The organism is Pseudomonas sp. NMS19W, assembly GCF_051554255.1.
In the GTDB taxonomy this organism is placed as follows: Bacteria; Pseudomonadota; Gammaproteobacteria; order Pseudomonadales; family Pseudomonadaceae; genus Aquipseudomonas; species Aquipseudomonas kribbensis.
The window spans coordinates 1782582-1838730 of sequence record NZ_CP136718.1 but is presented as its reverse complement, the minus strand read 5'-3'; the positions used below and the strand labels follow the sequence as shown (position 1 = coordinate 1838730).

At 60.0% G+C, this 56149-nt stretch carries 55 protein-coding genes, 1 tRNA gene and 3 pseudogenes (2 of these 59 only partly in view); 25 read left to right on the top strand and 34 right to left on the bottom strand.

All coding sequences use genetic code 11. The annotated features are described in order from the left end of the window. The 3 genes in view from prpC to R1A29_RS08450 are tightly spaced (at most 43 nt apart) and all read right to left on the bottom strand, a layout consistent with a single transcriptional unit that may run on beyond the window. Window positions 1-160: the start of a bifunctional 2-methylcitrate synthase/citrate synthase gene (prpC, locus tag R1A29_RS08460; protein ID WP_438301145.1), read on the bottom strand. The gene continues 968 nt to the left of window position 1, outside the view; the window shows 160 of its 1128 coding nt (coding positions 1-160); its start codon is at window positions 158-160; its stop codon lies off the left edge, out of view. Between the two features lie 43 nt (window positions 161-203). Then, window positions 204-1094: a methylisocitrate lyase gene (gene prpB, locus R1A29_RS08455; RefSeq protein WP_085711892.1), complete on the bottom strand. Its 891-nt coding sequence runs from the start codon at window positions 1092-1094 to the stop codon at window positions 204-206. After that, window positions 1091-1813, bottom strand: a complete 723-nt coding sequence (locus R1A29_RS08450; RefSeq protein ID WP_169432611.1) for a GntR family transcriptional regulator — start codon at window positions 1811-1813, stop codon at window positions 1091-1093. Before R1A29_RS08450 ends, prpB begins: the two co-directional genes overlap by 4 nt. A gap of 298 nt (window positions 1814-2111) precedes the next feature. Here R1A29_RS08450 and R1A29_RS08445 point away from each other — a divergent pair, with 298 nt between their 5' ends. The 4 genes from R1A29_RS08445 (at window position 2112) to pabB (ending at window position 6627) form a co-directional block, all read left to right on the top strand. Continuing rightward, on the top strand, window positions 2112-2648 hold the full coding sequence (locus R1A29_RS08445; protein ID WP_065258027.1) for a retropepsin-like aspartic peptidase RloA: 537 nt from the start codon (window positions 2112-2114) through the stop codon (window positions 2646-2648). Between the two features lie 5 nt (window positions 2649-2653). After that, window positions 2654-4189 (top strand): osmotic stress tolerance membrane protein RloB, encoded by a 1536-nt coding sequence (locus R1A29_RS08440; RefSeq protein WP_085711890.1) that lies wholly within the window; start codon window positions 2654-2656, stop codon window positions 4187-4189. Further along, entirely contained in the window at window positions 4189-5175 is a 987-nt protein-coding gene (locus R1A29_RS08435) for an alpha-L-glutamate ligase-like protein (protein WP_085711889.1), read from the top strand. Before R1A29_RS08440 ends, R1A29_RS08435 begins: the two co-directional genes overlap by 1 nt. A 108-nt stretch (window positions 5176-5283) precedes the next feature. Next, window positions 5284-6627 carry an aminodeoxychorismate synthase component I gene (gene pabB, locus R1A29_RS08430; RefSeq protein WP_438301144.1) on the top strand — a complete coding sequence of 448 codons (1344 nt, stop codon included), beginning with the start codon at window positions 5284-5286 and terminating at the stop codon, window positions 6625-6627. A 41-nt stretch (window positions 6628-6668) separates the two neighbouring features. Here the strand turns inward: pabB and thrH are convergent, their stop codons facing one another. Then, window positions 6669-7286, bottom strand: a complete 618-nt coding sequence (gene thrH / locus R1A29_RS08425) for a bifunctional phosphoserine phosphatase/homoserine phosphotransferase ThrH (RefSeq protein WP_438301143.1) — start codon at window positions 7284-7286, stop codon at window positions 6669-6671. 162 nt (window positions 7287-7448) lie between these two features. Between thrH and R1A29_RS08420 the strand changes: the two genes are divergently transcribed. The 3 genes from R1A29_RS08420 (at window position 7449) to R1A29_RS08410 (ending at window position 11091) form a co-directional block, all read left to right on the top strand. Beyond that, window positions 7449-8183 carry a phosphoadenylyl-sulfate reductase gene (locus R1A29_RS08420; protein ID WP_085711886.1) on the top strand — a complete coding sequence of 245 codons (735 nt, stop codon included), beginning with the start codon at window positions 7449-7451 and terminating at the stop codon, window positions 8181-8183. Between the two features lie 580 nt (window positions 8184-8763). Continuing rightward, a complete protein-coding gene (locus tag R1A29_RS08415; protein ID WP_438301141.1) occupies window positions 8764-10308 on the top strand; it encodes an NCS1 family nucleobase:cation symporter-1 in 1545 nt (514 codons plus the stop codon). Window positions 10309-10362: 54 nt separating this feature from the next. Then, the gene (locus R1A29_RS08410; RefSeq protein ID WP_438301140.1) at window positions 10363-11091 is read left to right on the top strand and encodes an aspartate/glutamate racemase family protein; all 729 of its coding nucleotides are present in this window, start codon (window positions 10363-10365) and stop codon (window positions 11089-11091) included. Here R1A29_RS08410 and R1A29_RS08405 read toward each other — a convergent pair. Next, a complete protein-coding gene (locus R1A29_RS08405; RefSeq protein WP_438301139.1) occupies window positions 11060-12001 on the bottom strand; it encodes a LysR family transcriptional regulator in 942 nt (313 codons plus the stop codon). The two genes, R1A29_RS08410 and R1A29_RS08405, sit on opposite strands and share 32 nt — an antisense overlap. A gap of 125 nt (window positions 12002-12126) precedes the next feature. Here R1A29_RS08405 and R1A29_RS08400 point away from each other — a divergent pair, with 125 nt between their 5' ends. After that, window positions 12127-12873, top strand: a complete 747-nt coding sequence (locus R1A29_RS08400) for a 3-oxoacyl-ACP reductase family protein (protein ID WP_119428421.1) — start codon at window positions 12127-12129, stop codon at window positions 12871-12873. 69 nt (window positions 12874-12942) lie between these two features. On the opposite strand, the gene R1A29_RS08395 is transcribed toward R1A29_RS08400, so the two are convergent. After that, window positions 12943-13638, bottom strand: coding sequence for an HAD-IA family hydrolase (locus R1A29_RS08395; protein WP_007960113.1), 696 nt, complete (start codon window positions 13636-13638; stop codon window positions 12943-12945). A gap of 238 nt (window positions 13639-13876) precedes the next feature. Between R1A29_RS08395 and R1A29_RS08390 the strand changes: the two genes are divergently transcribed. Both R1A29_RS08390 and R1A29_RS08385 read left to right on the top strand, forming a co-directional pair. Next, window positions 13877-18721, top strand: a complete 4845-nt coding sequence (locus R1A29_RS08390) for an RHS repeat-associated core domain-containing protein (RefSeq protein WP_438301138.1) — start codon at window positions 13877-13879, stop codon at window positions 18719-18721. 2 nt (window positions 18722-18723) lie between these two features. Next, window positions 18724-19116, top strand: a complete 393-nt coding sequence (locus tag R1A29_RS08385) for a hypothetical protein (RefSeq protein WP_438301137.1) — start codon at window positions 18724-18726, stop codon at window positions 19114-19116. 82 nt (window positions 19117-19198) lie between these two features. Here R1A29_RS08385 and R1A29_RS08380 read toward each other — a convergent pair whose 3' ends face one another. The 4 genes from R1A29_RS08380 to R1A29_RS08365 form a co-directional block, all read right to left on the bottom strand. Then, window positions 19199-19366, bottom strand: a complete 168-nt coding sequence (locus R1A29_RS08380; RefSeq protein WP_167443766.1) for a hypothetical protein — start codon at window positions 19364-19366, stop codon at window positions 19199-19201. 120 nt (window positions 19367-19486) lie between these two features. Continuing rightward, the gene (locus tag R1A29_RS08375; protein WP_085710667.1) at window positions 19487-19903 is read right to left on the bottom strand and encodes a hypothetical protein; all 417 of its coding nucleotides are present in this window, start codon (window positions 19901-19903) and stop codon (window positions 19487-19489) included. 135 nt (window positions 19904-20038) lie between these two features. Continuing rightward, window positions 20039-20407: a bacteriocin gene (locus R1A29_RS08370; RefSeq protein ID WP_085710666.1), complete on the bottom strand. Its 369-nt coding sequence runs from the start codon at window positions 20405-20407 to the stop codon at window positions 20039-20041. A gap of 310 nt (window positions 20408-20717) precedes the next feature. Then, window positions 20718-20906 (bottom strand): hypothetical protein, encoded by a 189-nt coding sequence (locus R1A29_RS08365; RefSeq protein WP_085701198.1) that lies wholly within the window; start codon window positions 20904-20906, stop codon window positions 20718-20720. A 243-nt stretch (window positions 20907-21149) separates the two neighbouring features. On the opposite strand from R1A29_RS08365, the gene R1A29_RS08360 reads away from it, so the two are divergent. Continuing rightward, window positions 21150-21380 carry a hypothetical protein gene (locus R1A29_RS08360; RefSeq protein ID WP_438301136.1) on the top strand — a complete coding sequence of 77 codons (231 nt, stop codon included), beginning with the start codon at window positions 21150-21152 and terminating at the stop codon, window positions 21378-21380. Window positions 21381-21478: 98 nt separating this feature from the next. Here the strand turns inward: R1A29_RS08360 and R1A29_RS08355 are convergent, their stop codons facing one another. The 4 genes from R1A29_RS08355 to R1A29_RS08340 form a co-directional block, all read right to left on the bottom strand. Continuing rightward, window positions 21479-21799: a YbjQ family protein gene (locus R1A29_RS08355; RefSeq protein WP_438301135.1), complete on the bottom strand. Its 321-nt coding sequence runs from the start codon at window positions 21797-21799 to the stop codon at window positions 21479-21481. 132 nt (window positions 21800-21931) lie between these two features. Continuing rightward, window positions 21932-22564: an adenylyl-sulfate kinase gene (cysC, locus tag R1A29_RS08350; RefSeq protein WP_438301134.1), complete on the bottom strand. Its 633-nt coding sequence runs from the start codon at window positions 22562-22564 to the stop codon at window positions 21932-21934. 49 nt (window positions 22565-22613) lie between these two features. Further along, window positions 22614-24077, bottom strand: a complete 1464-nt coding sequence (locus tag R1A29_RS08345) for a hypothetical protein (protein ID WP_438301133.1) — start codon at window positions 24075-24077, stop codon at window positions 22614-22616. Between the two features lie 233 nt (window positions 24078-24310). After that, window positions 24311-24400 (bottom strand) — tRNA-Ser (locus tag R1A29_RS08340). 307 nt (window positions 24401-24707) lie between these two features. Between R1A29_RS08340 and R1A29_RS08335 the strand changes: the two genes are divergently transcribed. From R1A29_RS08335 to R1A29_RS08325, 3 genes are all read left to right on the top strand, one after another. After that, complete coding sequence (locus R1A29_RS08335) at window positions 24708-25397, top strand: crotonase/enoyl-CoA hydratase family protein (RefSeq protein ID WP_438301132.1); 690 nt, start codon at window positions 24708-24710, stop codon at window positions 25395-25397. A gap of 213 nt (window positions 25398-25610) precedes the next feature. Continuing rightward, window positions 25611-26333, top strand: a complete 723-nt coding sequence (locus R1A29_RS08330) for a 1-acylglycerol-3-phosphate O-acyltransferase (protein WP_085710663.1) — start codon at window positions 25611-25613, stop codon at window positions 26331-26333. Window positions 26334-26468: 135 nt separating this feature from the next. Further along, complete coding sequence (locus tag R1A29_RS08325) at window positions 26469-27440, top strand: magnesium and cobalt transport protein CorA (RefSeq protein ID WP_119428428.1); 972 nt, start codon at window positions 26469-26471, stop codon at window positions 27438-27440. Window positions 27441-27479: 39 nt separating this feature from the next. Here R1A29_RS08325 and R1A29_RS08320 read toward each other — a convergent pair whose 3' ends face one another. The 3 genes and pseudogenes from R1A29_RS08320 to R1A29_RS08310 all read right to left on the bottom strand — a co-directional run bounded on the left by R1A29_RS08320 (window position 27480) and on the right by R1A29_RS08310 (window position 31664). Then, window positions 27480-28202, bottom strand: coding sequence for an amidotransferase (locus R1A29_RS08320; RefSeq protein WP_423205202.1), 723 nt, complete (start codon window positions 28200-28202; stop codon window positions 27480-27482). A gap of 95 nt (window positions 28203-28297) precedes the next feature. Continuing rightward, complete coding sequence (locus R1A29_RS08315; RefSeq protein ID WP_438301131.1) at window positions 28298-30442, bottom strand: 3-hydroxyacyl-CoA dehydrogenase NAD-binding domain-containing protein; 2145 nt, start codon at window positions 30440-30442, stop codon at window positions 28298-28300. A 17-nt stretch (window positions 30443-30459) separates the two neighbouring features. After that, a pseudogene (locus R1A29_RS08310) lies at window positions 30460-31664 on the bottom strand (acetyl-CoA C-acetyltransferase). 583 nt (window positions 31665-32247) lie between these two features. Between R1A29_RS08310 and R1A29_RS08305 the strand changes: the two are divergent. Beyond that, a complete protein-coding gene (locus R1A29_RS08305; protein WP_438302020.1) occupies window positions 32248-33075 on the top strand; it encodes a c-type cytochrome in 828 nt (275 codons plus the stop codon). A 14-nt stretch (window positions 33076-33089) separates the two neighbouring features. Here R1A29_RS08305 and R1A29_RS08300 read toward each other — a convergent pair whose 3' ends face one another. The 10 genes from R1A29_RS08300 to R1A29_RS08255 form a co-directional block, all read right to left on the bottom strand. Further along, window positions 33090-33899 (bottom strand): transglutaminase family protein, encoded by an 810-nt coding sequence (locus R1A29_RS08300; protein ID WP_085705298.1) that lies wholly within the window; start codon window positions 33897-33899, stop codon window positions 33090-33092. After that, on the bottom strand, window positions 33896-34846 hold the full coding sequence (locus R1A29_RS08295) for an alpha-E domain-containing protein (protein ID WP_085710656.1): 951 nt from the start codon (window positions 34844-34846) through the stop codon (window positions 33896-33898). Before R1A29_RS08295 ends, R1A29_RS08300 begins: the two co-directional genes overlap by 4 nt. A 12-nt stretch (window positions 34847-34858) precedes the next feature. Further along, window positions 34859-36268, bottom strand: a complete 1410-nt coding sequence (locus R1A29_RS08290) for a circularly permuted type 2 ATP-grasp protein (protein ID WP_085690507.1) — start codon at window positions 36266-36268, stop codon at window positions 34859-34861. A gap of 475 nt (window positions 36269-36743) precedes the next feature. Continuing rightward, a complete protein-coding gene (locus tag R1A29_RS08285; RefSeq protein WP_438301130.1) occupies window positions 36744-37091 on the bottom strand; it encodes a ribonuclease E inhibitor RraB in 348 nt (115 codons plus the stop codon). A gap of 210 nt (window positions 37092-37301) precedes the next feature. After that, the gene (locus R1A29_RS08280) at window positions 37302-37535 is read right to left on the bottom strand and encodes a hypothetical protein (protein ID WP_085710655.1); all 234 of its coding nucleotides are present in this window, start codon (window positions 37533-37535) and stop codon (window positions 37302-37304) included. A 154-nt stretch (window positions 37536-37689) separates the two neighbouring features. After that, window positions 37690-38565, bottom strand: coding sequence for a polyamine aminopropyltransferase (gene speE / locus R1A29_RS08275; RefSeq protein WP_438301129.1), 876 nt, complete (start codon window positions 38563-38565; stop codon window positions 37690-37692). Window positions 38566-38700: 135 nt separating this feature from the next. Next, entirely contained in the window at window positions 38701-38892 is a 192-nt protein-coding gene (locus R1A29_RS08270; RefSeq protein WP_003223221.1) for a PLDc N-terminal domain-containing protein, read from the bottom strand. A 71-nt stretch (window positions 38893-38963) separates the two neighbouring features. Further along, the gene (locus R1A29_RS08265) at window positions 38964-39494 is read right to left on the bottom strand and encodes a hypothetical protein (RefSeq protein WP_085732360.1); all 531 of its coding nucleotides are present in this window, start codon (window positions 39492-39494) and stop codon (window positions 38964-38966) included. A gap of 91 nt (window positions 39495-39585) precedes the next feature. Beyond that, on the bottom strand, window positions 39586-40104 hold the full coding sequence (locus R1A29_RS08260) for an ankyrin repeat domain-containing protein (RefSeq protein WP_085710653.1): 519 nt from the start codon (window positions 40102-40104) through the stop codon (window positions 39586-39588). A 96-nt stretch (window positions 40105-40200) separates the two neighbouring features. Continuing rightward, window positions 40201-42039: a long-chain-acyl-CoA synthetase gene (locus tag R1A29_RS08255; RefSeq protein ID WP_438301128.1), complete on the bottom strand. Its 1839-nt coding sequence runs from the start codon at window positions 42037-42039 to the stop codon at window positions 40201-40203. 388 nt (window positions 42040-42427) lie between these two features. On the opposite strand from R1A29_RS08255, the gene R1A29_RS08250 reads away from it, so the two are divergent. Continuing rightward, window positions 42428-42706 (top strand): DUF3509 domain-containing protein, encoded by a 279-nt coding sequence (locus R1A29_RS08250; protein WP_085710651.1) that lies wholly within the window; start codon window positions 42428-42430, stop codon window positions 42704-42706. A 76-nt stretch (window positions 42707-42782) separates the two neighbouring features. On the opposite strand, the gene mtnC is transcribed toward R1A29_RS08250, so the two are convergent. The 5 genes and pseudogenes from mtnC to aroC all read right to left on the bottom strand — a co-directional run bounded on the left by mtnC (window position 42783) and on the right by aroC (window position 46999). Next, window positions 42783-43466 (bottom strand): acireductone synthase, encoded by a 684-nt coding sequence (gene mtnC / locus R1A29_RS08245; RefSeq protein ID WP_438301127.1) that lies wholly within the window; start codon window positions 43464-43466, stop codon window positions 42783-42785. 4 nt (window positions 43467-43470) lie between these two features. Continuing rightward, window positions 43471-44016 (bottom strand): 1,2-dihydroxy-3-keto-5-methylthiopentene dioxygenase, encoded by a 546-nt coding sequence (locus tag R1A29_RS08240; protein WP_085710649.1) that lies wholly within the window; start codon window positions 44014-44016, stop codon window positions 43471-43473. Between the two features lie 92 nt (window positions 44017-44108). After that, on the bottom strand, window positions 44109-44735 hold the full coding sequence (locus R1A29_RS08235) for a methylthioribulose 1-phosphate dehydratase (RefSeq protein ID WP_438301126.1): 627 nt from the start codon (window positions 44733-44735) through the stop codon (window positions 44109-44111). Beyond that, window positions 44732-45877 carry an MFS transporter gene (locus R1A29_RS08230; protein ID WP_438301125.1) on the bottom strand — a complete coding sequence of 382 codons (1146 nt, stop codon included), beginning with the start codon at window positions 45875-45877 and terminating at the stop codon, window positions 44732-44734. Before R1A29_RS08230 ends, R1A29_RS08235 begins: the two co-directional genes overlap by 4 nt. Window positions 45878-45908: 31 nt before the next feature. Then, a pseudogene (gene aroC / locus R1A29_RS08225) lies at window positions 45909-46999 on the bottom strand (chorismate synthase). A gap of 130 nt (window positions 47000-47129) precedes the next feature. Here aroC and R1A29_RS08220 point away from each other — a divergent pair. Beyond that, window positions 47130-48083, top strand: a complete 954-nt coding sequence (locus R1A29_RS08220; protein WP_438301124.1) for an alpha/beta hydrolase — start codon at window positions 47130-47132, stop codon at window positions 48081-48083. 98 nt (window positions 48084-48181) lie between these two features. After that, window positions 48182-48973 (top strand): hypothetical protein, encoded by a 792-nt coding sequence (locus R1A29_RS08215; RefSeq protein ID WP_085710644.1) that lies wholly within the window; start codon window positions 48182-48184, stop codon window positions 48971-48973. A gap of 42 nt (window positions 48974-49015) precedes the next feature. Here R1A29_RS08215 and prmB read toward each other — a convergent pair whose 3' ends face one another. Beyond that, a complete protein-coding gene (prmB, locus tag R1A29_RS08210; protein ID WP_085710643.1) occupies window positions 49016-49924 on the bottom strand; it encodes a 50S ribosomal protein L3 N(5)-glutamine methyltransferase in 909 nt (302 codons plus the stop codon). Window positions 49925-50163: 239 nt separating this feature from the next. Here prmB and R1A29_RS08205 point away from each other — a divergent pair, with 239 nt between their 5' ends. The 5 genes and pseudogenes from R1A29_RS08205 (at window position 50164) to R1A29_RS08185 (ending at window position 52934) form a co-directional block, all read left to right on the top strand. Continuing rightward, a complete protein-coding gene (locus R1A29_RS08205; RefSeq protein ID WP_085732351.1) occupies window positions 50164-50754 on the top strand; it encodes a cysteine hydrolase family protein in 591 nt (196 codons plus the stop codon). A gap of 131 nt (window positions 50755-50885) precedes the next feature. Next, window positions 50886-51206, top strand: coding sequence for a hypothetical protein (locus R1A29_RS08200; RefSeq protein ID WP_085732350.1), 321 nt, complete (start codon window positions 50886-50888; stop codon window positions 51204-51206). Window positions 51207-51280: 74 nt separating this feature from the next. Continuing rightward, the gene (locus tag R1A29_RS08195) at window positions 51281-51838 is read left to right on the top strand and encodes a Smr/MutS family protein (protein ID WP_085710640.1); all 558 of its coding nucleotides are present in this window, start codon (window positions 51281-51283) and stop codon (window positions 51836-51838) included. Between the two features lie 77 nt (window positions 51839-51915). Continuing rightward, window positions 51916-52462 (top strand): annotated as a pseudogene (folE, locus tag R1A29_RS08190) (GTP cyclohydrolase I FolE). Between the two features lie 100 nt (window positions 52463-52562). Next, window positions 52563-52934: a glutathione S-transferase N-terminal domain-containing protein gene (locus tag R1A29_RS08185; protein WP_007960011.1), complete on the top strand. Its 372-nt coding sequence runs from the start codon at window positions 52563-52565 to the stop codon at window positions 52932-52934. 31 nt (window positions 52935-52965) lie between these two features. Here the strand turns inward: R1A29_RS08185 and R1A29_RS08180 are convergent, their stop codons facing one another. Next, window positions 52966-54132, bottom strand: coding sequence for a PLP-dependent aminotransferase family protein (locus R1A29_RS08180; protein ID WP_438301123.1), 1167 nt, complete (start codon window positions 54130-54132; stop codon window positions 52966-52968). An 82-nt stretch (window positions 54133-54214) separates the two neighbouring features. Between R1A29_RS08180 and R1A29_RS08175 the strand changes: the two genes are divergently transcribed. Then, a complete protein-coding gene (locus R1A29_RS08175) occupies window positions 54215-54658 on the top strand; it encodes a MarR family winged helix-turn-helix transcriptional regulator (RefSeq protein WP_438301122.1) in 444 nt (147 codons plus the stop codon). A 197-nt stretch (window positions 54659-54855) separates the two neighbouring features. Next, window positions 54856-56149 carry the 5' portion of an NCS2 family permease gene (locus R1A29_RS08170; RefSeq protein WP_114881997.1) on the top strand. Its footprint extends 56 nt past the window's final position, so 1294 of the gene's 1350 nt are visible here — the first part of the coding sequence; it begins with the start codon at window positions 54856-54858; its stop codon lies off the right edge, out of view.

Sequence of the window (56149 nt, the reverse complement as noted above, 5' to 3'; positions counted from 1 at the left end):
GGTACGCGACTTCTTCAAATTGTGCGTCTGCCGCCAGTTCGCGCACGTCGTAGCCGCGATAGGTCAGCCCGGCACCGGCCTGGCCCACGGTGGACAGTGCGGTTTGCCCGGCAACCTGGCCCCGGAGCCCGGCGCCACTGAGTACTTTTGCTTCGGCCATTGTTGTCTCCAATCTTGAATTTGTTAGGGAGTACGGTTGCGGCTTACTTCTTCGCCGCAAACAACGCGTCGAGCTTCTGCTCGAAGGTGTGGTAATCGATGCGATCGTAGAGCTCCATGCGAGTCTGCATGGTGTCGATGACATTCTGCTGGGTGCCGTCGCGGCGGATCGCGGTGTAGACGTTTTCCGCCGCCTTGTTCATCGCACGGAACGCCGACAGCGGGTACAGCACCAGCGACACATCCGCTCCGGCAAGCTGCTCGGTGGTGTACAGCGGCGTCGAACCGAACTCGGTGATGTTGGCCAGGATCGGCGCTTTCACGCGGTTGGCGAACAGCTTGTACATCTCCAATTCAGTGATGGCTTCCGGGAAGATCATGTCGGCGCCGGCCTCGATGCACGCGGCGGCGCGATCCAGTGCCGACTCCAGACCTTCAACGGCCAGTGCGTCGGTGCGGGCCATGATCACGAAGCTGTCGTCGGTACGGGCATCGACGGCGGCCTTGATGCGGTCGACCATTTCCTGCTGGGTGACGATCTCTTTGTTCGGACGGTGACCACAGCGCTTGGCGCCGACCTGGTCTTCGATGTGGATCGCCGCGGCGCCGAACTTGATCATCGACTTCACGGTACGGGCCACGTTGAACGCCGAGGCGCCGAAACCGGTGTCCACGTCCACCAGCAGCGGCAGGTCGCAGACGTCGGTAATGCGGCGCACATCGGTCAGCACGTCATCCAGACCGGTGATGCCCAGATCCGGCACGCCGAGGGAGCCGGCAGCCACCCCGCCACCGGAAAGGTAAATCGCCTTGAAACCGGCGCGCTTGGCCAGCAGCGCGTGATTGGCGTTGATCGCGCCGACCACTTGCAACGGATGTTCGCTGGCGACCGCATCGCGGAAACGCTGGCCTGGAGTGCTCTTGTTGGAACTCATGACTCACCTCGTTCAGTGGCTGTCTTATTGTCGGCGCCGTCCTGGTAATGACGGGCGATGTTGCGTTTCGAGGCGCCGATGTGGCGGCGCATCAACAATTCCGCGAGCTCGCCGTCACGGTCGGCGATGGCATCGAGAATCCGGTGGTGTTCGGCAAAGGCCTGGCGCGGGCGGTTGGGCGTGGTGGAAAACTGGATGCGGTACATGCGCACCAGTTGATAGAGCTCGCCGCAGAGCATTTGCGTGAGGGTGCGGTTGCCGCTGCCCTGGATGATCCGGTAGTGAAAGTCGAAATCGCCTTCCTGCTGGTAGTAGCCGACGCCGGCCTGGAACGCCGCATCGCGCTCGTGGGTCTCCAGCACCCGGCGCAGTTCGTCGATTTCTTCGACGCTCATGCGTTCGGCCGCCAGACGGCAGGCCATGCCTTCAAGGGATTCGCGGATTTCGTAGAGTTCGAGCAGTTCGGCGTGGCTCAACGAGACAACCCGTGCGCCGACATGCGGCACGCGCACCAGCAGGCGCTGGCCTTCCAGACGATGGATCGCCTCGCGCAGCGGCCCGCGACTGATGCCGTAGGTGCGCGCCAGTTCCGGCTCGGAGATCTTGCTGCCCGGGGCGATTTCGCCTTTGACGATGGCGGCCTGGATACGCCGGAAGACGTTTTCGGACAGGGTTTCCGAATCGTCCCCGCTGATGACCGGGGGATCGAGTTGATCCAACATATTGTCGACACCTTTAAATCCAATGCGGCAAAAACTAGCGAATCAGCCGGCACCAGTCAAAGGATAAATGGATATTGTCGACAATCGTCTAATAACGCCCGATATCAGCCCCAAGGGTTATAGACCCGCTCGGGCGCTGGCGCCATAAAACCACCGTGCTAGAATGCCGCCCGCATTTGCGAGTCATTTGCACGGCTTGTCATAAAAAGCTGATAGGCACACGAAGGCGCGCGCAGACAGGATCTCCTGATGCCGTGGCCCTGAACCGAGAACGGAACGCTGCTCGCCAGGATTTATGAGACTCAAGCCCTTCCCCACCTTTTTCTATCTGTTTTGCCTGCCCGGCCTGGCTGTGGCGGGGGAAAAGACTGTGTACGGCCTCAACGAGTACGCCGCCCTCGACGGGATCAACCTGGAAGTGGCGGCGAAACTCGACACCGGGGCGAAAACCGCCTCCCTGAGCGCCCGCGACATCAAACGCTTCAAGCGCAACGGTGAATCCTGGGTGCGTTTCTACCTGGCCATCGACGCTGCGCATTCGCACCCGATCGAACGGCCGCTGGCCCGGGTCAGCAAGATCAAGCGCCGCGCCGGCGACTACGACCCGGAAGAAGGCAAGAAGTACACCGCGCGCCCGGTGATCGAGCTGGATATCTGCATGGGTTCGGCGATGCGCAGCATCGAAGTGAACCTGACCGACCGCAGTGCGTTCCAATACCCGCTTTTGATCGGCTCCGAGGCGCTGAAACGCTTCGATGCGCTGGTCGATCCCAGTCTTAAATACGCTGCCGGCAAACCCGCCTGCGCCATCGCCGCTCATACCGCCGAGTAATTTCCATGCGTTCTCTAACCTTCCACCTGAAAATCCTGATCACCATCCTGGTGCTCCTGGGCGTTTCGGTTACGGCCTATCAGATTTTCGTGCTCGGCATCCCGGTGACCGAAGACGCCACCGACGACTTGTGGAACATCGACGCCAAGGTCGAGTTCGTCGCCAGCACCAAGGATCCGGTGAAGATCCAGATGTTCGTGCCGCCCCTGAGCCGCGATTACGTCAGCCTCAATGAAAGCTTCATCTCCAATAACTACGGTGTGGCGGTCAACCGTGTCGACGGCAACCGCAAAGTCACCTGGTCGGCACGCCGGGCCAAGGGCAACCAGACCCTTTATTACCGTCTGGTGCTGACCAAGCGTTACACCGCCGAGAAAACCAAGGTCAAAGGCCCGACCTTCCGTGACAGCATGGCCATCGAAGGCCCGGAAAAAATCGCCGCCGAAGCCCTGCTCGCGCCGATCCGCCAGCACTCGGCCGACGTCGAAACCTTCATCGGCGAAGCCATCAAACGTGTCAACAATACCAACGACGACAACGTGAAACTGCTGCTGGCGGGCGATCCGTCGACGGCCCACAAGGCAAAAATCGTTGAACTGCTGTTGTCCATCGCCCACGTTCCTGTCGAGAAAGTCCACACCATCCGCCTCGTCGCCGATCAGCCGCAAACCCCTGAACTGTGGCTGCGCAGCTTCAACGGCAACGACTGGCTGTACTTCAACCCGGAAACCGGCGAACAAGGCCTGCCGACCGACCGCCTGCTGTGGTGGACCGGCGATGAAAACCTGATCACCGTCGACGGCGCGAAGAAAGCCAACGTGACCTTCAGCCTGAACAACAGCGAGATGAACGCGATTCGTCTGGCCAAACTGACCGACGAAAACACCGACGCCAACTTCCTGGAATACTCGCTGTACGGCCTGCCGTTGCAGACCCAGCAGACGTTCATGATCATGGTGATGATCCCGATCGGCGTGCTGGTGATCCTGATCCTGCGCAACCTGGTCGGCCTGCAGACCCTCGGCACATTCACTCCGGTGCTGATCGCCCTGGCCTTCCGCGAGACGCAGCTGGGCTTCGGCATCCTGCTGTTTACCGTGATCACGGCGCTGGGGCTGTCACTGCGCTCGTATCTGGAACACCTGAAGCTGCAAATGCTGCCGCGACTGTCGGTGGTGTTGACGTTCGTGGTGGTGCTGATCGCGGCGATCAGCCTGTTCAGTCATAAGCTCGGTCTGGAACGCGGCTTGTCGGTGGCGCTGTTCCCGATGGTGATTCTGACCATGACCATCGAACGCCTGTCGATCACCTGGGAAGAGCGCGGCGCCAGCCATGCGCTGAAAGTGGCGATCGGCACGCTGTTCGCGGCCTCCCTGGCGCACCTGATCATGACCGTTCCGGAGCTGGTGTACTTCGTGTTCACCTTCCCGGCGATCCTGCTGATCCTGGTGGGCTTCATGCTGGCCATGGGTCGCTATCGCGGTTATCGCCTGACCGAACTGGTGCGCTTCAAGGCCTTCCTGAAGAAGGCTGACGCCTGATGTTCGGTTTCTGGAAGACCTGGAAGGCCCTGGAAGCCCGGGGCATCATGGGCATCAATCGGCGTAACGCGGACTACGTGCTCAAGTACAACAAGCGCAGTCTGTACCCGATTGTCGATGACAAGATCATCACCAAGGAGCGCGCGATCAAGGCCGGCATTCATGTGCCGGAACTGTATGGCGTGATTTCCACGGAGAAGGAAATCGACAAGCTCGACGAGATCATCGGCGGGCGCAACGACTTCGTGATCAAACCGGCCCAGGGCGCCGGCGGTGACGGCATCATCGTTATCGCCGACCGTTTCGAAGGTCGCTATCGCACGGTGTCGGGCAAGATCCTCACCCACGAAGAGCTGGAGCACCATATCTCCAGCATTCTCACCGGCCTGTATTCGCTCGGCGGCCACCGCGACCGGGCGCTGATCGAATACCGGGTGACCCCGGATCAGATCTTCAAGAGCATCAGCTACGAAGGCGTGCCGGACATCCGCATCATCGTGCTGATGGGCTACCCGGTGATGGCCATGCTGCGCCTGCCGACCCGGCAATCCGGCGGCAAGGCCAACCTGCACCAGGGCGCCATCGGAGTTGGTGTCGATCTGGCCACCGGCCTGACCCTGCGCGGCACCTGGCTGAACAACATCATCGCCAAACACCCGGACACCACCAACGCGGTGGACGGCGTGCAACTGCCCTACTGGGACGGTTTCATGAGGCTCGCTGCCGGTTGCTACGAGCTGTGCGGCCTGGGTTACATCGGCGTGGACATGGTGCTGGACCAGGAGAAAGGCCCGCTGATTCTGGAACTGAATGCACGGCCGGGGCTGAATATCCAGATTGCCAATGACTGCGGGCTGACGGCACGGACCCATGCGGTGGAAGCGCATCTGGAAGATCTCAAGACCCGCGGTGTGACTGAAACGGTTGAAGAGCGGGTGGCGTTTGCTCAGGAACTGTTCGGGCATATTCCGGTGGTCGAAGGCTGAGTCGCGTTACCGGCCTCCGATCTGCCAATCCCCGACATCCCCTCTAGGAGCAATTCCCCGAGGGGACTACAATCCCTACCCCGCCTCGATGGCCGATCTGCCCCGCCCATGTTGACCTGTTCCGTACACCCGTTGCCCTACCGCGCCAACCCCGCCGACTATTTCGCGGCAATCCGCCATGCGCCCGGCGCCGTGCTGCTCGACAGCGGCCGGCCCAGTGCCGATCGTGGCCGTTATGACTTGCTCAGCGCCTGGCCGCTGGAGCAACTGGCGGTTTTGCCGGACGAGCGTGGCGACGATTTCCTGCAACGCCTGCGGGACAATCTGGCGCGCCTCGGCGAGGCACAGTTGCCTTCGGAATACGAACTGCCGTTCGCCGGTGGCCTGATCGGTTATCTGAGTTACGACTTCGGCCGACATCTGGAAAATCTGCCAAGTCAGGCGCTGGATGATCTGCAACTGCCGGATGCGCGTTTTGGCCTGTATGACTGGGCGTTGATCAGCGATCACCAGAAAGCCACCAGCCAACTGGTGTTTCACCCGTCGGTAAGCGACAGCGAGAAACAACGGTTGATCGATCTGTTCAGCCAACCAGTGATCGTTGAGCTGACGCCCTTCAAGCTGAACACGCCGATGACCGCCGACCTGTCGGCCGACGACTATCGCCAGGCGCTCGAACGCATTCATCAATACATCCAGGCCGGCGACTGCTATCAGGTGAACTTCGCCCAGCGTTTCCGCGCGCCGTGCGCAGGCGACCCATGGCTGGCTTACTGTGCGTTGCGCGAGGCCTGCCCGACGCCGTTTTCCGGGTTCCAGAGCCTGCCCGACGGCAACGCGGTGCTGAGTCTCTCGCCCGAGCGATTTGTCAAAGTCAGCCAGCGCCAGGTGGAAACCCGCCCGATCAAAGGCACCCGCCCCCGTGGCGCGAACCCGGCCGAAGACGCCGCCAACGCCGCCGAACTGCTGGCCAGCCCCAAGGATCGTGCGGAAAACCTGATGATCGTCGATCTGCTGCGCAACGATCTGGGCCGCACCTGCCGAATCGGCTCGGTGCGGGTGCCGGAGCTGTTCAGCCTGGAAAGTTATCCGAACGTGCATCACCTGGTCAGCAGCGTGACCGGTGAGCTGGCGGATGATCGCGATGCCCTGGACCTGATCGCCGGCAGCTTCCCCGGCGGCTCAATCACCGGTGCGCCGAAGATTCGCGCGATGCAGATCATCGACGAACTGGAACCGACCCGACGCGGTTTGTATTGCGGCTCGTTGCTGTACCTGGACGTGCGTGGCGAGATGGACAGCTCCATCGCGATTCGCAGTCTGCTGGTGAAGGATGGACAGGTGTGCTGCTGGGGTGGCGGCGGGATCGTCGCCGATTCGGATTGGGAGGCGGAGTATCAGGAGTCGATTACCAAAGTCAAAGTTCTGCTCGAAACCCTGCAGAACCTCTGACGAGTGTGGCGAGGGCGGTTGTGCCCTCGCCGCAGCATGACTTACAGGCTCAGATCGCGGTTCGAAGCCTTGAGAAATTCCTGCTTCAACTCGCCAAAGCTGTGCACCGCCGGAAACTGCGGGAACTCCCGGATCACGTTATCCGGCGCATGGAACAGAATCCCCGCATCCGCCTCGCCCAGCATGCTGGTGTCGTTGTAGGAATCCCCCGCCGCAATCACCCGGTAATACAGGCTCTTGAACGCCAGGACCGACTGACGCTTCGGATCTTTCTGACGCAACTGATAGCCCGTGACCCGCCCGCTTTCGTCGGTGATCAGACGGTGGCAGAGCAAGGTCGGGAAACCCAGCTGACGCATCAGCGGCTGGGAAAACTCATAAAACGTATCCGACAGAATCACCACCTGAAACCGCTCGCGCAGCCAGTTGACGAACTCCACCGCGCCGTCCAGCGGCTTGAGGGTGGCGATCACTTCCTGAATGTCCGAAAGCTTCAGGCCATGCTCGTCGAGAATGCGCAGGCGCTGTTTCATCAGCACGTCGTAGTCGGGAATGTCCCGGGTGGTGGCCTTGAGCGATTCGATTCCGGTTTTTTCGGCGAAGGCGATCCAGATTTCCGGTACCAGCACCCCTTCAAGATCAAGACAGGCAATTTCCACAGGACACTCCGTTTGTAATGTTTATTGAGTCGAGCGAGCCCGAACTCTAGCGGCTCGACCTGGACCGTGCAACGCAGAGGCTGCCCCGGCGGGCGTTGCTTTTTGTTAACATCGCCGCCATATAGAGCGCCCAGCGCCACCGACCTGTAGGAAGCCGCCCTGATGAGCCCAACGTTCGACGTCGTGGAACTCGCCACGACCTATGCCAACAAATCCGCCCAGGACATCCTCAAACTCGCATTCGCCGAGTTCGGCGATGACCTGTGGATATCTTTCAGCGGCGCCGAGGATGTGGTGCTGGTGGACATGGCCTGGAAGCTGAACAAGAACGTCAAGGTGTTCAGTCTCGACACCGGTCGTCTGCACCCGGAAACCTACCGCTTCATCGATCAGGTGCGCGAGCACTACAAGATCGACATCGAGCTGGTCTCGCCGGACTACACGAAACTCGAACCGTTCGTGAAGGAAAAAGGCCTGTTCAGTTTCTACAAGGACGGCCATGGCGAATGCTGCGGCATCCGCAAGATCGAGCCGCTGCGCCGCAAACTGTCCGGCGTCAAAGCCTGGGCCACCGGCCAGCGCCGCGACCAGAGCCCGGGCACCCGCAGCGCAGTTGCGGTGATGGAAATCGACAGCGCGTTCTCCACCCCGGAGCGCACGCTGTACAAGTTCAACCCGCTGGCGCAGATGACCAGCGAGGAAATCTGGGGCTACATCCGCATGCTGGAGCTGCCGTACAACAGCCTGCATGAGCGCGGATTCATCAGCATCGGCTGCGAACCGTGCACCCGCCCTGTCCTGCCGAACCAGCACGAGCGCGAAGGCCGCTGGTGGTGGGAAGAAGCGACCCAGAAAGAATGCGGGTTGCATGCCGGGAATATCATCAGCAAGGCCTAAGTCTCTGCCCCAATGATGTCCCCCTGTGGGAGCGGGCTTGCTCGCGAAAGCGGTCTGTCAGTCACTGGATCTGTTGACTGGAAGGACGCCTTCGCGAGCAAGCCCGCTCCCACATCTGCTTTGTGGCGCCATGAGAAAAACATGTACACACGAATGTCACCATCGGTGCCATTTATGTGTGCACTTTTCATTTCCGCGCCCTGAAAAGTTACATCCCGCTGCCAAAGCGATCCCTTCCGGCGTCCGCCAAAATCCCTTCCGAAAAATAAATAGCTGTTCGAACGGTCAATTTATATCGCCCGTATTTCAGCGACTTAGCGCCATTCAATAACTTTTCGAAATCAGTGGTGGTTTTCATAGATCGCTGACTGGCACAGATCTGGCTTAAGTGCATACATGTTTTGTATACAAAACCGCAAAACATGAACCCACACTTTCGATCCGCAAGCCTGAAGCGCCCTATCCCGTACAGGCTGCAGATGCCCCGTAACCAGTGATGTTTCAGCGTCGCGACGAAGATCTGCCGAGCCTGAGCGCTCATGCACAGTCATCGCGGCCCGAACATCAGGAGCCTGCCGGAATGCGTACGAGTCTTTCGAACAACAACATCGCGCTGAATCTGCCCTCCTCCTCAACCCTCGACCACACCACGCCCAGTGACGGCATCGCCGAACCGCTGCAACTGAGCCCACGTTTGCACAACAGGGACCTCGCACCGACCAAGGTCGAAGGACGGCGCTGGGGCAAATACAGCATCTTCGCCCTGTGGACCAACGATGTGCACAACATCGCCAACTATTCGTTTGCCATCGGCCTGTACGCCCTGGGCCTGGGCGGCTGGCAGATTCTACTGTCGCTGGGGATCGGCGCGGCGCTGGTGTACTTCTTCATGAACCTGTCCGGCTACATGGGGCAGAAAACCGGGGTGCCGTTTCCGGTGATCAGCCGCATCAGTTTCGGCATTCACGGGGCGCAGATTCCTGCGTTGATCCGGGCGGTGATCGCCATCGCCTGGTTCGGAATTCAGACATACCTGGCGTCGGTGGTATTCCGCGTACTGCTCACGGCGATCCATCCCGGGTTCGCCGACTACGACCACAACTCGATCCTCGGCCTGTCGAGCCTGGGCTGGGTGTGTTTCGTGGCGATCTGGTTCGTGCAACTGGGGATTCTGGCCTACGGCATGGAAATGGTCCGCCGCTACGAAGCCTTCGCCGGTCCGGTGATTCTTCTGACCGTCGCCTGCCTCGCCGCGTGGATGTACACCCAGGCCAACGCGACCATTGCCTGGTCGATCCGCGAACCGCTGACCGGCGGCGAGATGTGGCGCAACATCTTTGCCGGCGGCGCCTTGTGGCTGGCGATCTACGGCACGCTGATCCTCAACTTCTGCGACTTCGCCCGCTCTTCGCCGTGCCGCAAAACCATCAAGATCGGAAATTTCTGGGGTCTGCCGGTGAATATTCTGGTGTTCGCCGGGATCACCGTCCTGCTGTGCGGTGCGCAATTTCAGATCAACGGCCGGATCATCGAAAGCCCGACCGAAATCATCGCGTCGATCCCCAACACGTTCTTTCTGGTGCTCGGCTGCCTGGCGTTCCTGATCGTCACCGTGGCGGTGAACATCATGGCCAACTTCGTCGCCCCGGCCTTCGTGCTCAGCAACCTGGCGCCGAAGTACCTGACGTTCCGCCGTGCCGGGCTGATCAGCGCAACGATTGCGGTGCTGATCCTGCCGTGGAATCTCTACAACAGCCCGCTGGTGATCGTGTATTTCCTGTCCGGCCTCGGCGCCCTGCTCGGCCCGTTGTACGGCGTGATCATGGTCGACTACTGGCTGATCCGCAAAGGCCGGATCCATGTACCGCAGCTATATAGCGAAGACCCGAACGGTGCGTATTTCTACAGCCGTGGGGTCAATCTGCGGGCGGTGGCGGCGTTCATTCCGGCGGCGCTGATCGCCATCGTCCTGGCACTGGTGCCGGGCTTCCACAGCGTTTCGCCCTTCTCCTGGCTGATCGGTGCCGGCATTGCCGGAATGCTTTACCTGATCGTCGCCAAACGCCAACCGCACTACGCCGACGTGGACGGTGAAGCCATCGCCGTCGACAACGTCAGCCACTGAATCTTTTGGCGGCCCTTCGCCGGGCCGCAGAACCAACCGTAATAAGGACTTCCCATGCGAATTCTCGTGGTCAACGTCAACACCACCGAATCCATCACCCAGGCCATCGCCCGTTCAGCGCAAGCTGTGGCCTCCCCCGGCACCGAGATCGTCGGCCTGACGCCGTACTTCGGCGCTGATTCGGTGGAAGGCAATTTCGAAAGTTACCTGGCCGCCATCGCCGTGATGGACCGGGTGATGTCCTACGACCAGCCGTTCGACGCGGTGATTCAGGCCGGCTACGGCGAACATGGTCGTGAAGGCTTGCAGGAGTTGCTCAACGTGCCGGTGGTGGACATCACCGATGCGGCGGCCAGCACCGCGATGTTTCTGGGTCACGCCTATTCGGTGGTCACCACGCTGGATCGCACCGTGCCGTTGATCGAGGATCGACTGAAACTCTCAGGCCTCTGGGATCGCTGCGCCTCGGTGCGGGCCAGCGGCCTGGCGGTTCTGGAGCTGGAACACGAACCGCAGCGGGCGCTGGAGGCGATCGTGCACCAAGCCGAACTGGCCGTGACTCAGGATAAAGCCGAAGTGATCTGCCTCGGTTGCGGCGGCATGGCCGGGCTCGATGAAAAGATCCGTCAGCGTACCGGCGTGCCGGTGATCGATGGCATCACCGCTGCCGTGACCATCGCCGAATCGCTGGTGCGCCTGGGGCTGTCGACGTCCAAGGTGCGGACGTATGCGACCCCACGGCCGAAAACCATCATCGGCTGGCCAGCACGTTTTGCGCGTTGAACCGCTCTGCAAGACCCAGGGTTGAAAATTGCTCGATGATGAAATCGACAAACGCCCGGGTCTTGCCCGGCAACAGTTTGTGTTCGACGTAATAGATGGAGATATTGCCGTCGTCGACGTACCAGTCGGGCAAGACCCGCTGTAACGTGCCCGCCTCCAGATAGCCGACGGCAAACGGCATGCTCACCAACGCAATCCCCAGCCCCTGCGCCGCCGTGGCGCAGGCGGCCTCGGAATCGCTCATGGTCATTCGCGCCGTGAGGGTCAGCGGGCTGTGTTGCTGTGTGCGATGGGTCAACTGCCAGGAACGTACCCGCCCAGTCTGCGGTGAGCGGATCAGGATGCCCTCGTGCAGTTTGAGGTCGTCCGGTTCGCTGATCGGCGCGTGCCGATCCAGATAATCCGCCGAAGCCACCAACACCCGATGCGCCGGTGTCAGCCTGCGCGCCACCACGCCTTGGGGCAGCTCGAAACCACCGCCAATCGCCGCATCGAAACCCTGGCCGATCAGATCGACCTGCCGGTTATCGAAGTGCCAGTCCGGGTTGATCGCCGGGAACCTTGTCAGGAATTCCCCCAGCAACGGCACGATGTACAAGCGGCCGAACACCGTGCCCATGCTGACTTTCAACGTACCCGCCGGTTGACCGCCGGCGCTGGCCAGATTGCTCACGGCATTCTGGATGGTGGTCAGGCTGCCGCTGACCTCACTCAGAAACAATTGCCCCGCTTCCGTCAGGGTCAATCTTCGGGTGCTACGCTGGAACAGCCTCACGCCGAGGCGCGCTTCCAGCTTCGCCACGCTTTTGCCCACGGCGGCCGGTGTCAGGCTCAGGCGTCGCGCGGCTTCGGCAAAGCTGCCGACTTCGGCGCTGCGCACGAAGCATTCGATACTGCTGAAGGTTTCCATGACCGCCATTCCAAACTTTTGGTTTACACAGACTATAGCAACCACGGTCTACTCGCCCGGTGGCGAGGGGCAGATACTCGACACCACACCAAGGCAGCCTGCCTTGAAACTTCTGGAGATCGAACATGACCACTCAACACCTCAGCGGTAAAGTCGCTCTGATTCAAGGCGGCTCTCGCGGCATCGGTGCCGCCATCGTCAAGCGCCTGGCCGCCGAAGGCGCCGCGGTTGCCTTCACTTACGTCAGCTCCGCCGCCAAGGCTGAAGAACTGCAAAACAGCATCACCGCCACCGGCGGCAAAGCCCTGGCGATCAAGGCCGACAGCGCCGATGCCGGTGCCATCCGCAACGCCGTGAACGCAACCGTCGAAACCTTTGGCCGCCTCGACATTCTGGTCAACAACGCCGGTGTGCTGGCTGTCGCCCCGCTGGAAGACTTCAAACTGGAAGACTTCGACCAGACCCTGGCAATTAACGTGCGCAGCGTGTTCATCGCCAGTCAGGAAGCCGCCAGACACATGGGCGAAGGCTCGCGCATCATCAACATCGGCAGCACCAACGCCGACCGCATGCCCTTCGCCGGCGGCGGCGTGTATGCGATGAGCAAATCCGCCCTGGTGGGCCTGACCAAAGGCCTGGCCCGCGATCTCGGCCCACGGGGCATCACCATCAACAACGTGCAGCCCGGCCCGGTGGATACCGACATGAACCCGGCTCACGGCGATTTTGCCGAAAGCCTGATCCCGCTGATGGCAGTCGGTCGTTACGGCAAAGCCGAGGAAATCGCCAGCTTCGTCGCCTACCTCGCAGGCCCGGAAGCCGGTTACATCACCGGTGCCAGCCTGAGTATCGACGGTGGTTTCGGCGCCTGATTGTTTCGAGTGATCGAAAAAAGCCGCCCCTCTATTAATAGAGGGGCGGCTTTTTTATCAGTGGCCTGGTCAGGCCCAATCGAGCGCCGGCAAACCACAGGCACTCGGCGTGAACGCTTTCAATGTACGAAGAATCCCGTCGGCGTGTGCGTATTTTTCATCGGCCATGGCCGCATCGGGAATCGCGATGGCGGTCATGCCCGCTGCTTTCGCGGCTGTCACGCCGAACGGCGAATCCTCGAACACCAGACAATCTTCCGGCGCCACACCGAGGCGGCGAGCGGCGGTGAGGAAAATGTCCGGTGCCGGTTTGGCGGCACCGACTTCCGGGTCGTCGGCGGTAACGATGAAGTCGAACAACGCGAACCAGTCACGGTGCAACGTGGTTTTCTGACCGAACGACTGACGCGACGAACTGGTACCGACGGCAATCGGAATGTTGTGCGCCTTGAGGTGACGGATCAGTTCCTCGGCGCCCGGCATCGCTTGCGCGGTGGGAAAACGCTCGCGCATCAGCGGCTCGCGAATCACCAGAAACTCTTCTGCGGTGATCGGCAGATCCAGCGCTTCGACCACATAACGGGCCAGATCGCCGGCGCCACGCCCGATGATGTTCTGCTTGATGCTCCAGTCGAACGTGCGCCCGTAACGCTCGGCAATCAGCGAGGTGACCTCGGTGTAGATGCCCTCGGTGTCCAGAAGCAAACCGTCCATATCGAAAATCACGGCCTTGATCGGGCCGAACGCCTTCAGCGGTGCATTCATCATCGGATCCGTTATCAAAAACATCCCAGGCGGCATCGGGTACCGCTGCTCGGATCTGATTAAAGGGTTCAGCAGCATAACGAGCGCGGCCAAGGTTGAGCAACGGGCAATGTCGGTTGTCCGCCGAATCGCATTTAGAGAATTGCCCTACAGACATCGCCTACTTGCCTGACTTCTTTCCTGTTTGATCCCCCGCAAAGTTTCGCGCCATCCCCTTGATGCGCGCGAGTGACTGCGAATGCTTCCATCTGACCCACTCCTGAAACTGAACAACAGCATCGGTTTGCTGGTGGTCGCTGCGCTGAACCCTGACCAGCCCGACGTCGAAACGCTGTTTCAGGAGTTCCGTCTCTGCCTCAACAACTATGAAAGCTGGGCCGAGCAGTTCTGGACGGGAACCGCGCTGGATGTCGATCAGGTGTTCAAGGTCGGCAACGATGTCCAGCTCAGTGCGCCGGTTGCCAGCCGAAAGCCCATCAGTCCCTCAGTGGCCATGTGTTCTGCCACTGGCTCCCTGACGCTGGTGCACATGTTCGAAGCTGCGCGCTTCGTGCCGATCGGCGATACGCCGGTGACCCTGGAACCGGTCATTTCCGATGTCGGCGGTGTCCTGTCATTCGGCGAACCGCAGCATTACACCATCGGCCCCAGCGGCATTCTCGAGGTCGACAACTGCGACCGGGGCCAGCGTTATCGCATCACCTTCTTTCCCGATGTTTCCAGTTCGCACGTCCAGACGCTGTACGCCTCGTATCAGGGACTCATTGATGGCCTGGAAAAATGGTTGCGAGAGGAATGGGGCGGGTTTCAACCGCAATGGGCCGAGTTTTCCAGCGCGGGTTTCCTGGAGCGTTACGGTCAGTTGCAGCAGGCCGACTGGCGCGGTTTCGAAACGGCGCTGAATGGCGTCTGGGATGACGTGAAACAGCTGTTCGCCCTGCTCGCCGACTTGCAGGCCAACAGCGAAAAACTTCTGCAATACCTCTCCGGTGTCGAGCTGGAAGCCTTGCTCGAGGCCTCCTCCGAGGCCATCGCCAATGGCCTGCTGATGCTCAGCGACGAGCCGTTGCTGTTCATTCATCTGGCGGCGTTCACCAGTTGGCTGAAGATGCTGCCGCCGCAGTATCTGGCCGAGGTGGTGGCTGAAGTTCGGGTCGAATTGCTGATCGGTTTTCTGTTGATGCGCGTGTCGGCGGGCATGGGCGTGCCGCTGCGGTTGAGCGCCAAGGTGCTCGGCAAGGTCAAGTCGCCGCGAGCCCGGGAATGGCTGGCGGCGTCGGCATTGCGGTTGGCAGAGCTGACTTCGGCACCCGATCTGACCCGGCATGCGGGCGCGCTGAAACCGCTGATGATCAATGCGCGTCCGGCACCGTTGCGGCCGGCACCTGCCGTTCCGCTGGAGATTCGCACGGCCGAATCGTTGGTGCTGACGGTGCCCAATCCGGCGGCCATTGCGCGTAACAAGTCCCACGGTACGACGCGAATGGAGCGGCATGAGCCTCGCGACGATGCGTCGGCTCAGGCGAAGAACCCCAACGGCGACAGCGCTGATTGCGTGCCCCGGACCTGCACCAACGGTTGCCCGGTGTCGATGGTCACCGGCGAGGAACTGCTGACCCTGACTGACGGTGTGCTCGATGGACTGCTGCCGTTTGAGTTCAGTCGGTTGTATCGCACCAGTGCGGCGGAAATCGATGTCGGGTTGGGGTTTGGCTGGAGCCATTCGCTGGCGCATCGGCTGGAGGTCGAGGGCGACGGTGTGGTCTGGATTGACCATGAGAACCGGCGCACGCGGTTTCCCTTGCCGAGTGTCGAGCGGCCGGCGATTCACAACAGTTTGTCGCGGGCAGCGATCTTTCTCGGGGATGAGCCGGAGGAGTTGATCGTTGCGCTGGCGGGGGACGCGGCGCGGTTTTATCACTTTCGGGCTGGGCGTCTGACGCTCATCAGTGATGCCTACGGCAATCGTCTGACGGTGCATCGAGATCTTTCCGACCGGGTTCAGCGCCTCGATAACGGGGCCGGTCGTTCCTTGTTGCTGCGCTATGAGCGGGCGAATCTGGTCGCGGTCGATTATCAGGTTTTTCGGGAGTCTGCCTGGCGTACCGAGCAGACGTTGGTCAGCTATCGCTTTGATGCCCGTCATCGGTTGATCGAGGCGACCAACGCCGTCGGCGAAAGCGAGCGTTACGACTACGACGATCGGCACGTCATCCTGCAACGGCAATTAACGGGTGGCGCGAGTTTCTTCTGGGAGTGGGAGCGTTCCGGCAAAGCCGCGCGTTGCGTGCGGCACTGGGCGTCGTTTTCGCAGATGGACACGCGTTACGTCTGGGACGACGCCGGCAGTGTGCGGGTGCAGTACGTCGATGGCCGTGAAGAGGTTTACGTCCACGACGACACGGCGCGGCTGGTGCGTCAGGTGGCCGCCGACGGTGGTGAGCAGCTCAAGGCCTACGATGCGCAGGGCCGGCTGATCGCCGAGCAGGATGCGCTGGGGGCGGTCACCGAATACCGCTACGACGATGTCGGACGGCTGATCGCGCTGATTCCGCCGGACGATGCACCGACGTCCTACGAATACCGCAACGGTTTCCTGCACCGCCGTAGCCGGGGCGAGGCGGAGTGGACCTACCGGCGCAATGCCCAGGGCGACGTCACCGAAGCGGTCGATCCTGACGGCCATGTCACCCATTACCACTACGACGCGCAGGGGCGGTTGCTATCGGTCCGTTATCCGGACAGTGGCCGGCATGTGTTCGTGTGGAACGACCTCGGGCAACTGGTCGAGGAAAGCCTGCCCGACGGCGGGGTTCGGAAGTTTTCCTACGACGCGTTGGGACGGCGGATTACTGCGCAGGACGAACACGGCGCGGTGACCCACCACGCCTGGGACGCCGTTGGCCGCCTGATCCAGACCACCTCGCCGAATGGCGCCACCCGCGCCTGGTCCTACAGCGCCTACGGCCAGATCACCGCCGAACGCGATGAGCTGGGACGGATCACCCGCTACGAGTATGACGACGACCTGCACCTGGTCAGCCGGCGGATCAACCCCGACGGCACGCGGCTGCAGTATCGCTACGACCATGCGCAGCTGTTGCTGACGGAGATCGAGAACGAGTCCGGCGAAAAGTACCTTCTGGACTACACGCCGACCGGATTGATCCGACAGGAAACCGGTTTTGATGGGCGGCGCACCGCGTATGCCTACGACCGCAACGGTCATCTGCTGGAGAAGACCGAGTACGGTGATGACGGCTCGACGCTGGTCACCGGCTACCAACGAGATGCTGCCGGGCGTCTGCTGCTCAAGACCCTGCCGGACGGGGTTGAGGTCAGCTATCGCTATGACCGTTTAGGCCGCTTGGTCGGCGTGGATGACGGCCAGAATCACCCGCTGGCCTTCGAATACGACCTCCAGGACCGACTGGTCCGTGAGCATCAGGGCTGGGGCACCCTGCGTTACACCTACGATGCCTGCGGCCAACTCAGCCGGATGCGTCTGCCGGACAACAGCAAACTCGACTACCACTACGCCAAGGGCGGCGCGCTGACCGCGATCGACCTCAACGGCGCCTTGCTCACCCGCCACGTCTACCAGAACGGTCGCGAACAGCAGCGCCAGCAAGGCCTGCTGCTCAGCGAATATGCCTACGACGAACAAGGACGGTTGCTGTCCCACGCGGTAGGCCATCAACGCAGCGCGCTGTACCGCCGCGACTTTGCCTACAGCGCCAACGGCAACCTCGAACACATCGCCGACACCCGCCACGGCCAGCGCAGCTACCAGTACGACGCCCTCGACCGGCTGATCCGCGTGCGCCACACCCGCGACGATGTGCCGGAAAACTTCGCCCACGACCCGGCCGGCAACCTGCTGCTGCAGGATCGCCCCGGCCCGACACAGATCAAGGGCAACCGCCTGCTGATGCAGGGCGACCGCCATTACGACTACGACGCCTTCGGCAACCTGATCCGCGAACGCCGCGGCCGCGCCCAACAGCTCGTCACTGCATACCGCTACGACAGCCAGCACCGCCTGATCGGCATCACTCGTCCCGACGGCACCACCGCCACTTACCACTACGACGCCTTCGGTCGCCGCATCCGCAAGACCGTCGACGGCCAGACCACCGAGTTCTTCTGGCAAGGCGACCACCTGATCGCCGAAAGCAGCCAGGAACAGCACCGCAGCTTCATCTACGAACCCGGCACCTTCCGCCCATTGGCGATGCTCGACGGCAAAGGCCCAAAACGCGCCTGCCCGTTCTACTACCAACTCGACCACCTCGGCACCCCGCAGGAACTGACCGACTACAGCGGCGACATCGTCTGGTCAGCCAAATACAGCGCCTACGGCAAGGTCACCTCGCTGCAGCTCGCGACCGACGATTACCTCGACCAGCCGCTGCGGTTTCAGGGGCAGTACTTCGATGCGGAAAGCGGACTGCATTACAACCGGCACCGGTACTACGACCCGGACGTCGGGCGGTATCTGACGCCGGATCCGGTGAAGCTGGCGGGTGGGCTGAACCAGTACCGGTACGTGCCGAATCCGACGGGGTGGGTGGATCCGTTGGGGTTGAGCTCCAATTGTCCGCCGCCGAATAAGCCGGGATGTCCGGTGCCGGATAGGACAGCAGGCACTAAAGTAGATGAAGGCGAGCCAAAAACTCCCCGCCCAATACAAGAAAATCACTATCTGTACAGAGGTGATGAACGAGAGCCATGGGATATCTTTGAAGGAGGATTTGAACCATGGGGCGAGAGTAAGGACTTATTTTTGCACGCATTAGATAACAAAAGTCCTCCCAGCTGGTTCGTAAGCACATCAATCTCGGAAAAAGAAGCCGCGAAGTTTGCAACTGGATACGGGTATGCCGAAGGATACATCTACATCCTGAAAAACATTCGAGGAATCGATGTAAACAAAGAGCTAGGCGCTATGTCACCACATCGACGCGAGAAAGAGATAGCAGTCCCTGGCGGTATCAACAATCGAGATATCGTGGGTGCTACACCTGTCAATGAGGATGGTAGCTACGTCGGGTATTCAATACCTAATCCGTATAGGAGGTAACAGTGAAGACAATAGAAATTCAAATCCTGAAAAATCAAAGAAAAGAAACAGCAGAAGTCGAATTTGATAGAAAAAAAAGATCGCTAACACTCACCATGAAGGATGGATTAATAAAAGCCTGCACTGCAGAGGACCTATATGAATGCTTCGGCATAATTAGGGCACATTTTCCAGAAATAATTTTTCTTTGCAAAGGAGCACGGAAAAATGTTCACCCCTCCCGTATGACTTCGCAGATGTCATGCGGGCTAGTCGCATATCAAGTCAGGCTTGGCCATCCAACCGAAGAAGAAGACATTGTCAGAATTTTTGACTACGAAGAAGAAGATCTAACAAACGATATAAAGGAGCAAAAAGAATTCTACTCATCTTGGATAAAATCACTTGCTCCATAATTCGAGTAATTTCTTACCTTTTTAATCAAGGGGCTCCCGCCCCCCTTTAAGTCTTAACCCCATAAAACTTGCAGACCCACTCTCACTCATCATCATCAAAATCCTCATACTCAAGCTCTTCCCCCTCACCCTCCCAAAGCGGAACCGTCGCATCATCCATCAACGACCCCGGATCTTCATTCCCCGGATCATTGATAAACGGCAACCCGCTCGGGCCTTTTTCTTCCTTGCCTTCGGTTTCGGGAGTCATGGTGCACCTCGGAAGCTCAGCGTGTAGACGTTCGAAAAGTATGGTCGCTAAACGTTCCGGCGCATTACGCGGGAACACAAAAAACCCGGCACAAGGCCGGGTTTCGGTAGTTCCGCTTGCTCAGCGGTGACGATATTTGTGTTTGTGCTTGTGGCCGCCACCGGAATGCGATTTTCCGCCATCGCCTCCCAGGCTGTTGCCGACTGCACCACCTGCCGCGCCGCCGAGTCCGGCACCGACCGCCGAGCCGGTAGATCCACCGACGCTGTTGCCGAGCACTGAACCACCCGCCGCGCCAAGACCGCCACCAATCGCGGCCTCCGTACGATTACGCTTGTTCGCTCCGACGGCACTGCCGGCCGCACCGCCAACGCCCGCTCCCACTGCGGCGCCGGTGCTGCCGCCGAGTTGCCCGCCGACCACGTTACCCAGCACACCACCCAGACCACCGCCGACCGCCGCGGAACCATCGCCGGCAGCCATGGCGCCTTGCGCCACAAGCAATCCTAAAACCAACGCAGTTAATGTCGATCGCATACAGACCTCGCAGGTCCCGGATCGGGACGGTATGCCCGGAAGGGGCTATACGGAATTGGAGGCGAATTCGGGAAAAACGTTCAGCAACGAAAAGGCCCGGCATATAGCCGGGCCTTTTCAGACATGCATTCGCAATCAGTGACGCTTGTGACCTTTGGACAGGTTGCTGCCCACCGCCCCGCCCGCTGCGCCGCCAAGGCCGGCGCCGATGGTCGCGCCGTTCTTGCCACCCAGGCTGTTGCCGATGATCGAACCGCCTGCCGCGCCAACACCGCCGCCAATGGCCGCTTTGGTACGGGCACCTTTCTTCGCTGCCAACGCACCGCCAGCCGCACCGGCCAGGCCAGCGCCGATGGCCGCGCCGCTGCTGCCGCCCATTTTCTGGCCGACCACATTACCCAGCGCGCCACCCAGGCCACCACCCAGCGCGGCGGTGCCATCACCGGCCATTGCACCTTGAGCGACCAGAAGCCCCAGAACCAGAGCAGGCAGAGTTAAACGCATGACGAAAACCTCAAAAGAAGAAAGAAAAAGGGCGCAGATTGAATGCTGTTGCCGAGGCAATGTCCAGTGCCACAGCGCACTTGGCGCCGATTGGACAGCGATTTGGGAAAAGGTTTTATCGCAGGCAAAAAAAAGCCCGCTGGGGAGACGGGCTGGAGACTTGCTTTCTAACGGATGGCTTCACCCTACGTAGACCGGTGTGAAAAGTTTGTGAAAGAAACCGGACGATTCCGCAATTTTCGTAGGACACTTCTCCAGAAAATCAGCAATCAAAAACCCCGCTCAATGGCGGGGTTCTGTGGCATCCGGATTACTTCCTGGAACGTGTCGTCACCTTGGGCAGAAATTTCGCTTTCGGCCCCTTGGGTGCTGTCGACTTGATCTTGCCGGTCTGCACCGGATCTTCGCCAAAGCCCGCCTGATACTCGGTCTGGCCGCAGCGTACGCAATTGTTGAATGGAAATTCAGCCCCGTCGTCTTCGATGTACGGATCAGTCATCTCTTCACCCCTTTCAAAAGCGGGCCGATACCGGCAAGACCCTTTTGCCTGAAAAAATATCGACCTCCAAGGCTTTTGAGACTAGCCGGTCATTCCTGGACTTGTGATTCATATCGCCCGAACCCCGACGAATGGCCTACAGAAATTAAACACAATGTTCAGACCGCTGGTCCTACGGAGCTAAAGATTGCCAACCACAGGCGGTTGCCCTTTTTCCTACGCAATGAATCTCAAGGAGAGGACATGGAAATCAAAGGATTCCCACCGATGCCTGTTGTAAAGCTCACGGAGGAGCAGATCGCCGCCGCTAAAGCCGCGGCGGAAAAATTCAAGGAGAAGGTTGCCTCGGGTGAAATCGTCATCAAGCCACTGGACGGACCGAGTCCAGTGCAACCTGGCAAACCGGGCGTCATCTACCATCCAGGCCCGGTTCAGCCTGGCGGTACGCCGATGGTTGCCATCGATACCCCCTGACCTACGACTCGAAAGGCACTGTCGTACTCAAACCACAGGGCTGATTGTCAGCAACGAGCCCATTCCGTTGAATGGGCTCACGCACGCTAAACCAACGATCAACGCAACTTGACCGCCGTACCGGTCGCAAACACCACAACCATACCGCCCTTCCCCGCCGGCATGCTGATCTCGAAATCCACCCCGACCACCGCATCAGCCTGCAACGCCCGCGCCCGTTCCTTGATCTCGTCAGTCGCCTGAACACGCGCCTCCTTCAACGCCCGCTCCAGCGTCTGCGAACGCCCACCGAAAAAGTCCCGCATACCGGCGAACATATCGCGAATCACATTCACGCCCTGCACCGACTCGGCACTGACAATATCGATATAAGCAATAATTTGCCGACCGTCGACGCCTGGTGTTGTTGTAATGATCATGAAAGGAGAACCTTGGCAGAACGTAGGGCCAATTATTGTACGCCGCAGGAACATCACGACCCAAAAAGTCAAAATGGGCGACCTTGCAGGGCCGCCCATTCGAACGCACAACGGTCCATCCTTTCGGGTAAATCACCTATGGCGGTCTGAGTTCTTCAGCCACCAACTTTCAGCCTTGCCCATGACCTCTTGCAGGCATTCGGAAATTGACTTCTGGCTAGTATCAATAACCAGTGAAGGAGCAACAGGCTCTTCATACACTGCGCTGATGCCCGTAAATTCGGGTATCAGTCCCGCACGAGCCTTACGGTACAAACCTTTGGGATCAAGGCTTTCACATACGCTTAACGGAGTGTTCAAATAAACTTCGATAAAATTTTCTTCGCCGATAGTCAATTTGGCCTGCTCTCTCTGCAATCGACAAGGAGAAATGCAGGCGACGAGAACAATTACCCCCGCTTCGTTCATCATTCGAGCAACTTCAGCGATACGGCGAATATTTTCCGAGCGATCTTCGGGTGAAAATCCAAGTCCCTTGCAAAGTCCGTGGCGGACATTATCTCCGTCCAATACAAAGGCAGGTTTCCCACTGTCGACCAAAAGTTTCTCCATAGAGAAGGCCAATGTCGACTTGCCGGCGCCACTCAATCCGGTAAGCCAAATGGTGAAAGGCTTATGAGAAAAAAGCCGTTCACGGTCTGCTGCTGTCAGCCTTGGCAGATGCAGCGTCAGGTTTTCACAGGAGTCTTTTGTTGTTTTAGTCACACCGATACCTCATCTCGAGCAGAGTCTGAGTTCAATCTCAAGATTGTTGTTATTCAGAAGAACGACTGATTGTAGAACCAATCCAGCGTACGCCCAGAGAACCATCCAGGTGAGCCAACCTGTCCGGCCCCAAACTGATCAACAATTCCTTGTTCAAATAAATTTCAAGACCACGTTCACTCACCACAACGTTCAAGTCTCCGCAGAACGGTAGACCCGTCACCGTGACGCCCGCCTCCGGAGCCCATTGAGTCCCGTCATGCGTCCACATCACCAATCTGGCGCTGCCGGCTTTATGAGGTTGGATTACAAGGGCATTCATATCGGTGTCGTCACCGGTGCCTTTATAAAGGACAGCAGCGACATGAGAGTCCGGCAAAGCGGGATCAATCGCATAACCGAAGGACATACAGCGCTCAGGACCATCTGAAATTTCACGCTGTTTCAACAGGCACAAGCTGTCAGGTGCTGCCACTTTTTCGCCTGTTGCCAATTGTTTGTGAGCACCGAAAACAAGCTCCCAGCCGACCCAGGCCTGTTGATTTTTATAACTGCTGTGAAAACTCGCCAGGCGCTCTTCGGCGTTGCGCCGAAACAGATCTTTTTCAAGCAGTTGAGGAATGCCGGCAAACACCTGCCCATGGTGTGCGAAGTCCGGGACATTCAACAATCTGACCTCATTTACCGCCCCGTAAGGACCGAGACAAAGGTAGTCCAACGGTTTGTAGGTACCTCGCTCCAACACCCACAGCCCGCTCATCGAACTGCGCCGGGACTCGCGTCCTGTGATCTGACTTTCGCCCACCAGCATCACATCGGACGACACCGCCAGTCCTCGGGCATATATCGAGCTACCGGCGTGCCAGATGACATCATTGGTATTCAGATCGACCAGAGAACCGATGGAACTGTGGCAGGCGATTTTTTGCTTTTCATCCGAGACCCATATGTTATGCAGCCCCGTACGCTGATCGATCGGGTCAAGACTGATCAGTTCCAGATCAGGATAAGTCAGAACGGCGAGCAGAGAACCATTATGGTGACCATGGGCGATGACATAGAGAAGGCCGTCTTTCTCGAACACGGAATTGAGGTGATCACCCGTGATCTCCTGCAATGACAGACGATCCCAGCGCACATCGGACAGGCGCTTTTCCTGAAAATGTCCGGGTTTTTCCAAGTCTATAACCGAGATCGAGTTTCTCCCGGTATTAGTACAAATAATACGCCCGTCGGAAGCGCAAATAATCTGATGTGGCTGAGACAGGAAGGGTTCTGAATGAAAGGAACCGCGGGAAAGAAAACCAACTTCAGAGTTGGCATAAGTTTGAATATCGACAAGTTTCAGATTATCCAGACCTGAATGCGATAAAACAAAGTCTTTATCCTCCGGAAACCAGGACACGCCATAATACTCAGGACGATTGTTCTCAATGGGAGTCACTTTCCTGGAATGTAGATCAACAAGAAGCAAATATCCGGTTGTAGCGACAACTGCAAACAATGTATCCAACTTGTTACACCTCGAGCTACTTACCTGGCTCAGAAATATCCTCAGGAGAAAGGAGCCACCGCGCAACAATTTTAACTGTTCAGTTAAAAAAAACTCAATAAACGCCGACGAAACGAAATGCGCACCTCGTCACGCTGCGTGATATGCATCGGCCAAGAATTTGATTTCATGACGTGCAGGCGAAAAAAAACCCCTGATTTCTTTTAAAAATCAGGGGTTTTCGATATCGAATTTGGCGGTGAAGGAGAGATTCGAACTCTCGATACAGTTTCCTGTATACACACTTTCCAGGCGTGCTCCTTAAGCCACTCGGACACTTCACCGTATCTCTTCAAACATGTTCTGTCTGTCGAGGCGCGCTAATGTAGTCGAAAGCTTTTCGGATGGCAAACTTTTTTTCAGAATTTTCATGCGGTTAAGAGAAAAAGTCGTTTCCGCCATCGATAGGCCATGGCGATCCGGCCAATCTTGGGTGGGCGCGGCCCTTCTATATAGGCGCGCTGGCGCATGCCGTGGGGCACGTTGCGGCGCATCAGCCGCTCAAGGGTGACCGGCGGGTCAGTCACCGTGCTTTACCTGACCGGCGACGGTGGGTAACGTCTGCCCATCTTTCTTATAAGGAATTGCGCCATGAGCGACCTGATTGCCTACCACCTCGAAGACGGTATCGCGACTCTGACCCTGAGCAACGGCAAGGTCAACGCCATTTCCCCGGACGTGATCGCGGCCTTCAACGCGGCGTTGGATCAGGCGGTGGCGGATCGTGCAATCGTGATCATTACCGGCCAACCGGGCATTCTCTCCGGCGGCTACGATTTGAAAGTGATGACTGCCGGCCCTAAAGAAGCTGTGTCGCTGGTGACTGCCGGCTCTACCCTGGCCCGTCGCCTGCTGTCGCACCCGTTCCCGGTGATCGTTGCCTGCCCGGGTCATGCCGTGGCCAAAGGCGCGTTCATTCTGTTGTCCGCCGATTACCGGATCGGTGTCGACGGTCCGTTCAGCATTGGTCTGAACGAAGTGCAGATCGGCATGACCATGCACCACGCCGGCATTGAGCTGGCCCGTGATCGCCTGCGCCGCTCGGCCTTCCACCGTTCGGTGATCAACGGCGAGATGTTCGATCCGCAAAGTGCTGTGGATGCCGGTTTCCTCGACAAGGTGGTTCCGGCCGAAGAGCTGCAAGGTGCCGCCCTCGCCGCCGCACGTCAGTTGAAGAAGATCAACATGACCGCGCACAAGAACACCAAGCTCAAAGTGCGCAAGGCGCTGCTGGAAACCCTGGATAACGCGATCATTCAGGATCAGGAACACCTGGGCTGACCCCTTCGCTCCTTTAAAGAAAAGCCCGACCGTCGTGTCGGGCTTTTTCTTACGCGCAAGGTTTAAATCTCTTCGGCAGCTCTAGGACGCCTCTGACCGACAAGTCGGAAACATGCGCTTAAACATCGCCCATCTCCGGACTCTATAGCGGCAATTGCCGAAAACAGTGCACATCCGTACACTGCGCCACCTTTTGTCCCGGTGGGCCTGAAAATGCTGTTCGTGTTTCGTATGTTATTGATGGGCCTGCACTTTATGCTGGCGGGTGTGCTCGGGGTGATTCTCGGGCTGTGCCGGCCATTCAATCCGGACAACAGTCGTCTGTGCGCCCGTCTCTATGCCCTGCCGGCCATGTGCATTCTGCGCCTGCGAGTGAAGGCCGATGTCGGTCAGTTGATGAACAAGCCTGACAGCTGCGTGATCATCGCCAACCATCAGTCCAACTATGACCTGTTCGTGTTCGGCAACGTAGTGCCGCGACGGACCGTGTGCATTGGCAAAAAGAGCCTGAAATGGGTGCCGCTGTTTGGCCAGTTGTTCTGGCTGGCGGGAAATGTGTTGATCGATCGTGGGAATGCGCACAAGGCGCGTCAGTCGATGCTGACAACCACCGACACCTTGCAGCACAAGGACACCTCGATCTGGGTGTTCCCGGAAGGCACGCGCAACCTGGGTGAAGAACTGCTGCCGTTCAAGAAAGGTGCGTTCCAGATGGCCATTGCCGCCGGTGTGCCGATCGTTCCAGTGTGTGTCAGCAGCTACATCAAGCACATGCGTCTGAACCGCTGGCGCAGCGGGAAAATTCTCATACGCTCGCTGCCGGCGATTCCTACCGCCGGCCTGACCATGGACGACATGCCCATGCTCATCAGCCAGTGCCGCGAACAGATGCGTGAATGCATCGATGCGATGGATCGACAGCTTCAGGCTGCGTGAAAAAAGAAACCCGCTCTGTGCGGGTTTTCTTTTGCCCGGTGAACTGTGCAGATTTCACTGACTCTCAAGCAGCGACACGGCTAAGCTGAAGCCATGCCTCCCCTGCCATCTGCCAAGAAGAAGTGAACCACCACCATGGGTCGAGTTGTTGCTGCTGCGGTTTACAGCGCCGGTAAGAAAGTCACCAATATTTCCCTCGATGAAGGCGCCGCCTGGGCCGCCAAGACCGGGCACTTCGTCTGGATCGGCCTTGAAGAGCCGAATGCCCAGGAGCTGTCCAACCTGCAACGCCAGTTCAATCTGCACGAACTGGCCATCGAGGATGCCCTGGAAAAACACAGCCGTCCGAAACTGGAAACCTTCGGCGACGCGCTGTTCATCGTCACCTACTCCCCCGTGCGCGAACACGGCATCCTGCAGTTCATCGAAACTCATATCTTCGCCGGCAAGGGCTACATCATCACCGCCCGAAATGGCCATTCGGCGTCCTACGCTCATGTCCGTCAACGCTGTGAGGCGCGGCCACTGTTACTGGAACACGGGGAAGATTTCGTACTGTATGCGCTGCTGGATTTCGTCATCGAAAACTATCAGCCGGTGGGTGAAGCGATCCACGCCGAGATCGATGAACTGGAGCGCAACGTGTTGTGCAGCGCGCTGAATGAGCACGACATCCAGAAGCTTCATGGCCTGCGCCGCGATGTATTGCGCTTGCGTCGGTACGCGGCGCCGATGGTGGAAATCGGCGAAGAGTTGCAGAAGCTGAGCTTCCCCTTCATCGACAAGAACATGCGTCCTTACTTCCGCGATGTGCAGATCCATGTCACACGGCAGATGGAAGACCTGACCACCCTGGCCGACATTGCGAGCCAGACCATCGAGATCGGTGTACTGCTGGAGGCGTCACGGCAAAGCGTGGTGCAGCGCAAGTTCGCGGCATGGGCGGCGATTCTGGCGTTCCCGACGGCGGTCGCCGGGATCTACGGGATGAACTTCCAGAACATGCCGGAGCTGAGCTGGCATTACGGCTATTTCGCCGTGCTGGGCTTTATCACCGTGGGTTGCGTGGGGCTGTGGGCGAGCTTCAAGAAATCGGGCTGGCTGTAAGGAAAAAAGCCCCCGTGCAGGACACGGGGGCTTTCGGGTTCAAGCCGCGTTTGGCTTGTGCGCCACGAAACGCATCATCCATTCCGCCACCGTGGTGCCGTGGTGATCGCTCTCAAGACTGGCCACTCCCTTACTGTAGATCTGCTCGCCCAGCGCTTCCTGACGCAGATCCAGCAGCGCCCGCGAATAATCGTGAATGAATTCCGGATGCCCCTGGAAGCACAGCACCTGATCGTTGATGTGATACGCGGCGAACGGGCAGAAATCGCTGGAAGCAATCACCGTGGCGTTCTCCGGCAGCGCCGTGACCTGATCCTGGTGGCTGATCAGCAAGGTCAGCTCTTCACGCACCGGACTCATCCACGGAGCCTTGGCCGCCAGTTTGTAGTTGTGGGTACCGACGCCCCAGCCCTGGGTCGCACGCTCGCTCTTGCCGCCCAGCAGCAGCGCCAGCAGTTGATGGCCGAAGCACACGCCGAGCAGTTTGTCGCCGCGCTCATAACGGGTCAGCAGGTATTGCTTGAGGGTCTGAATCCACGGATCGGTGCCGAACGAGTCGGCCTTGCTGCCCGTGATCAGGTACGCATCGAAGGTCAGATCATCACTCGGATAGTCGCCCTGCATCACGTTGTACACCGTGAACTCGGCGGCAATCGGCTGTTGCGAGAACAGGCGCTGGAACATCTGCCCGTATCCCTGATATTCATCGACCAGTTCCGGACGCAGGATGTCGGTTTCCAGAATGCAGATGCGTAGCGACATAAAAAATTCCTGACACGTGATGGGAATAATGCACACCCCAGAGCCTGCCCTGAAACCACCCGGCAAGGCAAGCCCCGGAATGCTTCCCCAACCCGCTAGAACAGCTCGCCGCTGGCAGCCTTTTGCAACAGCAGCGCTGGCGGTGCGAAACGCTCGCCGTACTGTTCAGCCAGGTACTGCGCCCGCGCGACAAAGTCTTTCACGCCATATTGATTGATGAACTGCAATGCGCCGCCCGTCCACGCCGCAAAACCGATGCCGAAGATCGAGCCGACGTTGGCATCCGCCGTCGACGTCAGCACGCCCTCCTCCACACAGCGCACGGTTTCGATGGCTTGTACGAATAGCAACCGGTCACGCACATCCTTCGGCGAAATCTGCCCGTCGGCTTTCTCGAAACGGGTTTTCAGCTCCGGCCACAAGTGTTTCTGGCCGCCCGCCGGGTACTCGTAAAAACCGCCTCCCGCTGCCTTGCCCGGCCGCTTGTATTCGTTGAGCAGCAAGTCAATCACGGCGAACGCCGGGTGCTCAATCAGCGGTTTCCCTTCTGCTTGCAGGTCTTTGGTCGTTTGTTGACGGATATGGCTCATCAGGCTGAGGGAAACTTCGTCAGAGATCGCCAGCGGCCCGATGGGCATGCCGGCCTTGCGCGCTTCGGTCTCGATCATCGGCGCGCTGACACCCTCACCCAACATAGCGATGCCTTCGTTGGTGAAAGTGCCGAACACCCGCGAGGTAAAAAAGCCACGGCTGTCGTTGACCACAATCGGGGTTTTCTTGATTTGCAGTACGAAATCGAACCCGCGCGCGAGGGTTTCGTCGCTGGTTTGCGCGCCTTTGATGATTTCTACCAACGGCATTTTTTCCACCGGACTGAAGAAGTGCAGGCCGATGAACTTGCTCTGATCCGGCACCGCAGCCGCCAGGCCGGTGATTGGCAAGGTCGATGTGTTTGAAGCGATCACCGCATCATCGCCAACCACCTGCTGCGCCGCTGCCGAGACTTTCGCCTTGAGCTCACGATCCTCGAAGACCGCCTCGATGATCAGATCGCAACCCGCCAGATCGGCGTCGCTTTCAGTGGTCCGGATACGCGCCAGCACCGCTTCACGCTGCTGGGCGGTCGTCTGCCCGCGAGCGACTTTCTTGTCCAGCAACGCGGCCGAATGCGCCTTGCCCTTTTCGGCAGCCGCGAGGTTGATATCCTTGAGCACCACATCGATTCCGGCCACCGCGCTGACGTAGGCGATTCCCGCGCCCATCATCCCGGCGCCGAGGACGCCCACGCGCTTCGTCACATAAGGCGCAAAGCCCTGCGGACGCGAACCGCCTGCGTTGATTTCATTGAGCTGGAACCAGAACGTGCCGATCAGGTTTTTCGAGATCTGGCCGGTGGTCAATTCAGTGAAGTAACGGGTTTCAATCAGGTGCGCGGTATCGAAATCGACCTGCGCGCCCTCCACCGCCGCACAGAGAATCTTCTCCGGCGCCGGCAACGTGCCCTGAGTCTTGGTGCGCAGGATCGACGGTGCAATCGCCAGCATCTGCGCGACTTTCGGGTTCGACGGCGTGCCGCCGGGAATCTGATAGCCCTTCACATCCCAACGCTGCACGGCCGCAGGGTTGGCCAGGATCCAGGCCCGGGCCCTGGCCAGCAGCTCTTCGCGATCCGCCGCCAGCTCATCGATCAGCCCCGCCTGCAACGCCTGCTGCGGACGGACTTTCTTGCCTTCGAGCAGATACGGCAGGGCTTTTTCGATGCCGAGCATGCGCACCATGCGCACCACGCCACCGCCGCCCGGCAACAGGCCGAGGGTCACTTCCGGCAGGCCGAGTTGCACCGACGCATCGTCCAGCGCCACGCGATAGTGGCAGGCCAGGCAAATTTCCCAGCCGCCGCCGAGCGCCGCGCCGTTGATCGCCGCGACCACCGGTTTGCCGAGGGTTTCCAGGGTGCGCAACTGGCCCTTGAGGGTCAGCACCATGTCGTAGAAGGCCTTGGCTTCGGGCTTACCGACCTTGATCAGTTCATTCAGGTCGCCGCCGGCGAAGAAGGTTTTCTTGGCCGACGTGATGATCACTCCGGCAATCTCATCTTTTTCCGCCTGCAGTCGGGCGACGCTTTCGGCCATGGCCTCGCGGTACACCGCGTTCATGGTGTTGGCGCTCTGGCCCGGCATGTCGATGGTCAGGAGGACGATGCCGTCCTGGCCTTTTTCGTAACGAATGGCTTGGGTCATGACAGGTTTCCTTGAGGTCAGAGGCGTTCGATGATGGTGGCAATACCCATGCCGCCGCCGACGCACAGCGTCGCCAGGCCGTAGCGCAGGCGCCGGGCTTCAATTCATCGAGCAAGGTGCCGAGAATCGCGCAACCGGTGGCGCCCAGCGGATGGCCCATCGCAATCGAACCGCCATTGACGTTGACCTTGTCCGGGTCGACGGCCATGTCCTTGATGAATTTCAGCACCACCGAGGCAAACGCTTCGTTGACCTCGAACAGGTCGATGTCTTCGACCCGCAGCCCGGCCTTGGCCAGTGCCTTGCGGGTGGCCGGCGCCGGGCCGGTGAGCATGATGGTCGGGTCGGTACTGGTGACCGCCGTGGCAACGATTCGCGCCCGGGGTTGCAGGCCCAACTCGCGCCCCTTGGCTTCGGAGCCGATCAGCATCAGCGCCGCACCATCAACGATTCCCGAACTGTTGCCCGGTGTGTGCACATGGTTGATGCGCTCGACATGGCTGTAGACCCGCAGCGCCGTGGCGTCGAAGCCCATCTGGCCGATCATTTCGAAACTCGGCTTGAGCTTGCCCAGTCCTTCGAGAGTCGATTCGGCACGGATGAACTCATCGTGATCAAGCAGGATGATGCCGTTCTGGTCCTGCACCGGCACCAACGATTTGTTGAACGAGCCGTCGGCCCGGGCGCGAGCGGCCTTCTGTTGCGAGTGCAGCGCGTAGGCATCGACGTCCTGACGGCTGAAGCCTTCAAGGGTGGCGATCAGGTCGGCGCCGACGCCTTGAGGGGTGAAATGGCTGTGCAGGTTGGTTTGCGGGTCCAGCGCCCAGGCGCCGCCGTCACTGCCCATCGGCACGCGAGACATGGATTCGACGCCGCCGACCACCACCAGCTCTTCGAACCCGGAGCGCACTTTCATCGCTCCCAGGTTCACCGCTTCCAGCCCCGAGGCGCAGAAGCGGTTGATCTGCACGCCAGCGACGCTGACGTCCCAATCGGCCACCTGTACGGCGGTCTTGGCGATGTCCGAGCCTTGATCGCCAATCGGCGTGACACAACCGAGCACCACGTCATCGACCTGACTGGTGTCCAGCGCCGTGCGCGCCTGCAGCGCGGTCAGCAACCCGGCCACTAGGTTCACCGGTTTGACGCTGTGCAGCGAACCGTCAGCCTTGCCTCTGCCACGGGGCGTGCGTAATGCGTCGAAAATCAAAGCTTGGGTCATGGCGTTCTCGAACCTGTGCGGTGAGTGAAATTCGTGACTCCACTCTTGGCCGGGACGGTCACGGATTCAATGACCACAGCGCTCAATGACGTTGACGTGCACGCTCAGACGGACGGTCATTCCCGGTCAGGTTAACCGGTTCAGGTCACCGAGCTGTCTAGCAAAAGGGCGGCAAAGAAGCTGGCAATGGGCCTCATGCCTTTTTAATCGCGACCGGTAGCAAATACATATGAAATGGATCTAAGCCAAGCGTGACGCGGGCCCTAAGGTGAACATGTACGTCGTTGTCGTCGGGTTTTGCCGAGGCAGGCGTTCTTCAACAGGAAGTGCAGCGCTTGCCGTCATGGATATGCAGGCAGGCATCAGGAAATAACAAAAAAGGCGGTCAAGCCATGTTCAAACAACCGAAAGTTCGTCAAGCAGGGCTCATTCTTTTCGCCACGACGCTGTTGTTGATTTTGCCGAACCTGACCAAGGTCATCGGCTGACTCAAGCGGCAGGTATTGCTCATCGCCACTGAAAATTTGACTGGCCCGCTACCCGGGCCAGCGTGGCTGTGCCAACCTTTGCGCACTTCCACGACATGGACGGCGATCACTTGAAAACGCTCATTCTGTTCGGGGCCATGCTGCTGAGCCTGCCCCTGTCTGCCGCACAGCTGAACCTGGAGCTGGGCGAGAACAGCCGCACCTGGCAGACCGAGGAATTGCTCAAGCATCCTCAGGTGCAAACCCTCACGATCAAGAATGATGTGTCCTACAAGCAGGACATGACTTATCGCGCCGTGCCGATTGCCGCACTGCTGACCGGCATCAAACCCGAAGATCACCTGCAAGCCGTAGCGCTGGACGGTTTTGCCGCAGAGCTGTCCGCCGCGCCGCTACTGAACAACAAAGGCTCACGCGCCTGGCTGGCCATTGAAGACCCGGACCACCCATGGCCGCCGCTGTCGGAAGGCAAACACAGCGCCGGGCCGTTCTATCTGGTGTGGACCGATCCGCAGGCCGGCAATATCAGCCCGGAACAATGGCCATTCGAAGTTGCCAGCATCAAGCGCATGGCGCCGGTGGCCGAGCGCTTCCCTGCCCTGCTGCCGGATCCTGCGTTGAAGGCCGACGACCCGGTGAATCAGGGTTTTGCGCTGTTCCAGAAGAACTGTCTGGCCTGCCATCGCCTGAATGGTGAGGGGGATGCGCAGTTCGGGCCGGACCTTAATATTCCGTACAACCCGACCGAGTATTTCGGCGCGGACTTCCTCAAGCGCTATATCCGCGATCCGCAGAGCTTGCGTCTGTGGCCGCAGGCGAAGATGCCGGGATTCTCCGCCGAAGTTTTGCCGGACGCGGATCTGCAGAAGCTGATCGGATATTTGCAGCACATGGCCGGGCGCAAGGTTGCGCCCGCCAAGTAAACCGACTCCATCGTTTATTGCTGCTGCACCGAGATGACTGGTGCTGGTGTCGGCGACACCAGCACCTTCGCATGCATCTGCTCTGACCCGCCGCCCCGGCGCATGCCCCGCACCGGGCAGGCGTCGAGGTAATCCAGTCCCACCGCCAGTTTCAGGTGCCGCTCCGGCCGCGCCAGCTCATTGGTCACGTCGAAGCTGTACCAGGCGTCATCGATCCAGGCTTCGGCCCAGGCATGACTGGCCAGATGCTCGCAATCCTCGCTGTACAGATAACCCGACACATAGCGCGACGGCACCCCGAGACTGCGCGCGCAGGCCAGAAACGCGTGGGCGTGGTCCTGGCAAACACCCGCCCGCCCGGCGAATGCCTCGGCGGCGCTGGTGTCGACTTCGGTAGATCCCGGCGTGTAAGTCATGTGCTGGTTTAAACCGTGCATCAGGTCAATCAATGCGTTGCGGTCCCGTCGTTGTTTGCAGGACTTTTCGGCAAACGCCCGCAGCGCCTCGTCAGCCTCGGTCAGCCGGGTAAAACGCAGGAACGGCAGCGCCGACTGGCTTTCATGCTCCGCTTCGCGCAATTCGTCGATATCGACCTGACCACGGGCGCCGATGATGATCGCTTCGTGGGGCTCGTCCATGGTCAGCACATGCAGGATGTTACCGAACGGGTCGAGCTGGGCCCGCACCGGGCGCGGCAGGTCGAGCTGCCAGCTCAGCACGTGCTGACGCTCGCTGTCGTGGGGTGTCAGGCGCAGGTACTGGATGCTCGCCCGCACCTGATCTTCGTAGTGATAGGTGGTCTCGTGGCTGATGGAAAGTCTCATGCGGCCTCCAGGTAGGAACTGTGAATGGCGTTGCCCAACTGGCGCACCAGCGGGATGAACTCGGTGAGCCAGGCGTGCAGCCCTTCCTCGAGGATTTCTTGAATGCCGGTGTAGCGCAGGCGTGCGTCCATTTCCGCCGCCAGCCGTTGCGCCGGTCGACCGTTGGCCCCCGGCAGTTGCGCCAGGATCTGATCGATCTCTTCGGTGCAGGCCCGCAGCGAACGCGGCACGTCGGCGCGCAACAGCAGCAACTCGGCGACGTGCCGGGCGCCGGGCGCGTCGCGGTAAATTTCGGTGTAGGCCTCGAACGAGGACAAGGCCCGCAACAAGGCGCTCCACTGGTAATAGGCGTGGGCGGTGCCGTCGCTGACCGCTTCCGCCTGGTCGCCGGCCATTTCGTAGCGGGCGTCGAGCAGGCGCAAAGTGTTGTCGGCCCGTTCGATAAACGTGCCCAGGCGAATGAAGCGGAACGCGTCATTGCGCATGATGGTGCCGTAGGACGCGCCACGGAACAGGTGCGAACGCTCCTTGATCCACTCGCAGAATCGGCTCATGCCATAACGGCTGAGGCCCTGATTGGCGATGCCGCGGATCTCCAGCCAGGTGGCGTTGATGTTCTCCCACATGTCGGCGGTGATCCGCCCGCGCACCGCATGGGCACTGGCCCGCGCCGCACCGAGGCAGCTGTAGATGCTCGCCGGGTTGGCGGCGTCGAGGGCGAAGAAATGCAGCAATCGTTCGGCATGCAGCTCGCCGTGGCGTTCAAGGTAATCGTCCAGGGTGCCGGTGATCATCAGCGGCATCGCCAGTTCGTGCAGACCGTCGCCACGGCCGTCCTGCGGCATCAGCGACAGCGAATAGCTCACATCCAGCATGCGGGCGAGGTTTTCCGCCCGCTCCAGGTAACGCGACATCCAGTACAGATCCGAGGCAGTTCTACTTAACATGGCAGGCTTCCTTCAATCCTCGACCACCCAGGTGTCCTTGGTTCCGCCGCCCTGGGATGAATTCACCACCAGAGAGCCTTCACGCAGGGCGACACGGGTCAAACCGCCGGGCACGACCCGGGTTTCGCGGCCGGACAATACGAACGGGCGCAGGTCGATATGGCGCGGCGCAATGCCGTTTTCGACAAAGGTCGGACAGGTCGACAGCGACAGCGTCGGTTGCGCGATGTACGCGTGGGGCTTGGCCTTGATCCGCTCGCGGAACGCATCGATTTCCGCTGTCGTCGCTGCCGGCCCCACGAGCATGCCGTAACCACCGGAGCCCTGGGTTTCCTTGACCACCAGATCCGGAAGATTGGCCAGCACATGGGAAAGTTCAGACGGATTGCGGCATTGCCAGGTCGGCACGTTCTTCAGGATCGGCTCTTCATCGAGGTAGAAACGGATCATCTCGGTGACGAACGGATACACCGACTTGTCGTCCGCCACCCCGGTGCCGATGGCATTGGCCAGCACCACGTTGCCGGAGCGATAGGACGACAGCAGCCCCGGCACGCCGAGCATCGAATCCGGGCGGAACGCCAATGGATCAAGAAACGCGTCGTCGAGTCGGCGGTAGATCACGTCCACCGCTTTCGGGCCGTCGGTGGTGCGCATGAAGACTTTGTCGTCGCGTACGAACAGGTCGGCACCCTCGACCAGTTCCACCCCCATTTCCCGGGCCAGAAACGCATGCTCGAAAAACGCGCTGTTGAACCGCCCCGGTGTCAGCACCACGACACTCGGGTCGTCGATCGGGCTTGAGCTTTTCAGGGTGTCGAGCAGCAGGTTCGGATAATGGTCGATCGGGGCGATGCGCTGGGCCGCGAACAGCTCGGGGAACAGGCGCATCATCATCTTGCGGTCTTCAAGCATGTAGCTCACGCCGCTGGGCGTGCGCAGATTGTCCTCGAGCACGTAATAGGTGCCGTCGCCGTCGCGCACCAGATCGACGCCGGAGATGTGCGAATAGATATCGCGGTGCAGATCCAGCCCCTGCATCGCCAACTGGTATTGCTCGTTGGCCAGCACCTGCTCGGCGGGAATGATCCCGGCCTTGATGATGCGCTGCTCGTGGTAAAGGTCGGCGAGGAACATGTTCAGCGCCTTGACCCGCTGGATGCAGCCGCGCTCGACGATCCGCCATTCGCTGGCGGGAATGCTGCGCGGAATGGTGTCGAAGGGAATCAGGCGCTCTGTCCCTTGCTCGTCCCCGTAGAGCGTGAAAGTGATCCCGGCACGATGGAACAGCAGATCGGCCTCGCGTCGCCGCTGGGCCAGCAGTTCGTCAGGCGTTTCCGCCAGCCAGCGGGCAAACTCCCGGTAATGCGGGCGGACCTGGCCGCCGGCATCGTACATTTCATCAAAATAGGTGCGGATCATGCCGTACTCCTTGTCACCCCGGACCTACAGGCCTTCGCAAGGCCCGTGCCATCGGCATAAACGCTTTGATTTCAATCGGTTGGATATTCACGCCACACACACCGCACCATTCCTGTGCGGCAAATGCCCCAACCTGATCGCCCCCGCTTCATTGCGACGCAGTCCTGTCGCCTATCACCAGCATAGTCAGAGTTGATTTCACTGCCCGGCGCCGCCTGCGGATAATCCGCACATCCGCTGCAAAACGTCCCTGACGAAGCATGCAGCCCAACTGACATGGCTTGCCCCGGCAGCCCTCCCGGCCGTAACCCTGACCGGTTTCCTCTCCTTCCGGTCTTCCCTTTCAGCCACCTCTCCTGGTGGCTTTTTTTGCGCCGGATTCTTGTTTCAGGGTTTTGCCGTGCAATGTTCAAGGCGCAGAAACGACAACGGCCGACCCGAAGGTCAGCCGTTGCTCGACGTGTTGCGAGGGTGATCAGTTCAAACGATGGCGGTTGCGCACCTCCTGCTTCACGCCCCAGCCTTCGATGATGCCGCCCAGAGGCTCGACCACCGCCGAGAAGCCCTGTTCGAAATCGCCAATGTCGTCGTTGGTTGCGTACATCACTTTGCTCAATTCCAGGGACCACGCGCCGTCGTCGCGCGCACTGACCTGGGCATTGATGGATTCACCGCGAAACTTGCCTGCCGCCCTGCGCGCCCGCTCCTCGTCCGGGAAAATGGCGTAGAACTCGATGGGATGGAATCGGGAAAAATCGAAACCGCCTTCTTTCATGCGGCGCAGCACGTTGCTGCTGATGTCTTCTTGATAGGCTGTGCTCATGAACGTCCCCCTCGCATAGATGGATAGACTTTCCGTATTCCCTGCACCTGGCCGAACGGCTCAGGCGTTACGGCAACCGTGTTGCCGACGGGAAACAAGCATGTAGCTGACAAGACCAGACCTTAGCGATCCGTTCGCTGATCTCGCTTGCAGAGTAGCCCCAAGATAGAGCCGCTGCCAAGGCCTGGTGCGTTACTGACAAGAAGATTTTCAGATGGGTGTGATGCTGCGGATTTCGATGCTGTTCTGGGTTTTCAGGCTTTTGGCGCCTGCATCGGAGGTGCGCCCTTCCAGATCGTTCAGATCCAGTGCGGCGGCGACAGGAAGGAGTCGTTCCTTGATCAGTCGTGCGGCCTCATCATCGCTGGGGCATTCCGCACGCTCGAAGACTTCATCGACAATTTCACCGTGATCATCCACGAAAGTGACTTTCCACTTTTGCATTGGAGCCTCCTCGAACAAACCCGCAAATGGGCTTACATCTATCTCGACTTTTGTCAGGATTGATCGTTCAAAAGCTTTACATCGATGAAACATGAAAAACCTTTCATCTACGGGAGCGAATCGCCCCGCTCCCGCAGTGATGACGGCTGAGTGATCAGTCGTTGCTTGGCTTGTTCACCGCTTGCAGCACGTATTGCGGCAAAGCGAAGGCGCCGATGTGGATTTCCGGGTTGTAGTAACGGGTGACAATGCCGCTGCCGATGAAGCGCTGTTGCAGGACTTCACGGCTCAGTTTGCGGTAGGCCGGATTGGTCGAGCCCCAGGCGAAGGTCATCGAACCGCCGATGTAGGTCGGCACGGCCGCCTGGTAGAAGTGCCAGTCCGGGAACAGGCTGCGCAGGCGACCGGCGGTGGTCTTCACTTCGTCGATCTGCATGAACGGCGTGCCGTTCTGGGTCACGAGGATGCCGTCCTCGTTCAGGCAGCGGTGGCAGGCCTGGTAGAAGTTTTCCGAGAACAGCACTTCGCCCGGGCCGATCGGGTCGGTGGAGTCGGAAATGATCACGTCGAATTTTTCAGTGGTGGTGGCGACGAAACGCATGCCGTCGTCGATCACCAGGTTCAGGCGTGGATCGTCGTAGGCGCCCTTGGAGTGGTTCGGCAGGAATTCCTTGCACATGTCGACCACGGTGCCGTCGATCTCGACCATGGTGATGTGCTCGACGCTGGCGTGCTTGGTCACTTCACGCAGCATGCCACCGTCACCGCCGCCGATGATCAGTACGCGCTTGGCAGTGCCGTGGGCGAGGATCGGCACGTGGGTGAGCATTTCGTGGTAGATGAATTCATCGGCTTCGGTGGTCTGGATCACGCCGTCCAGCGCCATCACCCGGCCCATGCGCGGGTTCTGGAAGATCACCAGGTGCTGGTGCTCGGTGCGCACTTCGTGCAGCAGTTTTTCCATGCGAAAACGCTGGCCGTAGCCTTCGTAGAGGGTTTCCAGGTATTCGCTGGTCTTGGTGACGGTCATGGTGAAGTGCTCCGATGAATGCGCGGGCGCCAATCGTCAGGTTCGATTGCCCGGGAAAGGCGCGCATTCTACGTTGCCGAAGATGACAGGTCGAACCTCAGTTCATCGGCCCCGCGCAATCCATGGTGCGAACGGTCAGATCCGCACATTGCCCCGCGGCCCGGCGATCGCCCAGATGATCAGGCCCAGCACCGGCAGGAGGATGATCAACAGCACCCAGAGGATTTTCATCCCGGTCTCGGCGCCGCTTTTCAGCACGTTGATGATCGCCCAGATGTCGAGGGCAAGAATGATCAGGCCGATCAGGCCGTTGAACGTGGAACCCATGGTGTCGCTCCAGAATAGTGGCATGCACTTTTAGGATAGACGGTCGCGCGCAGGGTTCCCTTTTATTGCATTCAGACGTGAACGGCGACCTTCAAGGCTTCCAGCGACGGCGCGGCGGCGATGCCGACTTCGGCGCACAGTTCCAGCACGCGCGGCACGTCGTTGCCGTAGACCAGCACCATTTGCAGCTCGTCGTCGAGCAACTGGCTGAAGTTCATCAGTGTGTAACCGCCGTTTTCCTTGTTCAGGCTGCTCATCTGCACCTGGATGCGGTTGAGCGCGGTCAGCGCTTCGGTCTTGGCCAGTTGCTTGGGCTTGAGGTTGAACTCCACGCCCGGGCCGAACGACGCCACGATCTGCGCGAACAGGTCGACATAGGTGTCGGCCTGGAACAGCACGGTCTCCGGCAGACTGCCGACCACCACCCACTCGCCCAGCGGAATCGGGAAGGTGTCGTCGTAGTTGATGTCCGGATTTGCGGTCAGAAAAGCGTCGGCATCGGCGTAGGCCTGTGCGGCCTCGTCGGCGACCTTCTGAATCTCGTCTTCGCCCATGCAGCCGGAGCTGATTTTGCTGATGAGTTCGGCGAGTGCGGCTTTCATGGGGGCAGGTCCTGTGGCTTGGGGAATTTCGAGGGCGCGAAGGATAGCGCATTCTCGCCCTCCCCACAGAGCCGGCTGCGGACCGACGGTGTCAGCCCAGCAGTTTTTCCAGCTGCGCGGTGGTGTCCACAGCGCCCATGGTGCGAGCCGCGTCCAGCGCGGTGACGCCGTTGGCGTCCTTGGCTTTCGGGTCGGCGCCCTGGTCGATCAGGAACTCGACGATTTCAACGCGGTTGAACATCGCCGCCATCATCAGCGCCGTGCGGCCATCGAAGGATGCGCCTTCAATCTGCGCGCCACCGGCCACCAACGCCTTGACCACCGCCAGGTCACCCTTGAACGCCGCGCCGGCAATAGGGCTCTGGCCGTTGCCATTGCGTTGCTCCGGGTCGGCCTTGTGCTTGAGCAGAACCTGCACCGCGTCCACATGCCCGTAGTAACTGGCGAGCATCAGCAGGGTGTCGCCCTTGCTGTTGGTCAGGTTCACCGGCAGACCGGCGGTGATCAGGCGGTCCAGCATCACCGCATCACCTTCGCGCGCCTTGTTGAATACCTGCTCGGTGAATTCGGCAGCTTCTTCGGGGGTCATCTGGCGGCTTTGGTCGGACATGGGGCAACTCCACTTTCGGTCAATCGGAAAGCCGCTAGTTTCCCGAGCGCGGCGATAGCTGTCACCCCTTTTTTCCAAGGCAGCCGATAGCCAATATCAATAACGGAACTTGCCTGCCTGGATGTCCGCAAGGATTTCATCCGTGACCTGCACGTAGGTTTCGGTTCCCGGCAACCAGGCATAGATCGGGTCGTCGCCGGTCTGGCCGGGGTCGAAGCCTTCGTTTTTCAGGCGCGTCTTCTGGTATTTGAAGGTGCCAGTAGTTTCCATTTTCACTTTGACCCGCAAGAACAACGGCACCGCATAGGCCGGCATGCGCTGACGGGCGAAGGCCAGCAACTCGGTGAAATCCAGGGTCGCCAGAGATTCGGCCGGGGTGATCGCCGCCATGCCGGCGCGACCGTTGGTGTTGGGGATTTCCACGCCATAGGCCACGGCTTCGGAAATGTGCGGATGCTGAAGCAGCAGGTTCTCGACCTCGGTGGTCGAGACGTTCTCGCCCTTCCAGCGGTAGGTGTCGCCGAGCCGATCGACAAACTGCGCATGGCCGAAACCGATGTTGCGCAGCAGATCACCGGTATTAAAGAAACGGTCGCCCTTGGTGAACACGTCTTGCAGCACGACTTTCGCGGTTTTCTGCGGGTCGGTATAGCCATCCAGCGGCGCCTTGTCGTCGATTCGCGCCAGCAGCAGGCCCCGCTCGCCCCGGCCGACCTTGCGCATGAAGCCGTCGTCACCGCGAATCGGCTCGCCGCTGTCCTGGTCGTAGGCGACCAGTTCCCAGGCCATCAGCGAGAAGCCGATGGTGTTGTCGAAATTGAGGATGTTGGTGAAGCCGATGTTGCCGTCGCTGGCCGCGTACAGTTCGCAGATGTGATCCACCGCGAACCGGGTCTTGAACTCGGCCCAGGCACCGGGCCGCAAACCGTTGCCGATCATCTTGCGCACATCATGGCGGCTGTCATCGCTGCTGACCGGCTGATCCACCAGATAACGGCACAACTCGCCGACGTAGCCGATGGTGGTGGCGCGGTAGCGGCGCACGTCGCTCCAGAACTGCCGGGCGCTGAACTTGCGGCGAATCGCGAATCCCGACGCGCCATTGACCGCCGAGCCCCAGCACACGCAAAGCCCGGTAGCGTGATACAGCGGCAAGGTGCAATAGACGATGTCGTCCGGGCGCATGTCGAGGGCGATCATGCCGAAGCTCGCCGAGCTGCGCATCCAGCGTCCGTGCTTGAACACCCCGGCCTTGGGCAAACCGGTGGTGCCGGAGGTGTAGATGTAGAAGCACGGGTCATCGAAGAAGATCTGCCGGCTGCTGGCCGGGTTGTCGCCCGATGCATCGGCACTGGCGCTGATCAGATTGGTGTAACCCTCCGGCGCAATGCCCGGATGGCTGAACGTGTCCTGATCGGCGACGAACCAGGCGCGCGCTGCCGGGATCGTCACCTGTTCGCGCACCGCTGCGAACGCTGGCTGCAATTCCTCGCCGACGACAATTGCCACCGGCGCCACCAGATTGATGCTGTGGATCAGCGTGTCGCGGGTCTGTGAGGTATTGAGCAGAGCGCTGACGGCGCCGACCTTGGCCAGCGCCAGAATCGTCACCAGCAGTTCCGGACGGTTCTCGATGAACACCGCCACCACATCGCCTTTGCCGATGCCCTGCCCGATCAGATAGTGGGCGATGCGGTTGGCCCACTGGTTGACCTGCGAATAACTCAGCACCACCTCGCCCGACAGCAGCGCGGGGCCATCCGGATTGCGCAGGGTCGCTTGCTCGAATGTCCAGCCCAGGCCACAGGTTTGGGTCGGATCCTTGACGTTGGCCACCTTCATGCCTTTCACCACCCGAGGGATGGCTTTGGCGATCATCGGCAGTTTGCGGAGCATCATGCCCCAGGTAATCGTGTCGCTAGGCGCGTGACTCATGGCAGCTCCCGTTCGACCTTGACGTGCAGGCCGGATTTTTATTGTCGGGCAATCGGGTGAGGCAACCGGCGCTTCTCGAGCGAGGGTCGAGGCCGAAAATACGTCAGGGCTTCTCGGGCTGTACACGCGGTTTTTGCAATGTTTTGTATCCGCCAGCGCTACAAGGCGAAACGTGATTGCGGCAGCAGGGAATGGTTCCATCGGATCGACAGCGATCCCGCAAAATGCAGGATGCACGATGGCCATTCATGCAGAATGCACGACGATCCGAATTTGCATATTTTATAAGTTGTTGATTTATAATGATTTTATAAAAACAAAATACTGGCACAATCGCTGCAACCTCCTCCGCATGCTTGCCATTCAAGTGCATACGGAGCTGAAAGACATGAGCCTGATCCAAGAAAAATTTACCTCCCTGTTCTCCAACTTCGCAGTCACCACCCAACCGCGTCCCGATGGCGGGATCCTGCTGACGCTGAAGAGCGCCGACGGCAAAGTGTTCAAACGTGCCCTCACCTATCAGCAACTGCATGCCGGCGACCAACTGTCGTGGGCGATCAGCGCGATTCGCCGTGACCTGGCGGAACAGGCCAGCGAGCTGCCGCAGATCGGTATGCTGCAAAGTCAGCAGCGTTTTGCCCTGCCGACCTATCACTCGATGTAATACGAACACCCCATAAACAAACAGGCCGTGGAGCTTTCGCTTCACGGCCTGTTTTTTTGCGCCCCGATGGGTGGAGTCAGAACGCTTCCGGTTCGATCCCGGTAAAGCTGTCGACGGTCACATGCCCTTCCAGCTCCCCGCCTTCACGGGCCAGCCCGCAGGTTTGCAGGCCGGCGGCCCGAGCGGCGTCGAGTTCCTGCACGATGTCGGACAGAAACAGGATTTCCTGCGGCTCAACGCCGATGGCCTGCTGGATATTGCTGTAGGACTGCGCTTCGCGCTTGGGGCCCGACGTGGTGTCGAAGTAGCCACTGAACAGCGGCGTCAGATCCCCGGCTTCCGAGCAGCCGAAGATCAGCTTCTGAGCCTGGATCGAACCGGACGAGTACACGAACAGTTGATAACCGGCCTGATGCCAACGTTTGAGAGCTTCGACCGCATCCGGGTAAACATGCCCCTTCAACTGCCCGGCCTGATAACCCTGCTCCCAGACCATGCCCTGCAACGCTTTCAGCGGCGTGGCTTTGCGGTCTTCGGCGATCCAGGCCAGCAGAATGTCCACGACCCGTTCAACGTCGGCCTGCGGTTCGTTGCTGTCGCGGCGTACGGCGTCCAGTTGCTCGGCAACGTCCGCACGCTGGGCGTTCTGGCGAACGAAGTCCGGCAGGTGTTTGGCCGCATACGGGAACAGCACGTCGAACACAAAACTCACCGCGCTGGTGGTGCCTTCAATATCGGTGAGGATGACCTTGATCGACATCGCCTCAGTCCTCCAGACGCGGGAAGCGGCCGGCGATGTCTTCGCCGGTGAAATTGGCAACCCAGCCTTCAGGGTTGTTGAACAGGCGGATCGCCACGAAATGCGGGTTCTCGCCCATGTCGAACCAGTGTTTGGTGCCCGCCGGCACCGAAATCAGGTCGTTCTTCTCGCACAGCACGGCGTAGACGTAATCGTCGATGTGCAGGGTAAACAGGCCACGACCGGCGACGAAAAAGCGCACTTCGTCTTCGCCATGGCGATGTTCTTCGAGGAACTTGGCGCGCAGCTCGGCTTTTTGCGGGTGATCGCTGTTGAGGCTGACCACATCGACGGTGATGTAACCGCGCTCGGTCATCAGCTTGTCGATCTGTTCTTTATAGGCGCCGATCACTTCTTCCTGGCTGGCACCGGGCTGGATTTTCGCGGCGGCTTGCCAGCGGTCGAAACGCACGCCCTGCTCGGCCAGGGTCGAGGCGATGTCTTCGAAATGGGTCAGCACCTTGTTCGGAATTTCAGGGCTGGAAACGTGATAGACGGACAGGCTGCTCATGGGGCAATTCCTCGGTATCGGCCTTGCCGTCCGGTTCTTCGAGACCGGTCGGGCACTGCATTCATCAGGCAAATGGGCTGGTTCTGGTGAAGTCAGCCTTGGCGGTTCATGACGCTGCGGGTCTTCAACTCGCATTCAAACAGGAATTCAAAGGCCTCGATCTGGCGCAACGCATCACTCATCTGCGCGCCCCAGGTGTAGAGGCCGTGGCCGCGAATCAGATAACCGACGCAATCGGGATGGGCGTCGAGCCAAGGCTGAACCTTGGCGGCGAGGCGCGCAATGTCCTGATCGTTATCGAAGATCGGCACCCGCACTCGGGATTCGTGGGTCGAAATGCCGCTGAAGGCTTTTTGCAGTTCGTAGTCTTCGAACTCGATGAAGTCTTCCGGCGTCAGGCGCGACAACACCGTGGCGTTCACCGAGTGGGTATGCAGCACGGCGCCGATCTCCGAGCGCCAGCTATAGAGCTGGGTGTGCAGCAGGGTTTCGGCGGACGGCTTTTTGCCCGGTTCCAGACTGTTGCCGGACAGGTCGGTCGCCAACACATCGTCCAGACCCAACTGGCCCTTGTGCTTGCCGGACACGGTCAGCAGCGCTTCGCTCGGCGACAGGCGCGTCGAATAGTTGCTGCTGGTGGCCGGCGACCAGCCGCGACCATAAAGAAAACGCCCGGCATCGACGATTTGCTGGGCAAGCTGTTCACGGGTAAGGCTCATGGCCTGTCCTCTTGCATTCGAATGGCAATGATAACGGCAGCGGCGAGCGCTGCGAGACTGGCAATACTAAAGGTCAATGTCGCGCCGAGGGCATTCCAGCTGTAGCCGGAATACAACGCGCCGAGCGCACCGCCGGTGCCGGCCAGCGCCGCGTACAACGCCTGGCCCTGCCCTTGCTGGCGTGCGCCGAAGCTACGTTGCACGAAGGCGATGGCAGATGCATGAAAGCTGCCGAATGTCGCGGCGTGCAGCACCTGGGCAAACAGCAGCACCGAGAGGAATTCGGCGAACGAACCTAGCAGCAACCAGCGCAGTGCCGCCAGCAGAAAACTCACCATCAGCACGCGCCGCAGGGAAAACCGCGCGAGGATCCGGCTCATGGCCATGAACATCAGCACTTCCGCCACCACGCCAACGGCCCAGAGCATGCCGATCACGCCACGGCTGTAACCCAGTCGCTCAAGGTGCAAGGTCAGGAAGGTGTAATACGGCCCGTGGCTCATCTGCATCAGCGCCACGCAACCGTAGAACGCCAACACCCCAGGACTGCGCAGTTGCTTGAGAAAGCCCTCGCCCGTCGGCCGGTTGCCCTGCGGCGGCTGCGCGTTCGGCACCCACAAACTGCTGAGTACAATGCCGGCCATGATCAACACCAACGCCGCCGGGTAGATGTCGAGGCTCAGCCATTCGAACAATCGCCCGAGCGCGACCACGGTGATGATGAAACCGATGGAGCCCCACAGCCGGATCTGGCTGTAACGGGAGGTCTGGCCTTGCAGATGCGCCAAGGTAATGACTTCGAACTGCGGCAACACCGCGTGCCAGAAGAACGCATGCAACGCCATGACCATTGCCAGCCAGGCGTAGGTCTTGCTGACGAAAATCAACGAGAAGGTCAGCAGCGTGCATACCGCGCCGAAGCGCACGATGGCCAGGCGTCTGCCGGTGTAGTCGCCGAGCCAGCCCCAGATGTTCGGCGCCACGCAGCGCATCAGCATCGGGATCGCCACCAGCTCGCCGATGCGTGCGGCGCTGAATCCGAGGTGATCGAAGTACAGCGCCAGAAACGGCGCCGTCGAGCCGAGCAAGGCGAAATAGAACAGATAGAAACTGGACAGCCGCCAGTACGGGAGCGCCGCCACGGTCAGACCGCGGCGGCTGTGAGTTGACCCATCAGAGCTGGCCCAGAACCGGGGTGTTCACGCGCACGTCGGCGTTCTGGCCACGGTGACGCAGCAGGTGATCCATCAGCACGATGGCCATCATCGCCTCGGCAATCGGCGTGGCGCGGATGCCGACGCACGGATCGTGACGGCCCTTGGTGATCACTTCGACCGGGTTGCCATCGATATCGATCGAACGGCCCGGGGTGGTGATGCTCGACGTCGGCTTCAACGCCAGGTGCGCGACGATCGGCTGACCGGACGAGATGCCACCGAGGATGCCGCCGGCGTTGTTGCTGAGGAAACCTTCCGGGGTCAGTTCATCGCGGTGCTCGGTGCCACGCTGGGCGACCGAGGCGAAACCGGCGCCGATTTCCACGCCTTTGACCGCGTTGATGCTCATCAGCGCATGGGCCAGTTCGGCGTCGAGACGGTCGAAGATCGGCTCGCCCAGACCCGGCATCACACCTTCGGCAACCACGGTGATCCTGGCCCCGACCGAGTCCTGATCACGGCGCAACTGGTCCATGTAGGCTTCCAGTTCCGGAACCTTGTCCGGGTCCGGGCTGAAGAAGGCGTTCTGCTCGACCGATTCCCAGGTCTTGAACGGAATTTCGATCGGGCCGAGCTGGCTCATGTAGCCGCGAATGACGATGCCCTGGGTCGCCAGGTATTTTTTGGCAATCGCACCGGCCGCCACGCGCATGGCGGTTTCCCGCGCGGAGCTGCGACCGCCGCCACGGTAATCGCGCTCGCCGTATTTGTGGTGGTAGGTGTAGTCGGCGTGGGCCGGACGGAACAGATCCTTGATCGCCGAGTAGTCCTTGGACTTCTGGTCGGTGTTGCGGATCAGCAGGCCGATGGAGCAGCCGGTGGTGCGGCCCTCGAACACGCCGGACAGGATTTCGACTTCGTCCGCTTCCTGACGCTGGGTGGTATGGCGGCTGGTGCCCGGCTTGCGGCGATCGAGGTCGCGCTGCAGGTCCTCAAGGAAATCTCCAGGCCCGGCGGGCAGCCGTCGACAATGGCGACCAACGCCGGACCATGGCTTTCGCCTGCGGTGGTGACAGTGAACAACTTGCCGTAGGTATTGCCGGACATGCAGGACGCTCCGTGAAATCAAACCCAAATTCATGATGCGCGCCAGTATACGCAGGCTAACCGAGTAGTTCATCCTCGAACCTTGGCGGTGTTGGTGAGTCCAACCGGCACCTTTGCAAATGATGGCGTGATGATGCTGCGAGTTTTGATCTTGAGCCTTACCCTGTTTACTGGCTTCGTCCAGGCAACTGTCCTGCAACGTCCGGTGACTCTGGACACCGACAGCGGAGAACTTTTCGGCTCGCTGCTGCTGCCAAAGTCTGACAATCCGGTGCCGGTTGTCCTCATTCTTTCTGGCTCGGGTCCTACGGATCGTGACGGAAACAACCCCGACGGCGGGCGCAACGACAGTCTCAAGCGGCTGGCCTGGGTGCTGGCCAAACACAATATCGCCAGCGTGCGTTTCGATAAACGCGGCGTGGCCGCGAGCCTGGCCGCGACGCCGGATGAGCGCAATCTGTCGGTGGACGCCTACGTCGCGGACGCCGTGGCCTGGGGCCAGAAGCTCAAGGCTGACCCGCGTTTCGGCCCGTTGATCCTGCTGGGTCACAGCGAGGGCGCGCTGATCGCCAGCCTGGCCGCACCGAAAGTCGACGCCGCTGCGGTCATTTCACTGTCCGGCACCGCCCGGCCAATCGATCAGGTGTTGCGCCGACAACTGGCCCGCAGCCTTCCACCGCCACTGATGCAGCGCAGCAATGAACTGCTCGACAGCCTCAAGGCCGGGCACACCGATGACAATGTTCCGCCGCCGTTGCAGGCAATTTTCCGCCCGAGCGTGCAGCCTTACCTGATTTCGTTGTTCCGGCAGGATCCGTCCGCCGCCTTCGCTCAACTGAAAATGCCGGCCCTGATCGTCCAGGGCAGCAACGACATTCAGGTGCAGGTCGATGACGCCAACCTGCTCAAGGCGGCAAAACCCGACGCGACCCTGGCATTGATCGAAGGCATGAACCACGTGATGCGCATCGTGCCCAACGACGTGAAGCGGCAAATGGCCTCCTACAAGGACCCGAATCTGCCTCTGGCGGCCGAGCTGGGGACCCGAATCCTCGAATTTATTGACGGACTTCGCACCCGTTAAGGTCTTTTTCACCCTCCAGTCCTGAAAAAAACGGCCGATAAGCCTTTGTCGCCAGCGTACTGGCTGGCGACAAGCAGCTTGGACAGGATCTCGCCGTTATGACTGATACCCAGACTTCACCCGACACCACCGCTGAAAAAGACGCACCGCCAGCGGTCGAGCTGCCATGGGCGGATGTCCACGTCGAGCACCACAAGATGCTCCGCCTGGCGCCGTTGCAGACCGACCGCAATACCGGCGGGCGGCCGTTGCGCTTTGTCGAATTCGGTTACGCCGAGCGCAACAGCAAGGAACACAGCCTGATGCGCATGGCGATCAAGCTGCCCGCGCAGCGTGTGCGCAAGGAACAGAATCAGCTCGATGTTTGGGTCGACCACAAGACCAAACGCGTGCACTTCGGCCCCGACAGCGGCTTGCAGATCGAACCGCTGAACCGTGGCATCGGCCGTTTCATGGCCGCCCAAGGCATCAACTGGGCGAAAAAACGCTGGCCCACCTACACCGTCGACGGCATGGACTTGAACAACAAGGACGCGCTGAACGAAGACACCCGCCTGCGCCGCGATCACTTTCTGCGCGTGCATGGCTTTGATGTGGTGTACGCCGACGCCCAACATTTGAAGGGCAGCGTCAAGGAAGTGCAGGTCGGTGACTTGCTGGGCGACTGGAACAGCGAAAAGCTGCAGATCGTCGAGATTCTCGAAGCTGCGCAGATGTTGCAGCAGGCCGAGCAGAACCTGGCCGAGCAGGAAGTGAAGCTGAAGAAACAGGAAGACAAGGTCAGCAAGTTCAAGCGTGAAGACGCGGGTTTGCGCTTCACCATTACGTGTCTGGTGGCGTTTGCGGTGTTCCAGGCCGGTTTGCTGATCTGGATTGCCACGCACCGCTAAGCCAACGATCGTTCCCACCGAGGCGGGAACGATCGGTTCAGGTCAGACGCGGGAAGCGAACAGCGCCTGATGATCGCGGCACTGTTCGGCGGTCAGCATGAACACGCCATGTCCGCCGCGCTGGAATTCCAGCCAGGCGAAATCGACTTCCGGGTACAGCGCTTCGACGTGTACCTGGCTGTTGCCCACCTCGACGATCAGCAAACCTTTCTCGGTCAGGTGATCTGCCGCTTCGGCGAGCATCCGGCGCACCAGGTTCAAACCATCGTCGCCACAGGCCAGACCCAGCTCGGGTTCGTGCTGGTATTCGTCCGGCATGTCGGCGAAATCTTCCGCATCGACGTAGGGCGGGTTCGACACGATCAGGTCGAAACGTTGGCCCGGCAGGCCATCAAAACCATCGCCCTGCACGGTGAACACGCGCTCATCGACGCCATGGCGCTCGATGTTCTGGTTCGCCACTTCCAGCGCCTCGAACGACAGGTCCGCCAGCACCACTTCGGCGTTCTGGAACTCGTAGGCGCAGGCGATGCCGATGCAACCGGAGCCGGTGCACAGGTCAAGAATTCGCGCCGGCTCGTCGCCGATCCACGGTGCAAAACGGTTTTCGATCAGCTCGCCAATCGGCGAACGCGGGATGAGTACGCGCTCATCGACGATGAACGACATGCCGCAGAACCACGCCTCGCCCAACAGGTAGGCGGTCGGAATGCGTTCTTCGATGCGGCGCTTGAGCAGGCGTTGCAGGTTGACCAGTTCGTCGTCTTCCAGCGCGCAGTCCAGATAGCTGTCGGCGATTTCCCATGGCAGGTGCAAGGCACCGAGCACTAGCTGCCGGGCTTCGTCCCAGGCATTGTCGGTGCCATGGCCGAAAAACAGATCCTCCCCATGGAAGCGGCTGACGGCCCAACGGATGTGGTCGCGCAGGGTACGAAGTCGGGAAGTGATCACGGGGCAGAACTCCAGAAAAAACGACTGGCGATTCTACCAGCCAAAACGCGCCACGACGACGCAGGAAAAATCCTGGGGCGACGGTAGGAGTGTTCCGAATTCCTTATCGGCTATTGAACAGAACGTGTAACTTGACGAGGCTGCAGGCCAGTAACGACGGTGCCTACGATGGTAGCGATTCACAGAACCGCTCAGCCAGAGGACAATGTCGCAAAAGCCCCACCCCAAGGAGCCCCAGAATGTCCGTTCCAAAAACGATGTTTCAACTCAGCGGTCGCGGTTACGCAGCGGCCACGTTGAGCCATGCCACCGTGGTCATCATCGATGCCCAGAAAGAGTACCTCAGCGGCCCGCTGGCCCTGAGCGGCATGGACGCGGCTGTCGCGAACATCAAACAACTGGTTGCCGCCGCCCGCGCAGCCGGCCGTCCGATCGTGCACGTGCGCCACCTCGGCACCGTCGGCGGTCTGTTCGACCCGCAAGGCGAACGCGGCGAATTCATCCCCGGCCTGGAACCCCAGGGCGATGAAACCATCATCGGCAAATTGCTGCCGAGCGCTTTCCACGGCACCGAACTCTACGATCGTCTGCAAACCCTCGGCTCGCTCGACCTGATCGTCTGCGGTTTCATGAGCCACTCCAGCGTCAGCACCACCGTGCGTGCCGCGAAAAACCTGGGTTTCCGTTGCACCCTGGTCGAAGACGCCTGCGCCACCCGTGACCTGCCGTTCAAGGGCCGCGTGCTCAGTGCCGAACAGGTTCAGGAGGCGGAAATGGCGATCATGGCCGACAACTTCGCCACCCTCGCGCTGACCAATGACCTGATCTGATCGACCGCCAATGAGCGGCTCAGCCCGCCGCTCATCCGCAAAAGCCTCGCATTTGCTTCAATTACCCTAGCCTCAGGAACAACCCGGTCAACTCCCGGTCGAAGGGCCGATACCCATTGAGGAAGGTCGGAATGAAGTTATCCGATGGATTTGACGCACGCCGCTTGCGGCCCAAAGGCCAAAGCAACTGGCGTTTTCGATTCGGCGCAGCGATCGCCGCCATTCTGGCGACGTTCGGTGTGCTGTTGGCGATGGCCGGGGCTGCCAGCCTGATCGGGCATCCGCCGGCACTCGGCGACTTGAATGCGACGCCGATGGGCTCGGCGATCATTCTGGCCGTCGGCCTGTTGTTCCTGTATTTCGGCGTGGCCCTGTGGCGCCGTTGCCGGCGTCGCGCACGGCAATCGCGGGAGCTGAACATGTCCCCGCACCTGATGAAAAAACACGACTGAATCGACGGCCTGGCTTTTTGCCGGGCCGTTTTGTGTCTGTTTGGGTAAACTGGCCGCCCTTCGCGGAGGCTGATATGCAAGACGACGATTTTTCCCTGTTCAAAAGTGCGATCCAAGGCGTCAAGCCGATCAAGCACGACCGCGCCGACACCGGCAAACCCAAGACTGACCGCGCACAGATCGCCAAGCTGCGCCAGTCCGCGACCATCCGCACCGAAACCACCACCGTTGACGGTCTGTCCGACCAGTTCGTGATCGACGTCGGGCCGGAAGACGAACTGATGTGGGCCCGCGACGGCGTGCAGGAAAGCCAGATGCGTAAGCTGAAGGTCGGGCAGATCCCGTTCGAGGGCAGCCTCGACCTGCACGGCATGAGCGTCGAAAAGGCCCGGGAAACCCTCTGGGCGTTTCTGGCCGAAGCGACCAAGTTCGAAATCCGCTGCGTGCGCGTCACCCATGGCAAGGCTGTGCGACTGGACGGCAAACGACCGATGATCAAGAGCCACGTCAACACTTGGCTGCGCCAGCATGCGCAAGTGCTCGGATTCTGCTCGTGCCAGGCCAGACACGGCGGTGCCGGCGCGGTTTACGTGATGCTCAAACGCACCATGATGGAAGGCCGCGACGAATAATCCCGTCACACCGAACTTGCAGGGTTGTGTCCGCCACCGTACCCTTGCCCTTTGCGAAAATCCCCACAGGTAGTTTCATGTCCCTGGAACAGAATTACACCGCGATTCTCGGCCAACTGGGCGAGGACGTGTCCCGCGAGGGCCTGCTCGACACGCCAAAGCGTGCCGCCAAAGCCATGCAGTACCTCTGCCGCGGTTATGAACAGACGCTCGAAGAGGTCACCAACGGTGCCCTGTTCAGCTCCGACAACAGCGAAATGGTGCTGGTCAAGGACATCGAGCTCTACTCGTTGTGCGAACACCACCTGCTGCCGTTCATCGGCAAGGCCCACGTCGCGTATATCCCGAGCGGCAAAGTGCTGGGCCTGTCGAAGGTCGCACGGATCGTCGACATGTACGCCCGCCGCCTGCAGATCCAGGAAAACCTCAGCCGCCAGATCGCCGATGCGGTCCAGCAGGTCACCGGCGCGCTGGGCGTGGCCGTGGTGATCGAGGCCAAGCACATGTGCATGATGATGCGCGGTGTGGAGAAACAGAATTCGTCGATGATCACTTCGGTGATGCTCGGTGAGTTCCGCGAAAAACGCGGCGACCCGCAGCGAGTTTCTCAGCCTGATCAAGTAATTGATGGCAAAAAAACCGGCGTTGATCGCCGGTTTTTTTTCGTCCGTGAAAAATCGGGTAAGCTGCGCGCCTTCTTCAATGTCCCTGTGAGGCTTGTAACGTGTTCGTCAAAGCGCTTCGTGTCGGCCTCGGCCAACTGATCATCTTCGTTGACTTCCTGACCCGCCCGGGCAAGAAGCAGCGCCCCGCCGCTGCCCAGGCCCAGGTCGACGCCGCCGCCAAGGACCTGACCCTGTATCAGTTCCACGCCTGCCCGTTCTGCGTGAAGACCCGCCGCAGCCTGCGTCGCCTGAACGTTCCGGTGGCCCTGAAGGATGCGAAGAACAACGAGCAGGATCGCCAGACCCTGCTGGAACAGGGCGGCAAGATCAAGGTGCCGTGCCTGCGCATCGAAGAGAACGGCCAGACCACCTGGATGTATGAGTCCAACACGATCATCGAATACCTGAACAAGCGGTTCGCCGCCGTCTGAATCAAAAAAACCGGCCTGATGGCCGGTTTTTTTATGCCGCCTGTGCGGCCTGCGCCTGGCGCACCACCGCCGCCAGACGTTTGAGGCCTTCGTCCAGGCGGGTCGGGTCAATGTGACTGAAGTTCAGGCGCAGATGACCGTGATTGCGATCCGGCTCGGGGAAGAACGGTTCGCCCGGCATGAACGCCACATCGTTGGCCAGCGCGGTATTGAGCAAGGTGCGCGTGTCCAGCGGCTGTTTAAGGGTCAGCCAGAAAAACAGACCGCCCTGCGGCGTGTTCCAGTCCGCCAGATCCGCGAAGTGAGTTTCCAGCGCCGCTTGAAAGGCATCACGGCGCTGACGGTAGAAGCCACGCAGTTCACTCAAGTGCTGCTGATACTTTTCGCTGCCGATCCACTGCAACGCCTGCCACTGACCGATGCGGTTGGTGTGCAGATCCGCCGACTGCTTGAGTTTGAGCAGATGCGGAAACAGATCTGGGCTAGCGATCAGGTAACCGACGCGCAGGCCCGGCAACAGGGTTTTCGACACGGTGCCGGTATAGATCCAGCTGGATTTCTTCAAACGACCAGCAATCGGTTGGGCGCTACCGCCGTCGAAGGTCAGTTCGCGGTAAGGCTCGTCTTCGATCAGGGTTACGCCGAATTCGTCGAGCAGCGCCGCAACAGCTTCGCGCTTGGCTTCGCTGTAGCGTACGGCGGACGGGTTCTGGAAGGTCGGGATCAGATAGATGAAAGCTGGATGATGTTGCTCCAGGCGTTGACGCAACTGCGCCAGGTTCGGTCCGTCAGCTTCCAGCGGCACAGTCAGGCAATCGGCGCCGAACAGTTGGAAAATCTGCAAGGCCGCCAGATAGGTCGGTGCTTCCAGCAGGATTTCGGTGCCCTTGTCGATGTACAGCTTGGCCGCCAGATCGAGTGTTTGCTGGGAACCACTGACCACCAACACCTGACTCGCCTCACACGGCAACCCCAGCGCCCTCGCCTCTGCCGCCAGCGCTTCGCGCAAGGCTGGCTCGCCTTCGCTCATACCGTACTGGCCGAGGGACAGCGGCATGTCGGCCCACTCGACCTTCGGCAACATGGCTTCAGCCGGCAGACCGCCCGCGAAAGACATCACTTCCGGGCTCTGGGCCGCAGCAAGGATTTCACGGATCAGAGAACTTTTGAGACGCGAGATACGTTCGGAAAAAGCCATGGAAGTCACCGCTAGCGAGGCATGGGAAAAATGAGTCAAACTTGTTGACTGAAATTACGACACCTTCTTTGGAAACGTCAATATGATTGACCTTAAAAACTGCGCCAGCCAACAACAAGCCATGGAAGCGTTCTTCTTCGGTTATCAGGCGTTTACCGCCAAGGCTGACGAAATGCTCGAGCGTCGCGGCCTGTCCCGCGTGCATCAACGCATCGTGTTTTTTATCGCCCGTTATCCGAATTTGAGCGTCAAGGAGTTGCTCGCGCTGCTTGGTGTGAGCAAACAGGCGCTGAACATGCCATTGCGTCAGTTACAGGAAATGCACCTGGTGGACAGCGTGGCCTCCGAGGCTGACAAGCGTAAGCGCTTGTTGGAGCTGACCGTCGAAGGCGCGAAATTTGAGCAGGCATTGCGCCGCGAGCAGGTGAAATTACTGGAGCGGGTGTTTGCCGAGGCCGGTGAAACCGCGGTGAATGGCTGGCTTGCGGTGAATATGGCGCTGGGGAAAAACCGCTCGGCCGATTGATATAGCGCGATCCTCAAAACTTTCGTCCACAAAATCAAAAACAATATTTGCTTTATTTGTACACAAAAGCATAATCCACTGCGTGCGAGTTCCTGACCGCATGGTCAACAAATTCGCGTATGCCTCAAAGGGCCGCTGCCACCCCTCATAGGGTCCGGCCCTGGAAATAACAATAAAACTCTTGAGGAGTACTCGCTGTGGAAAGCCGCAAATCCGAAGCATCGACGCTGGAACTCTCGCCGCCGTTACGCAATGGCCTGCTGGAGCGCCTCTTTAAACTCAGCTTGCATGGCACCACGGTGAAGACCGAGCTGATCGCCGGTCTGACAACCTTCATCACCATGGCCTACATCATTTTCGTCAACCCGAACATCATGGCCGATGCCGGGATCGATCACGGTGCGGCCTTCGTCGCCACCTGCATCGCCGCCGCGCTGGGCTGCCTACTGATGGGTCTGTACGCCAATTGGCCGGTGGGCCTGGCGCCGGGCATGGGCCTCAACGCGTTTTTCACCTACACCGTGGTCGGTACCATGGGCTACAACTGGGAAACCGCCCTCGGTGCGGTGTTCGTCTCGGGCGTGCTGTTCATGATCCTGACCTTTTCACGGATTCGCGAATGGCTGCTCAACAGCATCCCGGTCAGCCTGCGCTTTGCGATGGGCGCCGGCGTGGGTCTGTTCCTCGGGCTGATCGGCCTGAAAACCGCCGGCATCGTCGTCGACAGCCCGGCCACGCTGATCAAGCTCGGCTCGCTGCGTGAACCCGGCCCGCTGCTCGCCGCCATCTGCTTCCTGATGATCGCGATCCTCAGCTACCACAGGGTGTTCGGCGCGATCCTCATCAGCATCATCACCGTGACCCTGGCAGGTTGGGGCCTGGGCATCGTGCACTACTCAGGCATCATGTCGACTCCGCCAAGCCTGGCGCCGACCTTCATGGCCATGAACGTCGCCGGCGTGTTCAACGTCAGCATGATCAGCGTGGTACTGGCCTTCCTTTTCGTACACATGTTCGACACCGCCGGCACCCTGATGGGTGTTGCTCAACGCGCCAATCTGGTGGGCGCTGACGGCCGCATCGAAAACCTGTCCCGCGCGATGAAAGCCGACTCCGCGTCCAGCGTATTCGGTGCAGTGGTCGGCGTACCGCCGGTCACCAGCTACGTGGAAAGTGCCGCCGGTGTAGCGGCTGGTGGTCGGACTGGTCTTACCGCAGTGACCGTTGGTGTGCTATTTATAGCCGCGATGTTCTTTGCACCACTGGCCGGCATGATTCCCGCCTACGCCACCGCCGGCGCGCTGATTTATGTAGCGATGCTGATGATGGGCGGCATGGCGCACATCGAATGGGACGAAGCGACCGACAGCATTCCGGCCATCGTCACCGCGATCATGATGCCATTGACCTTCTCGGTCGCCGACGGCATCGCGCTGGGCTTCATTACCTATGTCGCGCTGAAGGCCGGCACCGGCAAGTACAAAGAGATTT

Excerpts from the sequence above, each read along its gene's own strand:
- R1A29_RS08380 (WP_167443766.1), bottom strand. The coding sequence starts at position 19,366 with ATGACTCCCGAAACCGAAGGCAAGGAAGAAAAAGGCCCGAGCGGGTTG.
- R1A29_RS08285 (WP_438301130.1), bottom strand. The coding sequence starts at position 37,091 with ATGAGCACAGCCTATCAAGAAGACATCAGCAGCAACGTGCTGCGCCGC.
- R1A29_RS08240 (WP_085710649.1), bottom strand. The coding sequence starts at position 44,016 with ATGAGCAGCCTGTCCGTCTATCACGTTTCCAGCCCTGAAATTCCGAAC.
- R1A29_RS08435 (WP_085711889.1), top strand. The coding sequence starts at position 4,189 with ATGTTCGGTTTCTGGAAGACCTGGAAGGCCCTGGAAGCCCGGGGCATC.
- mtnC (WP_438301127.1), bottom strand. The coding sequence starts at position 43,466 with ATGTCGATCAAGGTCATCCTCACCGATATTGAAGGCACCACCAGCGCG.
- R1A29_RS08180 (WP_438301123.1), bottom strand. The coding sequence starts at position 54,132 with ATGGCTTTTTCCGAACGTATCTCGCGTCTCAAAAGTTCTCTGATCCGT.
- R1A29_RS08440 (WP_085711890.1), top strand. The coding sequence starts at position 2,654 with ATGCGTTCTCTAACCTTCCACCTGAAAATCCTGATCACCATCCTGGTG.
- pabB (WP_438301144.1), top strand. The coding sequence starts at position 5,284 with ATGTTGACCTGTTCCGTACACCCGTTGCCCTACCGCGCCAACCCCGCC.
- R1A29_RS08300 (WP_085705298.1), bottom strand. The coding sequence starts at position 33,899 with ATGAGACTTTCCATCAGCCACGAGACCACCTATCACTACGAAGATCAG.
- R1A29_RS08390 (WP_438301138.1), top strand. The coding sequence starts at position 13,877 with ATGCTTCCATCTGACCCACTCCTGAAACTGAACAACAGCATCGGTTTG.
- R1A29_RS08355 (WP_438301135.1), bottom strand. The coding sequence starts at position 21,799 with ATGATCATTACAACAACACCAGGCGTCGACGGTCGGCAAATTATTGCT.
- R1A29_RS08255 (WP_438301128.1), bottom strand. The coding sequence starts at position 42,039 with ATGAGTCACGCGCCTAGCGACACGATTACCTGGGGCATGATGCTCCGC.
- R1A29_RS08405 (WP_438301139.1), bottom strand. The coding sequence starts at position 12,001 with ATGGAAACCTTCAGCAGTATCGAATGCTTCGTGCGCAGCGCCGAAGTC.
- speE (WP_438301129.1), bottom strand. The coding sequence starts at position 38,565 with ATGACCGTCACCAAGACCAGCGAATACCTGGAAACCCTCTACGAAGGC.
- R1A29_RS08325 (WP_119428428.1), top strand. The coding sequence starts at position 26,469 with ATGGGTCGAGTTGTTGCTGCTGCGGTTTACAGCGCCGGTAAGAAAGTC.
- R1A29_RS08200 (WP_085732350.1), top strand. The coding sequence starts at position 50,886 with ATGAAGTTATCCGATGGATTTGACGCACGCCGCTTGCGGCCCAAAGGC.
- R1A29_RS08280 (WP_085710655.1), bottom strand. The coding sequence starts at position 37,535 with ATGCAAAAGTGGAAAGTCACTTTCGTGGATGATCACGGTGAAATTGTC.
- R1A29_RS08315 (WP_438301131.1), bottom strand. The coding sequence starts at position 30,442 with ATGACCCAAGCCATTCGTTACGAAAAAGGCCAGGACGGCATCGTCCTC.
- R1A29_RS08265 (WP_085732360.1), bottom strand. The coding sequence starts at position 39,494 with ATGAAAGCCGCACTCGCCGAACTCATCAGCAAAATCAGCTCCGGCTGC.
- R1A29_RS08305 (WP_438302020.1), top strand. The coding sequence starts at position 32,248 with ATGGACGGCGATCACTTGAAAACGCTCATTCTGTTCGGGGCCATGCTG.
- R1A29_RS08215 (WP_085710644.1), top strand. The coding sequence starts at position 48,182 with ATGACTGATACCCAGACTTCACCCGACACCACCGCTGAAAAAGACGCA.
- R1A29_RS08370 (WP_085710666.1), bottom strand. The coding sequence starts at position 20,407 with ATGCGTTTAACTCTGCCTGCTCTGGTTCTGGGGCTTCTGGTCGCTCAA.
- prpB (WP_085711892.1), bottom strand. The coding sequence starts at position 1,094 with ATGAGTTCCAACAAGAGCACTCCAGGCCAGCGTTTCCGCGATGCGGTC.
- R1A29_RS08205 (WP_085732351.1), top strand. The coding sequence starts at position 50,164 with ATGTCCGTTCCAAAAACGATGTTTCAACTCAGCGGTCGCGGTTACGCA.
- R1A29_RS08260 (WP_085710653.1), bottom strand. The coding sequence starts at position 40,104 with ATGTCCGACCAAAGCCGCCAGATGACCCCCGAAGAAGCTGCCGAATTC.
- R1A29_RS08235 (WP_438301126.1), bottom strand. The coding sequence starts at position 44,735 with ATGAGCCTTACCCGTGAACAGCTTGCCCAGCAAATCGTCGATGCCGGG.
- R1A29_RS08175 (WP_438301122.1), top strand. The coding sequence starts at position 54,215 with ATGATTGACCTTAAAAACTGCGCCAGCCAACAACAAGCCATGGAAGCG.
- R1A29_RS08415 (WP_438301141.1), top strand. The coding sequence starts at position 8,764 with ATGCGTACGAGTCTTTCGAACAACAACATCGCGCTGAATCTGCCCTCC.
- R1A29_RS08295 (WP_085710656.1), bottom strand. The coding sequence starts at position 34,846 with ATGTTAAGTAGAACTGCCTCGGATCTGTACTGGATGTCGCGTTACCTG.
- R1A29_RS08375 (WP_085710667.1), bottom strand. The coding sequence starts at position 19,903 with ATGCGATCGACATTAACTGCGTTGGTTTTAGGATTGCTTGTGGCGCAA.
- R1A29_RS08195 (WP_085710640.1), top strand. The coding sequence starts at position 51,281 with ATGCAAGACGACGATTTTTCCCTGTTCAAAAGTGCGATCCAAGGCGTC.
- R1A29_RS08395 (WP_007960113.1), bottom strand. The coding sequence starts at position 13,638 with ATGAATGCACCGCTGAAGGCGTTCGGCCCGATCAAGGCCGTGATTTTC.
- R1A29_RS08445 (WP_065258027.1), top strand. The coding sequence starts at position 2,112 with ATGAGACTCAAGCCCTTCCCCACCTTTTTCTATCTGTTTTGCCTGCCC.
- R1A29_RS08320 (WP_423205202.1), bottom strand. The coding sequence starts at position 28,202 with ATGTCGCTACGCATCTGCATTCTGGAAACCGACATCCTGCGTCCGGAA.
- R1A29_RS08420 (WP_085711886.1), top strand. The coding sequence starts at position 7,449 with ATGAGCCCAACGTTCGACGTCGTGGAACTCGCCACGACCTATGCCAAC.
- R1A29_RS08410 (WP_438301140.1), top strand. The coding sequence starts at position 10,363 with ATGCGAATTCTCGTGGTCAACGTCAACACCACCGAATCCATCACCCAG.
- R1A29_RS08330 (WP_085710663.1), top strand. The coding sequence starts at position 25,611 with ATGCTGTTCGTGTTTCGTATGTTATTGATGGGCCTGCACTTTATGCTG.
- R1A29_RS08290 (WP_085690507.1), bottom strand. The coding sequence starts at position 36,268 with ATGATCCGCACCTATTTTGATGAAATGTACGATGCCGGCGGCCAGGTC.
- R1A29_RS08360 (WP_438301136.1), top strand. The coding sequence starts at position 21,150 with ATGGAAATCAAAGGATTCCCACCGATGCCTGTTGTAAAGCTCACGGAG.
- R1A29_RS08220 (WP_438301124.1), top strand. The coding sequence starts at position 47,130 with ATGATGCTGCGAGTTTTGATCTTGAGCCTTACCCTGTTTACTGGCTTC.
- R1A29_RS08250 (WP_085710651.1), top strand. The coding sequence starts at position 42,428 with ATGAGCCTGATCCAAGAAAAATTTACCTCCCTGTTCTCCAACTTCGCA.
- R1A29_RS08270 (WP_003223221.1), bottom strand. The coding sequence starts at position 38,892 with ATGGGTTCCACGTTCAACGGCCTGATCGGCCTGATCATTCTTGCCCTC.
- R1A29_RS08400 (WP_119428421.1), top strand. The coding sequence starts at position 12,127 with ATGACCACTCAACACCTCAGCGGTAAAGTCGCTCTGATTCAAGGCGGC.
- R1A29_RS08335 (WP_438301132.1), top strand. The coding sequence starts at position 24,708 with ATGAGCGACCTGATTGCCTACCACCTCGAAGACGGTATCGCGACTCTG.
- R1A29_RS08365 (WP_085701198.1), bottom strand. The coding sequence starts at position 20,906 with ATGACTGATCCGTACATCGAAGACGACGGGGCTGAATTTCCATTCAAC.